This window comes from Opitutia bacterium ISCC 52, from assembly GCA_014529675.2.
Classification (GTDB): Bacteria; Verrucomicrobiota; Verrucomicrobiia; order Opitutales; family UBA2995; genus UBA2995.
The window spans coordinates 865074-922744 of record CP076040.1 but is presented as its reverse complement, the minus strand read 5'-3'; the positions used below and the strand labels follow the sequence as shown (position 1 = coordinate 922744).

Genomic DNA, 57671 nt, shown 5'->3' with positions numbered 1-57671 from the left:
TCGGGTACTCTTTCGTGTTCCCAGGATCTCTTGCGCCGGGGAGATACGGCCCGTGATCCGCCACTTGTGGGTCATGGAGTAATCAGCCCGAAAATCGTGAACGATGACATTACTTTTTAACAGCCAACCAAAACTGGTCGTGGCATAGGAGGACATAGCAGCCAGTCCTTCCACTCTCGCAAAAACATAACGAAATCGCCAGTCGCCCTGTTTCTTATTTTCCCCGAGATTAAAGGCGAATGCATAACCGGTGGTTTCATTCCTAAAAGTACGAGTAAACGCATTGGGATCATCCGCCGAATGGGTTTCAAAGTTCTCAAAAAGATCCAACCCAAAGTAGGCAGGACGATCGAGTAGCTGGCCGGAGAGTTTTGCCGAGAAGACGCCAAACAGTTGATCTCTGGCATCCTGCCCAAGCGGAAGATAGCGAGCACCTTCTTCCCCCTGCCGATCGTAAAGCGACAAAGCCCATTGCCAGTTCCAGTCATTGCCCTTCTGACTCCAAAGCACCTGTGCTGCATGCATCCAGACATGGAAGTGCTCCAACCCATCGGGCATATGAAAAGATCCTAGAGAGAGCCGGACAGGTTGGGAACCAAGATTCAGTCCTGAGCTCATCGAAGCGCCTAAAGGAGTAATATCTTCATCCCACAGTTTTTCGGTATTCATCCAAAAAGGCATATTGGCACGCCCCATTGTGATTTGAGTATCTTCTCCCGTATACCTCAGGAAATACTGGTCAGCAAATGCACCTCGTTGGCCATATGAAAAATCCTCCCAGGTATAGTAGGTCATATCAACTACACGGGAGTCCCGTTTGTCCCCCACTCTGCCACGAACTATAAAATCCCAATGTTCGTCAGGTGTGTATTTCAAACCGGCATAGTTGCCGATGCGAGCCCGGGTACGATGGCCCCGAAGTGGATTGCTATCATCATCCTGTTCAAAGCGCAGACGAACACGGCCGAAGAGATTCCATTTCAACTCGTCGTCCAAGGGAATATCGGCCACAAGGGTCACTCCCGGAATAAAGAGAACGGATAGGAGAATCAGGATAAGCAGGAAAAGGCGCATGCAAGTCAGCAATCTAAGCAGCATTCAAGAATCCGGTTTCTTTGCGGGCCAGAATAAAATGCCGCAGTTATGCACAGAGCAAATCGGGATACCTTTCCCTCAAGATAAACTTGTAGGAGCTGCTTTAGCTGCGAATCGTTGCTCCGTGAGGTTCGTAGCTAAAGCAGCTCCTACATCGAAAACACCGATACTAGAAAACTTAGCTGCTGAGCTTTTACCGACCCTCGTTAAATAGAATGTGTGTTCCAAATTTGCCTGCGAGAGCGATATCGAGGTCGCCATCACCATCCAGGTCATGAGTTCGAATCTGCAAACCGATGCCCACAGTACCCGAGTCATCAATCGTGTGACGTTCAAACTTCAAATCAGACTTATTCCATTCGTAGTAATACACGACAGAAGGCTCGGTGCCACCATCGTCCTTGCCATTGTGAGCAAATATTCGTTTTCCCGTAATGAGCTCGTCCTCTCCGTCTCCATCAATGTCAGCCCAATGAAGCGCATGCGGCTGAGAGAAAGATTCATCGATGATGTGTTCCTTCCATTGCGGCTCTCCCTGGTCATCTACTCCTTGTCCTTCCCACCAATAAAGTCCGTAAGAATGCCCCTTCCCCCAGATGACGTCGTTGATACCGTCTCCGTTCATGTCACGAACCAGGCAAGGCACGGATGCATGCCAGTTTTCTCCTCCATGAGGATGCCAGATCCATTTCTGAGCTAAAGGATCTCCTTCAGGACGTTCATACCAGCCCATACCAACCATGATGTCTTCACGGCCGTCCCCGTTGATATCTCCAAAAGCCATACCATGCCCATTGCCAGAATCACCGATCAGATGCTTCTTCAATGTCGGAACCCATTTCTTTTCGGTGACCGTTTTCTTACCTTTGATCACCTGCACCTCTCGCTCCTCAGTTGAAAAAGACCAGACGGCCATAGCGCTTTTCACATTCCAACTATTGGTGACCCATTCAGGGATACCGTCGCCATTAAAATCGTGCATCATGGAAGCTTCGTTTTGGCTCAGACCGGTATCCGTTAAAAAGTGTTTGATAAACTGATGCCCCAGTTGAAGTCGATCAGGCCCTGGATTCTCGTACCAGTGCACTTCTGTGGGAAGAAAAGATCCCGCCACGATATCCATAAGACCGTCCTGGTTTACATCGTAAGCGAAGTCTCCATTGGATTGCACGTAACCGTTCCAATCGTCGAATCCACGAACTGGCTGCGCTATGTAGTCGGGAGCTGGATACCAATTTCGACCTGCAGAAACATCCGGTAAACCATCGCCATTAAAATCGGCAATCGCAATGCCTTCATTCGCGTCGACGGTGAGCTTCTTAACACGCCACTTAATTTCACCGGATGAATCGCTGCCTCCTGAGCAAGCCGAAAATACTATGGGAAGAAGGAGCAGAAGAACTGAATGTTTCATAGGATAAAATTAGAGGTGTAAGGAAAAGGAGTGAAAATCTATTTTTTGTTGAGTGCAATGTTTGGTTTCGCCTCACCCTCTAAACCCACAGCACACAAGGTAGGAATAAGCAAAAGAAGGAGAGCAGAAAAATGAAAACGCATGAATTTTATAGGGCAGATATGAGAAGAGTAGGAATACATGGGGAAAAGCAATCGTTTAGCCAGTGTGGAGAGTGATTAAAAACTCGCCAGCCTACTAGCTCAATGAATGAGTTGAAATATATGATTGCTAGCAACGACGTAACTTTTGAACAGAAGCAATCGAGAGCAAGTTCCCTTCTTATCGCTCGGACAGCCAATATACAAACCCTCACATCGGTGCGATTCGCTTGGACCCGACATCGGTGGTCAACAGGACATGCTGCTCAAAGCTCTCAAATATGAGTTTATTTTTCAGAGCTTCGTGCTCGGGACTGTTCCAGAGATTTTTGTGCTCCCAAGGATCATCTTCCAAATCATAGAGTTCGCCGACATTGAGTCCGTGATAAACGTTGATTTTGTATTGACCATGCCGGTACATAGTGGCCCAACTCCCGTTCCCTCCGCAGAAGTGAGCAGAGATGGCATCGAAATACTCACAACGTACCGAATCGCGGATATGCTCCCCACTCTTCTCGCCTTCGAGGATGGAACGAAGTGAGTTCCCCTGGAAATACTCCGGTATGTCCAATCCTGCAAAATCAAGAATCGTTGCTGACAGGTCGAGCAACTCAACCAATCCATCGGCTTTAAGGTTCTCTTTAATCACTCCGGGCCAACTAAATATTAGAGGCACACGAACCAGTCCTTCATAAAACCGGCAGCCCTTGAGAATGAGTCCGTGATCCCCCAGCGCTTCTCCGTGATCACTGGAAAAAACGATAAGGGTGTTCTCCTTCTGTCCGCTGTCTTCGAGAGCCTTTAATAAGCGAGCAAATTGATCATCAACCTGCGCAATCATTGCATAGTAAAGCGCTTGTTCTTTTTTGGCATCAAACTCTTCCCGGCTTCGATAAACCTTCGATGCTTTCTGAAAATCGACTTCGTTTAAATAGGCATGCGTCTCCCGATCCGACTCCTCATGATGTGCACCTGGCATGTCGTCTGGATTGAACTGATCAGCATAGACCTTGGGCGGGACAAAAGGTGGATGAGGATCATAAACATTAACCGTGAGAAACCAGGGTTGATCTTCATTCTGATTAATAAATTCAATGGAACAATCCGTAGCCCAGGTGGTTTGATGGAATTCCGGCGGAACGTTCTCGGGGCTCTCTCGCAAGGCATCCAAATCGCCCCCTTTCTCCCTCACCCAATCGGCATAGTCGTGCCCTTCTTCCCAGTCGTCTCGTGGGGCGTGGCTGAATTTCCAGTAGCTATACCCATCGTCGAGACGAGGCTCCGTTCGCAGGCCTGAACTGGTCAGGTGAAATTTGCCTACGTTGCCGCAGGTATAACCGGAATCAGCCAGCATTTTTGAAATGAGTGGTGGTGCATCTTTGGGCCAGGTGTCGTTTCCATTACGGGTGTTGTGTACCCGGGTTGGATAAAGTCCCGTCATAAAGCTGGATCGACTGGGCGTGCAAATAGGGCTCTGGCAATAGGCGTGAGTAAAGGCCGTCCCCTCTCCCACAAGCTGATCCATACGGGAGGTTTTTACATAAGGATTTCCAAGCGCTCCGATCGTATCGAAACGTTGCTGATCCGTGCAGTAGAAAAGGATGTTAGGTCGCGTCATGATTATTAAAGAGCAAGGTTAATACGGCATCGCGAGGACGCGATTGCCCTACCCATTCAAGTTATTGAGGTAGGGCAACTGCGTCCCCGCAGTGCCGTATTTTTTGGATTTATCATTCGAATTGTTATAGCTCAGCTACTGAAGGCATATCATTCACGAACTTGGCATCGGTTCGCTTAAGTTCTTTGATCATAGCCTTCCGGTATTTCAACAAGACCTGCCGGTAACTTTTATCGAATGCCAAATTGTGCAACTCATCGGGATCACTAACCACATCGTATAGCTCCTCCATTTCCCCTTCGACCAAGGTTCGGATATATTTGTACCGTCCCTGGCTCAACATCACGTACCAGGGAACTCCTACGGTGGGTGGATGATAGAGAATCAAAGGCTCATCAAGTGTTGGAACTCGCTGGGTGTTTTCTCCAAATTGACGTGCGGTGTGTATCATCACTGCCGGATAGTTCCACTTCGCTTCAGGATCCAGCAGCAGAGGCGTTAAATCATGCCCGTGCATTTTCCAGGGCAGATCCAATCCCATGAGCGAGAACAACGTTACAGGAACATCCACTCCACTCACTTGGGTCTGAACGACGGTGCCACGACTCCGGTTCGCATTGGCGAGTTTAGGAGGCAGTCTAAAAATCAAAGGAGCTGAAATAGCGGCTCGGTACGGAGCCATCTTCCCCTTATAGCCATGCTGCCCCCAGGCAAATCCTTGATCAGAGGTAAATACCACGATGGTGTTTTCATCCTGCCCGGAATCCTTCAAAGATTGAAGCAATCGAGCGACCCCCTCATCAATCGCCAGAACACCTTGCTGGTATTGACGAATCCAATCTTTGAGCGGTCGGCCTGGTGTATCGACCATGCCCACGGGCGTCTCTCCTACTCTGGCCTTCTCAACCGGTATCCCACCAGGGCCTTTTTCCCACAATTCCCAGCGATTCACGTAAGCCGGCTTTCCAGGACGTGGAGGGTAGATGTCTTCAATGTCCGGTGTGTCAGCATCGGCATAGTCATCCAAATGACGGTCGGCCGGAGTAAAGGGCCCATGCACCGCTCCATAACATAACCACAGAAACCAGGGCTTAGATTCATCGCGATTCTTACCCTCGATAAACTCAACCGCCCAATCAGTATAATTATCGGTGGTATACCCCTCCACCATAACCGGAGGTTGCCCATCAATTTCAGTCAATTGATCGTAGTAGTAGTTGGGCGAGTTCTCTGGATAACGGGGACGGTTCCAAACAATTTGATGATCCCAATCCCTTCCATAGCCCGTATCTGTGCCCGTGTGCCATTTACCAATTTGAGCGGTGTAGTACCCTTCACTCCTCAATGCCTTCGGCCAATACTCACAAAGCTCTGGATCGTATTCACACCCCGGGTACTCTCCCTCCATGCGCATGGATTGAATGGCATGCTGATGCAGCCCGGTAAGGAAAGTCGCACGCGACGGCATACACCAGGAACCGATATAAGCATTGTTAAACTGAATCCCCTGACTGGCAAACTTATCTATATTTGGTGTATCGGTCCAATGATAAGCATCGGGGTAAGAACTGACCGTTCGCGTAGATTGATCATCAGTAAAAATGAACAATACATTCGGGCGCTCTTGAGCGAAGGAAGTACCGTAGACAATGAGCAACAGGACGATGATGTTTTTCATAAACTAGTTATGGGATTTGTTTTCAATTTTTGGTCGAAAACGTTTATACATGGGAACCAGTAAAAGTGAGACTGATATAATGACAAATACCAGCGAAACCGGTCTCGTGATCAATGGCAAATAACTACCATTGGATGCCATGAGCCCGGTCAGTAAATTTTCTTCGGCAACCGGAGCAAGGACGAAGCCAATAACGAAGGGTGCGAGCGGAACTTGAAGTCGCTCAAAGGCAAATCCAAGAAGTCCAAACAACAGCATCGTCCACACATCGAACATGCGGGTAGCCAGGGCAAAAGAACCAATGATGCAGAATACCAAAATAACGGGCATTAACAATCCACGTGGGATGGTTGCCAAGCGCGCCAGGTATTTGACGGCGAAGATCATGAAGAAAAACATGAAGACGTTGGCAACAAACAGAGTCCCCATAATCGTGTAGACCATGGTTGGGTTTTGCTGAAAGAGAAGTGGGCCCGGCTGAAGACCATGAACGAGCAGCGCTCCCAAGAGAATGGCATCAATGACACTCCCAGGGATACCCAACGAAATAAGGGGAATAAGCGCGCCCCCAATGCTTGCATTATTCGCAGATTCGGCGGCAACCACGGCCACCTCCGATCCTTTTCCAAACTTCTCCTTTTCTTCAGGATCGGCGAAGGACTTGGCAGCACTGTAAGCGGTCACTGAACCAATATTGGCACCAATGCCAGGAAGGATACCTATCCAGGTCCCGATCATCGAAGAGCGTATCATATTAACCGCCTGATTCTTCCAGTCCCGCAATTTGAAGAGCATGTCTCCTCGTTTCTTTACCGGGATGACTTCGATCTTTTCGTTGATTCTACTGATATCCGAAATGATCTGACTGATGGCGAACATACCAATTAAAACCGGCAGAAGCTTTAGCCCCCCATTCAATTCTTCAAATCCAAAGGTGAGCCTTAAGGCCCCGGTCGCCTTATCCACACCGGGAAGCGATGCAAAGACTCCACAGGCCGCCGAGAAAAAGGAACGGCTCATTGATTTGCCACCAACCGAAGCGATGAGCACCAGAGCCATCAGGACCAATGAAAAGAAATCGAAGGGACCCAGTTTGGTCGAGTAACGAGCGATAGGCGCGGACAAGGAAATGAGAAATACCCAAGAAACCAGTCCACCAACAAAGGAGGCGGTAATCCCCAAGCCGAGTGCCCGACCCGGCTTTCCACCCTTTGCCATGGGGTAACCATCCAACGTTGTCATGATGGAGGCCGGCGTACCTGGCATGCGGAGCAAAGTGGCTGTTATCAATCCACCACTCACAGCACCCACGTACATGGATATCAAAAGAATAAAGGCCGCCACGGGATCCATGCTGAAAGTGAGCGGTAAGGTAAGCGAAATCAGCATCGCCCCCGTCAACCCGGGTACGGCACCCACCGTAATCCCGAGGATAGTCCCACAAACGACTAAGAGTATTCCTTGAATGCTGAAGATGTATGCTATGGCTGATTCCATTCCACTCATAGAGTCAAGGTAGCGAAACCATAAAGATTTGAGTAAAGACCAGGTGCACTCCGAAGGACATGAGTAACGATAACTCCACTACAATAAGTAGTTTGTCTTTCTTAAAATCGACCAACACAAAACAGCCCATGAATACAAACAGCAGGGTTGCCCAGATAAACGACAACCATCCCATGGCCATCAAGAGCACATAACCAAACACCAAAAGCAGCGATTTCCAGACGAGGTCAAAACGCAAGTGCAGGTTTGTTTCCTGGGTGGCCAAGCTCTTTCGCGACCGCCTATGATTCATCAAAACACCAACACCGAACACGAGTATCGCTCCAAAGGTCCAAGCGACCACATTGGGAAGTATTACCCGCTCCACAATGGTCATATCGGCAAACGATTTCATACGGGTCTCGATCCGCTCCCGCAACTCATCCCCGACTATAATCTGTGGCAATATACTCAGCTCGGCTAATCGCTCGCGCACGTAGTCGGTCTTCATGGCTTGATCCAGGACGTTGGATAAATAATCCACAATCTCCGGATCTGTTCCTTTAGGGAACCACCAGTATTGAAGATTGCTGTTACTGACATTGAATCCTGACTCGATGGCGGTCGGGACTTCCGGAACTCCATTGTGCCTTGTGGGACCAAACACGGCAAGCGGTCTCAGCCCATTGGATTTAAAACGAATATATTCTGACACGGAAAAGAAGGAAGCATCGACGTGCCCCCCCATTAAGGATGCCAAGCGAGCAGCACCCCCTCCAGAAGAAACAAACCGGAACCGTGTATCGGGAGCAGAACTTTCGAGCATTAAGCCGGTAAAGTGCGTAGGCATACTCATGGTAACTCCGAGCTTGATCGTCTCTGGCTTCGCTTTCGCTTCTGCCATAAACTGCTCAATCGTTTGAAAAGGGGAATCCTCGGAAACTAAAATAACCTGGATTACTTCTCCCGTGGCTCCAACGGGCTCAAAGGCATCCGGTCCATGCGGGGATTGCCCGGTGACATACGCGGTGATTATAGCTTCGTGCAAACAAAGCATCGTGTAACCATCCGTTCGGGCGTCTTTCACATAACCGCTGCCGATGGTCGTGCCTCCACCCGGCTTGTTGACCACCACGAGTGGCTGAGGCATAAGATCGTTATCCTTGATGCCTTTCTGAATGATCCGAGCAAACGTGTCCGTGCCTCCGCCTGGGTCGTAGGGCACCACCACTTGAATGGGTTTATTGGGATAGCTTGATTGATCGTTCCCAGAACTGGAAAGACTCAGGTACATGAGGACTGCAATCAGTGTCAGAATGCAGGCATGAAGAATCAGTTTCAGAGAAGAAAGAGGCATAAAGGGCAAACCTTGAACCCATAATTAGAGTTAGCCCACTCAAGGGTGTCGAGAACATCCTAAAAAGTGCAGGGATTATCTAGCTGCATAAGATGAAAAAGTTAACCACTACCGAATGGAATTACACCCCAACAGTGGACACGAAGGCACACGAATAAATAACCCAGCAAGGAGCATTTTCAAGTCGACGGAAATTCGTGTCTATTCGTGTCCATTCATTCTAAATCCGTAAAAGAAAAGTTTCCATGTGCGGCTGCGTAAGGGGTTCAAGACCCAACAACCTATGAGCCGCTACCATACAATCGCGGCGTAAAGCCGCTCCTACAGAAAGTTCAACCTGCGTACGCTAGTCCACCAAGCTAGACAATCTGAGTGATATCTTGCTCTCGGTCGGTTGACCATTTTCCATAGCTGGAAAGAAACGCACTCCTTCCAACACCCCAACCAGCTTTTGAGTAATGGGATCATCTTCCGTGCTTAAATAATCTACGGTAGCTGAACCATCGGGGTGCACAATCAAGTCTGCCTTGATCCTGAGAATCTCCTTTTCGGAGATAAATGAGGTAATGCCAGTAGCGGGAAGCGAACGAAACAAGGACGGCTCACTTTGGCCACGCGTTTGTTTGTATTTACCCAATGAATACTGGAATGCCTCTTCACTAGATAACATGGTCAGGTCGGCAGACGAAGCATGAGGAATCTCCCCGTCTTGACTATACACATAAGCATCGATGCCTAACAAAGAGAAGCCTTGAGGCAGGTTTTTAAACACGACTTTCACTCGCCGTGTTTTCTCAGGCTTCAACTGACCCACCACTTGAATGACGGGGCGAGCATCAGGCTCCGCACCAGGAGAGTCAATACGAGCAATCAGCACTATATAGACACCTTTAAATCTCTCATCAACGTCTAATTCCAATACCACTCTTAGCGAATCAACGTAGGCTTGTGGATCGTGAAGCTTTCCTTCCAGATCATGACTCAACCCTTCATAGCCGTCCCCACGAGAAAGCGAATGGGTTCTGTTATCCAAATCCGATATTCTCGCGGTCCCTCCGCGCCCAAATGGATTATCCTCTCCAATCAGGTCACTTCGTTCTCCAAAAGAATGGCCTAAAGATCTGTCCTGCTCGCGATCAATTTCAGATAAAGCCGTGGAATAGGCGGAGAAATCAGAATTCATTTGGCTGTAGAAAAGCTCTGTTTCCACAATCTCCAGATTTACCCACTTATCCGTGAGTTTTCTGCGCAGTGCATAAGAGATACTACTTTTAGTGGGAAGGGAGTCATGACTTCCGTTCCGAGCAACCAGGATTTGCTTCTTAGTAAATCCTACGACCGGAAAAACTCCCTCTTCAGTGGAAACTTGAAGATCCATTCCTTCAAACAGAGCGTAAGGTGGACGTGTATCGGCGTCTTGGGTCTTAGCTGATAGTACCGAACCCGCGCAAAGCGAGGCTAGCAGAGCAACGACCCATTTGCGGATTGGATATTGATCCTGTGTAAGCATTCTCAACAAAGTTAGGCTTATCATTCGAGCGAATCAAGCTAGCGATCCTAAGATTCGACATGACTTTAGACTAGGGGAATACCCTATAGTTCCTGCTGTATTTTCTCTTCACCAGGAGGAAAAACGCACCAAATGATCAAAATCCTATCATTGTTCGAAGAGCGAACAATCGCCATTTTATATGACCTAACGAGCATAGAGGTCTCAAATATTTATCAAAAGATCCCGTATTTCATAAATAATTACCCCGGATTTTGCACCCATCCAAAAGAGGAAAAACTCCTTAATTAAAACCGTCTTTAATGTCCTTAAAACTAAACACAACAGTTGACAGAGTCGAATTAGAATCGGTAAAGATTGAGATTCTTACTATTAAACTAATCAACTACAAATCTAATACTAAAGCTACGAACTAACCGATTCAGACCTGAATGGATGAGTTTGTGACCCCGCTACCTTAGATAAGCCTGAAAGCTGATTTTTTATCTCGGCTGCATAATTACCCGGTTTATTTGAATTCTAAATTCTCAAGACAACTACACTTTCGCAGACAATATATGAACAGAATAACTACGTACCTAAAGTGGCCATTGGCCCATTTGCGGCTCGAATACTTGTTTTTGGTATTCGGCCTGACGATTCTCCCAGTCGCAGTACAAGCGCAAGAGGATGACGATGAAGACAATACCTACGAGCTCGATCCATTTTCAATCGAAGAAGGAAGTGACTCAGGTTATTATGCGTCTACAACCTTAGCGGGTGGACGCATTCAACAAAGCCTGAAAGACACCGGCGCTGCCGTGCAGGTTGTCACAGCTGAATTCATGGAAGACATCGGTGCATCTGACATCGAAGAGCTTCTTCAATACACCACCAGTTCGGAAGTCGCCGGTATTCTCGGAAACTTCACCGGATCTGACGAAGGTGATTCAGGAGCTGTCAGCACCGGTCAGGCTCGCCGCGATCCCGATGGCACTGCCCGTATTCGTGGTATTGCTGCTCCGGATAGAACCCGTAACTTCTTCGTTACCGACATTCCATTTAACACCTATAATACTGAGCGTGTAGATATTAACCGTGGAGCGAACTCCTTCCTATTTGGCCTAGGTTCTCCTGCCGGTCTATTGAATAACGCTCTAAGCAAGGCTCGTTTCGTGAACTCTGGTGAACTTCGCGTTCGTATTTCAAATGGTGAATCTCACAAATTGTTTAACGACAATCCAAGCACGCAGACATCGTTCAAACTGAACCGCGTTCTGATTGAAGATAAACTGGCAATCCACGTCGCTCTCTTGCAAGACCGCCAAATCTACCGTCAGAAACCCACTTATAAAGATGATGACCGTGTTTATGGTTCCATGACCTTCCAACCATTTGGAGATAGCCGCACCGTTTTGCGCGCTCACTTCGAAACCGGTGAAATTATCGGTAATGCGCCGGACGTTCTACTTCCACAGGAAAACTTATCCACCTACCTGGATACGCCTGCCATCTTCGATTCCGTCTTCACTGGACGACAAGGTCGGACCTGGAACCAAGAAGGACCGAATAACAATGCTCGAAGAGGTTACCGTTCATTAAGTGAAGAAGAACAAGCCCAGTATGCAGCTGAAGGCTTCTGGTGGCCACGTGGACAAGGTTCTCCACTTACCTACAGAAACATCCGCTGGGGTGCCGGTGCTTATGGATTCATCTTCGATGGAACCAATGGACGCGACGCGACCATATCCCATACCGACCAACTCCAAGGTGCGGTATTCCAAAGACGCCGCAGCAACAAAAACGAAGTGCCCAACTTTTTCAACGAAGTGGCCAATCGTGACGGAGGCCGCTTCCAGGGAGCTGCCCAAGGCGTCTACCCCGGTAACTTGGGGGAAATCAAAGGAGCTGGTTGGATTGACCAAGGTTTCATCAATCTGGACACATTTGATTTCAGCCGTGCGAATATCGGATGGGACAATGACTTCTATGCCCGCGAGTTCTTCAACTACAATGTCTCTCTCGAGCAGACCTTGTGGGAAGGGAAAGCCGGTTTCGAGCTGGTCTACAACTTTGAGGATATTTTCCGCAACAGTTACACGGCGCTTAATGGTGGTAACTCGGTTATCACTCTAGACACGAATCGTGCGCTCCCATTACCAGAAGATATCAATTACATCGAGTCAGGGAACTATAACCCAAAACCCAATCCGAACTTTGGTCGCCCGGTTATTATGACCAAATCAGGAAGACGCACCAACGATGACGTGCGCGAAGCGGTTCGCTTTACCGGATTCTTCAAACACGACTTCACAGATCATGTTGATGGCCAATTGGGGAAAATCCTGGGTAACCACACGTTGACCATCCTGGCTGACAATTACCTGCACAAGGAATCAGTGATTAACTACCAATATAATTCCTTCGGTAATCCAGATCCCGCATTGCACATTGGTCCGGCCAACGCCCGTCAAAGTGCCAACAATGCTCGTAACGTGCCCAACATGGTTTATATTGGCCCTCCACAGTTGAACGCAGCTTCAGATGGTTGGGACCTATCAGACTTCACCCTTTATCCCGCTGACTACGACCTACGTGGAACGCTGGGCCGGACCTTCGAGAAAGTGGCCTGGAACCTCGGTCCTGATGCCACACCTGAGGCGGTTGCGGAGGATGGCGGTGTTTACCGCAGAAACGGGAACGAACAATTCCTGATCCACGAGTGGGGACCTTTGGAAGTTCCAACTAAGAATTACCGAAAACAAGAAACCACCGTTGAGTCTACAGCTATCAACACCCAATCCAAATTCTTTGATAACATCTTGGTTACTAACCTGGGTTACCGCGAAGACCGGGTTGAAAACTGGTTGAACACAGAAGCGAATCTTCTTGGTCCGGATGAAATCTCCGACCTCTCTAGGGAGAATTGGCTACCAGAGGATGGTCAATTCACGCTGACCAAGGAATCTATCTTCGGTTACGGTGGAGTGCTTTACGTTCCACAAGACTGGCTGCCCTTCAAGAACGTAGTGGATGACATCACCTTCCACTACAACTTGAGTGATAACTTCATTCCCCAAACCGAGCGGGTTGATCAATACCGCCGACCAGTAGCTTCGCCAACTGGAACCAGTAAAGACTGGGGAATCAGTGCCTACCTGATGGACAACAAGATTGTTGCTCGTTTGAATTGGTTTGAGTCGAACATGAAGAATGCCACCAGTAACCAGTCTGGTACCTTCAATCGGAACATGGTTCGTATCTTCCAGTGGTGGGGACGTATCAACCGCGACCTCTTTGACACTGCGGATGAACAACCCGACGGCACTTGGACCATCAAACCTGACGTGGTTGCTGATGCAATTGAGATCGATCCAGAAACCGGGCTCGACACCGAATTCGGACTTCCATTGGAAGAAGCAATCGCGGCAACTTGGCCGAATCTAGAAGATGCATCTAAAGGAAGAGTCGCGTTCGACCCATATCTTAATGATCCACTGCTCAATGACGCGTTCAACGTTCGCTACCTCCCTGACGGTGACGTCAACGTCCAGTGGGCTGGAACCATTACCGATACCCAAGATGTATACGCCGAAGGTTTTGAGGCAGAAATCATTCTCAACCCAGTAGACGGCTGGCGAATCTCATTCAATGCGGCTCAACAACAAGTGGTTCAAACCAACATCGCTCCTCGTTTGACCGAATTGGTGAATGACCTCTGGTTGCCATACATAGCAGAGTTCGGACACCTCGATTGGTCAGCTCCGCTCGAAGCGGTTAATGGCGCAACCATTACCGACCAAGTTGGCGACCGTCTGGTAGAATACTTCTTCCAAAAAGGACTCGAAGGTATTCCCACTCCAGAAGTTCGTGAGTGGAGATTTAACATGGTAACCAACTACCAGTTCCGCGAAGGCTTCCTGAAGGGATTCTCAGTAGGTGGTGCCATTCGTTGGCAGGATGGCATCTCTGGTGGATATCCAATCGAGGTTGTTCCATTCAGCGATTTCGGAATCGATACAAACCGTGTCTCTGGACTCAACCCAACCGGTGGCGTAGTGAGACCTGATCCGTTTAACCCATACTTCACAGAAAGCGAAGTTTCTTATGACATGTCATTGGGCTACCGCAAGAAGTTCGGCAATATCGATTGGAGAACTCAGATCAACATTCGTAACCTCCAAAACTGGAGCAGTAACGAAGTATACATACTGAGATACCAGCCGGATGGATCTCCCGCTCGCGCGAGATTCCAACCTCCTAGAACGATCATGTGGACCAACACATTCCGTTTCTAAAGGAATTTTAAATTCAACAAAAAATAGCCAACTTTACGTTGGCTATTTTTTTTGTACTGATTGAACTACCTAACTCATAAATAGATACGTAACCCTGCCCCCCTCAAACTACCTATGGAAATTAAAGAATTACTCCCAATATGCCTTGGAGCCACTATGATGATTGGTTTTATGGGCACCTCCCAGGCTGCTTCCAATCGAGTAGCGATCAAAGCAGAAGCCGATTTAGATTTCCTAAAGGAGCGCGAAAAAGACGGCACGGAAAAACCGATGTCCTATCAGGTCGCCAAAGGTAAATTCTACCGCGGCGGCATGAACGACAAGCGCATGCAAACCTTCACCTTCGAGGATATAGTCACCGACATGGCTCAACACTTGCAAAAGCAAAAATTCTACCCCCACCAGGGAGAAGGCACTGGAGACATGCTCATCGTCGTCCATTACGGTGTAACAGAATATGAAGAATCAATCATGGAGCTCATGGGGTATACTTCAGAAGAGGAAATGGGATTAGGGGGCGACTTCGATTTCGAAGGAATTGCGCCCGATGGAGCAGGTATGAATGCCGTCGCTGATTTAGGGTTTAACCAAACCACTAGCCAGACACTGAGTAACTCTAATAGAAAATCCATGGGCCATAAAGCCCAACTCCTGGGCATGGAAGAAGCCTTTGGCTTTTACACTAACAACCAGGACAAGTACGAACTCCAGAGCATGCTGGATGAGGAACGTTATTTTGTCATCTTGATGGCTTATGATATTGCTTCGATGAAGCAAAAAGATCCCAAGCTACTCTGGACAACACGCTACAGTATCCGAGCCATTGGCCAAAACTTTGACGATGCCATGAAAGGCATGAATGCGATCGCTGGTGACTACTTTGGTAAAAGCTTCAAAGGCCTTAACCTAAAACGCCTGCAGGACGACAGTAGCGTAGAGATCGGTGACATCGAGGTTATCGGAGAGGCTGAAGAAAAAGAATAAGCTCAATCCCAAGGTGGCTTAGATTCGATCACCTCAGAAGCAATCCTTCTTAATCTTACCAGGACGATTCCTCCGCTCCTTCCAGCTCACTAATTTAAACAAACGGCCCAGTGGAAATCCACTGGGCCGTTTTTTCAGGAAATATAATTCAGTGAAATTTACAACTTCTCGACGACTACGTAGTAAGCTCCCACTTGTTCGCCATCCGTGGTATCGAACCAGGCTTCGATGAAGGTCTCACCGGCCGGGAGGCGCATATTAAAAGTAGTTCCCTCGCCCTTACCTGCACTGCTTTCACGCAATTCATCGCCCACTTTAATGGTGGCGGTTTTGAACTTCAGACTTTTTCCAGGGGTCTCGCGGAAAGCAGTCAATCCGGGAACGGGTTTCCCTGGAGCTAAGGAAGCATCCAAATTTAATCCTGTTTCCTTAGGCCAGCGACGCAGTGTCAATTTATAGTCCCCTGCTTCAACAAACTTAACCGCCCACTTTCCAGCGTGTCCAAATCCAAGCTTTCCACCTCGAATCGCACTCTGGTGCCAGGGAACAGGATTGGATGTCAACCAATCGTGAGCGGTCAACTGAGATGGATTTTCAGCCGGGTGACCCAGAGAAATCGTAGAGAATTTCTTGAAAGCTGGTTGAAGGCTTGTCCACCAAGCGTCGTAGTCTGCGCGGAGCTTTTTAACCACCTTGGGATGCTTTGCTGCAACATCGGTTTTTTGACTGGCATCGTTGTCCATGTCGTAAAGTTCAGTTCCGTTAATCAGGCGCCAACGCTGAGTCATGGTGCTGCTGGATTTCCATTTTATAGGATGCAGAACCCGCTGAGAATCCGTGATAATAGTGCGATCCGGCCACGGGGTCGGTGTATCGAACAACAAAGGAACGAGTGAGCGACCATCCAAAGCATAGTCCATAGGAAGTCGAAGTCCGCAAAGATCAGCCAAAGTCGGAAGCATATCGATATGGGCGCTCAGCTCGTTGATGTCACGGCCTTTACTAAAGCCGCCCGCCGGCCAATGAATAAACATCGGCACTCGGTGACCTCCTTCGTACTGACTACCCTTTTTTCCACGCATACCGGAATTGAAGATGTTTTCTCCGGAAGCGGTACCATTGTCGGTGGTGAAGATAAAGATGGTGTTCTCTGTCAGTCCCTTCTTTTCGAGAAACTCACGCATCTCAGACACATTCTCGTCAATGTTTTCGATCATGCCAAAGAAGATGGCTTCACGCTCGGAAATGCCCTCTTTCAAGTAATGCTTCCAATACTTCTCCTCGGCATGAAACGGACTATGTGGCGCATTCGTGCAGATATAAGCAAAGAACGGCTTCTCCTCCTTCACACTGTCGGCAATAAACTCTTTAGCTGTGTCAAAATAGACATCCGAGCAATAGCCTTCATATTTCTCGGGCACACCATTGTGAAAGTAGGTATCATCAAAGTAGGAGTTGTCCCAGAAATCGGGTGTCTGCCCTACTCCTCCGCCACCATGACGAACCACTTCCTGAAATCCACGGTCTTCAGGTCGGTAAGGATAATTATCTCCCAGGTGCCATTTACCAAACATGCCAGTGGCATACCCGGAATCCTCAAACACCTCACCCAAAGTCGCTTCTCCCTCAAAGAGCATGGAACGTCCCATGATCGTATGCCAAGGCCCCGCTCGGTTGGTATAGTGGCCACTTAGAAGCGCTCCCCGAGTAGGCGCGCAGGTCGGAGTCACATGATAGTTGGTCAGCCGAATACTCTCTCCATGAAGCACGTCCAAAGCTGGAGTCTTTAGAATAGGATTTCCATGAGCACTGATATCACCATAGCCCTGGTCATCGGTGATGATTAGCACCACGTTGGGTGGCTGGTCTGCTGCAGTAGCCGCTACAGCAAAGGCTGAGGCAATCAGAAGAAAGGCGAAAAGGGAACGAATCCAAGTCATAGATAGGGTGTTTTTGAGTTTGAGAATAGTTGCCTAGAATGGATACAGACAGCCACTAGGCATAGACAAATCAATTATGAGGAAATTCTTTGAGTCGCCTTTTTTGAGATTATGTAACCTGTAAATATCCATTCATTCCATTTATTTTGGCGTTTTTAATCGATTAAGAATCTCAATGATGGATATACATGACCATACGCACACTGCGCTCTTGATTTAATATAAAACCAGGCCACCTATGAACGACTCAATGCAGGACAAACAACGGCCATCGTTCATTTCTAATCAGGTCAAAGAAGGTGACTACTTTTTCCTAAATTTAAGTCCCTCTCCACAAAGTGAATTGGTGGTGGTGGCCGGAGGCTCAGAACGCTGCGAGTCCAACTATTCTGTCGAACGCAATCAATTTGGATACTATGGAATTGAGTTCATTGCCCAGGGTAGCTGCCAGGTTACGCTGGAAGGGAAAACACATGACCTTAAAGCAGGCGCCGTTTTCTGCTACGGGCCCAATACTTCTCACAGAATTCAGAATAAAGGAGAGGAACAGCTCGTGAAGTTCTTCATAGATCTCCAAGGAACCAAAGTCCCTGAACTACTTTGGGAAACATTCCTAAAAGAACTCACCCCTCACCAGATTGCGCAATACCGATGGATTCATGACATATTCCGTCAACTACAAGACGGCGGAAAAAAGGGAGGCGACAATGTGCAGAGGATTTGCCAGTTGCTTATCGAACTACTCATCGAGCGCATCCACCAACTCTCCTATGTACCCGAGGGAAACATGAGCCTGGCTTACGCCACCTACGAACGCTGTCGCTCCTACCTCAATAACAACTTCAGCAATCTCAAGAGTATCAACGACCTTGCCAGCCAATGTAATGTGAGTAGCGCTTACCTGGCTAGACTTTTTAAACGCTACACCAACACCCCACCCTCAAGCCTTCTCTTACACTATAAGATGAATTACGCAGCCGAACTTTTAATGGCTGGAAATCATCTGGTAAAGGAAGTGGCCGACAAGGTTGGTATCGATGACCATTACTACTTCTCCCGTTCCTTTAAACAATTCTTTGGCGTCTCCCCTAAAAACTTCACAGCTACCCTCAATCGCAGTTAACTATACCTGAAGAGCTAAACAGATCAGATATCTCCATGCATCAGCCGTACCGCACAATCCACTACTGCGGAAAAAAAGTTTAAACTAACCCTCCATGCAAAATTCATCCAAGCTTTCTCAACCTTCTGCATTGCAAGCTGTAGATCCTTCTGCAGTTCCATTTCGCAAACTGGCATCCGGTGACAACATGCCCGCCATCGGCCTGGGCACCTTTGGCTCCGATCATGTAACAAATGATGAGATTGCAGAGGCCGTCGATAAGGCCATCGAGATCGGCTACCGGCACATCGACTGCGCCTCTGTCTATGGTAATGAGCCAGAAATCGGAACCGTTTTTCAAAAACGTTTTGAAAGTGGATTTTCAAGAGAGGACCTATGGATTACCTCCAAGGTATGGAACGATATGCATGGAGAAGACAATGTCATAGAGTCCTGTAAACAAAGCCTGCGAAATCTGCACATCGACTACTTGGACCTTTACCTGGTTCATTGGCCTTTCCCCAACTTTCACCCGAAGGGCTGCGATGTCTCATCGAGATCCCCCGAAGCCAAACCTTTCATCCTGGAAAGTTTCATGAACACCTGGCGTGGCATGGAAACCCTGGTCGATGAAGGACTGGTAAGGAATATTGGAACTTCAAACGTCACTCAGGCAAAGCTGGAGAAGATTCTACCTGAAACACGTATCAGTCCCGCGGTGAATGAGATGGAGTTACATCCGCACTTTCAACAAACGGACCTGTTCGAGTATGTGAAGGGCCAAGGGATTCAACCAATTGGCTTCTGCCCCATAGGGTCACCGGCCCGTCCGGAGCGTGATCGCACTCCAGAGGACACTTCACCCACTGAGGATCCCGTTATTCAGGAAATAGCCTCAGCCCATGGAATCCATCCCGCCACACTCTGTGTCAAATGGGCAGAGCAACGAGGACAAGTGCCCATTCCCTTTTCCACAAATCCACGTAATATGTTTAGCAACATTCACAGTTTGACGACCGATCCCTTGAGTGATGAAGAAATGAAGCTCATCGAATCCAGGGATCGCAATTGTCGGCTCATCAAAGGCCAGGTGTTCCTATGGAAGGAAAACCAAACCTGGGAAGACCTGTGGGATGTGGATGGCAAGATCGCCCAGTAAGCACTCTTTGAAACATGGTTCAAAAGCCTCACAAATTAACTACACGCGGCGGTGCGGGAACGCACTCACCCTACCCTTAAAATCCTACCGTGAACGGTAGGGCCATTGCGTCCTCGCAATGCCGCTTCTACAAACCTATTACTTCACAGATGACTAGTTTAGCAGACGTTATGCAAGGAGCGGTGCTTCCAGGAGATAGCACCACGGAGTTGAAAGAATTTGAGGTGCCAGAACCTGGGCATGGAGAAGTGCTTATTCGAACGAAGGCATCGACCATATGTGGTTCCGACATTCGGTGCATTTACCACGAGCACCTGGGCAAGGGACCGGAAGGCTATCAAGGAGTTATCGCCGGCCACGAACCCTGCGGTCAGATAGCCAAGGTGGGTCCCGGTTGTCGCCAGTTTAAAAAAAATGATCGAGTCATTGTGTATCATATTTCTGGATGCGGCGTATGTAACGACTGTCGCCGCGGCTACATGATCTCTTGCACCAACGAGACTTACCGCCGCGCCTACGGTTGGCAGCGCGATGGAGGCATGGCTCCTTACATGATCGCCGAAGAGAAAGACTTGATCGCCCTACCTGATGAGCTCAGCTATGTGGATGGTGCCCAGGTCGCCTGTGGTTTCGGTACGGTTTATGAAGGCTTGGAAAAAATTGGAATCAGCGGAAACGATGCCGTTCTTATCACTGGACTCGGTCCCGTTGGCCTTGCCTCAGCCATGCTCAGTCGAGCGCTTGGCGCCAAGCAGATCATTGGCATCGATGTGATCGAAGAACGGATGGAACTCGCCAAGGAGTTGGGGCTCTGTGACCAGGTCCTCAAAGCAGGCCCGGAAAATGTAGCCGAAGTGAAGGCTCTCACTGGAGGCCATGGTGTCGAACGCGCAGTCGATTGTTCCGCCAATGACAAAGCACGAACGACCGCCGTTCAAGCCACACGCAAATGGGGTAAGATCGTCCTTATCGGCGAAGGTGGCAGCATGAATATTAATCCGTCACCGGACATGATTCATGACCAGAAAACACTCTATGGCTCTTGGGTCACCTCTACCTGGAAAATGGAAGAACTGGTCGAACGTCTGGTGCGTTGGAACATTCACCCTGCTGACTTGGTAACGCACAGGTTCTCCCTGGAAAATGTGGGAGGCGCTTACTCATTGATGGCCTCAGGCAAATGCGGCAAAGTAGCAGTTTGCTTTGACGAAGAACTTATCGATTAAATTTCACCCATCCCAATTATGCTCATCGGAATATCACCAGTCATCAGTCCAGAGTTGCTCAATGCCATTTACCGAATGGGACATGGCGACGAAATTGTTTTAGCTGACGCACACTTTCCAGGGGAAACGTTCAATGGAAACGTAATTCGTGCCGATGGTTTAAAAGTTGCCACCCTACTTGAAGGCATCATGCCCTTGTTCATTCTCGATCAATACGTCGACAACCCCTTTGCCATGATGGCAGCCGTCGAAGGCGATGAGCTGGATCCAAGTGTTGAAGAAGGATATCTTCAAGCCATACACAAAAGCTGGCCGAAAACCTCAGCCGCTGAACGCGTAGAGCGCTTCGCTTTCTATGAACGCGCAAAAAGCGCCTATGCCGTGGTGATGACCGGAGAAACAGCGAAGTATGGTAATATCATCCTAAAGAAGGGTGTGACGCCCTGCTAGGAGTTCCTCTTCCTCTTAAAAGGATATCGATAACGGCTCGAGGGTGAAGTCGGCTTCGCCTCGGTACGGCGATCGAGCCCTACCATTTCAGCAACCACGGTATAAAAATGTAGGAGAGGAGCTGTTATTCTTCGCTTCGCTTGTTGAAGTGTCTTCACTTCGTTCATCGGTAGCTCCCGAATTGAATAGCCCTAGACCCACCAGATCGGGAGCAAGCTCCTCTCCTACACTTTATCAGTTTCTCCAGTGTAGGAGCGGGTTGATTGGAGAAACTGAGGAGGATCTGTTACAGGAATAGCGCGATAGAAACTTCCAACTTCTTCCATCAAGAAACTTGTGTATAAAGCTCTAGCAAGATGCCTGTGATACTTTTTTGAAGGTAAACTACTCCTTAAATTTCTTCCGAAGTTCCAGGGTCGCATTCTTTAAAATACCGAGGTCGGCTCCAACAGATACAAAGCTGATGCCCATTTCTAAGTACTTTCGGGCATGCTCCTCGACGGGAGCAAGAATACCAACTGCCGTGTTCGTTGCTTTTCCGACATCAACAATATGCTGCATGGCTTCCTGAACTTCCGGGTGCATGGGATTTCCAAAATGACCTAAGGCGACGGAAAGATCTGAAGGTCCTATGAACAGGCCGTCCACGCCTTCTACCTTTGCGATGGCCTCCACGTTATCGAGTCCTTTCTGACTCTCAATTTGCACAAGAACGGTGATGTTATCGTTTATCGTGGCATGGTAGTCGGGCACATAACCGTATTTGTTTCCTCTCTGAGATAAGGATACTCCACGGATCCCTTGAGGCGGATATCGAGTAGCCGCCACTACCGCTTCTGCTTCTTCAGCAGATTCGATGAATGGAAAGAGGAAATTAAAAAACCCACTATCCAGTAAGCGTTTAATAATCACAGGCTCTGCCCACTGTGGACGAACAATCGGAGCACTCGGGCTATCTTTGAACGCCATCAGTTGAGCGACAAAACTTTGGATATCGTTAGGCGCGTGCTCACCATCGATAAGCAGCCAATCAAACCCAGCCTGCCCGAGTATCTCGGCGCTATAGGGATTGGCCAGGCCGCACCAACAGCCGATTAAAGTTTTACAAGCGATCATATCCTGACGGAATTGATTCGGAAGAGGATTGTAGGGTTCTGTCATAATTTAATGGGGTAAGAGGTAATAGGAGACGAACAACGGGCATTTTCAGTGTTCGCAAAGATTGAGCAAAACCGAACACCGTCCCAGTTAAAACGATTCTTAGGTGTATGCAAAAAACTAGTCATTCTATTCCCTTTGCTCAATCTGGTAACCGCTAAAAATCAGTGGATTTCGGGATCGGGGATAGGAGCCGTGCCAGCGAGGAAGTCGAAGTCACAGCCCAGATCAGCTTGTTGAATATGCTCGGAATAAAGACGTCCGTATCCCCGTGCGTATTTGGGTTCCGGTGCGACGTAGTTTGATCGCCGCTTTTCGAGTTCCTCGTCGCTCACCAACATGTCGAGGGATCGGGCTTCCACATCCAGCTTGATCTCATCACCGGTTTGAAGGAGTGCCAAGGGCCCACCAACAAAGGACTCGGGCGCCACGTGGAGTACACAGGCGCCATAGCTGGTACCACTCATTCGAGCATCAGAGATTCGTAGCATATCGCGGACCCCCTTTTCCAACAACTTTTGCGGAATCGGTAGCTGACCCCATTCGGGCATTCCTGCTCCGACCGGACCGGCATTGCGCAAAACGATTACGGAGTTCTCATCGACCTCCAGGTCCGGGTCATCGATCTGGCCCTGCATCTCATCATAGCTATCAAAGACAATCACCTTACCGGTGTGCTTGTGCAGATGCGCCTCAGCTGCCACGGGCTTCATAACCGCACCGTTGGGCGCAAGATTACCGCGAAGCACAACCAGGCTTCCTGAAGGAGCACAGGGAGCCTCCAATGAATGAATCACCTCCGAGTTGTGCACTTTGGCGCCGGCAATGTTTTCGCCGAGTGATTTCCCATTCACTGTTATGCAATCGGTATGCAGGAGAGGACGAATTTGCTCTAACATGGCTTCGAGCCCACCCGCATAATAAAAGTCTTCCATGAGGAAATCTCCAGCTGGTCGCATATTGGCAACCACTGGCACCTTGGCAGAGAGCTCATCAAATCGCTCCATACTCAGATTCACCCCCGCTCGCCTGGCCATGGCGATCAAGTGGATAACGGCATTAGTCGATCCACTCAGTGCAAGTACGGTGGTAATCGCGTTATCAAATGACTCGGCCGTAAGAATGTCACTGGGTGTTAGATCTTCCCACACCATATCCACAATGCGCCGACCTACATTGGTCGCCATTTGTGAGTGACGTGAATCCACCGCTGGAATCGAGGATGCTCCTGGAAGCGTAAATCCCAAAGCATCTACCGCACTCATCATGGTAGCTGCAGTCCCCATGGTCATGCAGGTGCCGGCCGAACGAGCGATGCCCGATTCGATACCACGCCATTCGCACTCGTTGATTTTACCCGCGCGCAAATCAGCCCAGTATTTCCAGATATCGGTACCACTCCCTAAGATCTTGCCGCAGTAGTCCCCACGAAGCATCGCTCCCGCCGGCATATAGATGGCCGGCAAATTCATACTCGCCGCACCCATGAGAAGCGCTGGCGTCGTTTTATCACACCCGCCCATCAGCACAACGCCGTCTGCAGGATGAGCTCGGACCTGCTCTTCCGCTTCCATGGCCAACAGATTCCGATACATCATGGTAGTCGGCTTCATGAAGTTTTCGGAAAGCGAAATAGCCGGTAGCTCTACCGGGAAACCACCTGCTTGCCAGATGCCTCGCTTAATCTCTTCCGCCCGATTCTTGAAATGGGTATGACACGGATTGATGTCGTTCCAGGTATTGAGAATGGCGATTACCGGTTTCCCAGCATAATCTTCCCGGCTATAACCCATCTGAGCTGAGCGCGACCGGTGCCCAAATGAGCGTAGATCATTGACCCCATACCAGTGATGGCTGCGTAGTTCTTCGGGGCTTTTTCGTGGTTTAGGAGAGTCGTCTGAATTTTTCACTTTATGGTAACGTTCATTCCAACCCCTTTTCCATCAGGCTGGAAGCCGGAAATTGATTAATTTTGTAACGCATTCAACCATCTACGCTGCAGTTTTGCTGGAAAAATCCTGGAGAACTCACAGAGTAAGGCTGTTTCTACCCAATTAGGTGACACAAGATGCACGTCTCCACCCCAACTAAGAACTATTTTCCTACCGCTACGACCTGGGCGGCCCTGCTAATTTTTGCTCTCATACCAAGCCTCTATTCACAGGTTGGTAAGGAAGTTAAGCACTGGGCCTATGATCCTCCTGCGAATGTTTCGGTGCCAAACGTTTCAGACAAGTCCTGGTCGGAAAACCCGATCGACGCGTTTATTCGCTCTAACTTGGATAAGCAAAAGCTCGATCCGAATCCCCCGGCAGACAAGTTGGTTCTACTCCGTCGAGCCTACTACGACTTGACTGGCCTTCCTCCTACTGAAGAACAAGCGAATGCCTTTTTGACGGATGATTCGCCCAGAGCTTGGGAGAACCTCATCAACCAACTGCTGGATTCTCCTCACTACGGTGAGAAATGGGGTCGCCACTGGCTGGATGCAGCCCGATGGGCTGAATCGAGTGGCTACGAGCGCGATACCGATAAACGCAACATGTGGAGATACCGCGATTACGTCATCAATGCGGTTAACAAAGACAAACCCTACAACGAATTCATCATCGATCAGCTTGCTGGAGACGTGAAGCCAGACGCCGATGCCGAAAGCACCATCGCAACCGGCTTCCTCCACCTGGGAGTCTACGACGATGAGCCAGCTGACGAAGGCCAGTTCTACTACGACTACTACGACGACATCATAAACACCGTCTCACGATCAATGCTGGCGACGAGTATATCCTGCGCCCGCTGCCACGACCACAAGATTGATCCCCTTTCACAAAAAGAATACTACCAATTCTTGTCTCATTTCAAAGCTCTCAAAATTCCCTTTAAAATCCGAAACCAGGATATTTCAACCGTCTCGATTTTTGATTCAGAAAAAGAAACTGAGCTGAGCGACCAATTGGAAACAGGGATTCGCGACATCATGTTGCCTCGGTTGAAAATCTGGCAGGCGGCCAACTACCTTCACACCCGAGTTCCAGGTCAGGATTCAAAGAAAGACCTTTACCCGACCAAGCTCCACTTCGGTTACGTGATGGATGATTGGAATACTGCCTATGGCGATTTGGATAGCATAAAATATTTCTACGAAGGAGCCCTCCCGGATGGGACCATTCACATTAATCCTGACCTGACACAAATCACACCTGCCAAAACAGTTCCGTCCTCTTACGTCATCGAAGGAACCTTTCATCAAAAGGAAGCAGGTCCGAAAACTTTCAATGTTACCATCAACGGGGGCGCTTGGATGTATTTGGGCGATCAACTCGTATTTTCAAAAGTGGGCCTCAATACCATCACCGAAGACTTCACCATTGATCTACATGCCGGCGATCACGATCTGAAACTGATCTTCGGTCGACATACGGGTCTTCAACTCAAACTTGATTTAGTCACTGAAGGTAAACCGGCAAACTGGGTTACCGTTAGTAAGTGGAGTCGCATGAAGGGCGTAGCGAACGCCGTCGTAAGAGAATCCGCAGACAAAGGCGGCGAATGGGGTGCTATTTTAAAAGAAAATCTTAAGTTGGAAAAAGACGCTACAGATGCATTCCAACCCCTACAGAAAACCATGGAGAGCTCCCTGGTAACGGCTGCGTTCAACGAAGGTAGCCCCAAGCCCACGCATGTGCTCTATCGAGGCAACCCACATGCCCCAGGCGAAGAAGTACTACCGGGACTCCCCAATGTATTGGGAAATCAACTACAAGACACAGTAAGCGCCGATACTGACCGCCGTTTGCAACTGGCCCATTGGATTGCCAGTGATACCAATCCACTTACCACGCGCGTAGCGGTAAACCGTATCTGGCAACACCACTTCGGCAGAGGCCTGGTGAGAAGCTCAGATGAATTTGGAGGACTGGGAAGTAAACCTACCCATCCTGAGTTGCTCGATTGGCTGGCAAATGAATTCGTTCGCATTGATTGGACCATGAAACCCCTGCACCGTCTGATCATGACTTCCAAGGCTTATCAGATGTCCTCAGCTCCCAATGAAGAGGCACTGACCAAAGATCCACTCAATGATCACCTGTGGAGATTCGATATGCGAAGACTAACGGCAGAGGAAATTCGCGATTCAGTGCTCATGGTGGCCGATCACTTTAACCCACAGGTAGGTGGCCCCAGCGTTTTTCCCACCTTACCCAAAGAAGTACTGGCAACCGCCTCGAAAGCGGAACAGCGGTGGAAGCTTGAAGCCGGCCCGGAGCATCAAAACCGGAGAAGCATCTATACTTTTACCCGACGCTCACTATTGGACCCGATGATGTCTACCTTTGATTCAGCAGACACAGACACCTCCTGTCCCGTCCGTTTCAATACCACCGTTCCGTCTCAGGCTCTCACCATGATGAATAGCCAGTTTATGGCGGATCATGCGGATCAACTGGCACAAACGTTGGAACCACTCGCCAAAGATGGCTTGGAGCCATTGATCAATGAAGGGTTTACTCGCGTGCTGGGCCGATTACCCGATGCAGAAGAACGCACGACTTCCATCGAGCTGATCCAATCCATGCAATCCGACCACGGCCACGATCTGCCAACCGCGATCAATCGCTTCGCCCTCATGATGCTGAATCTCAACGAATTTGTATTCCTCGACTGATGAAAAACCAACCGAAAAACTTCTGTCGGCGCATGGCTCGCCGTGAATTCCTTTCAACCGTAGGCGGAGGATTCAGCTCCCTCGCACTGACCGGGATGCTGGGTCAGGAAGGATTTTTCAATAGCTTGAATGGGGCCACTGTCACTAATCCACATCAAGGCCCTCTTGCAACTAAGCCCCCCCACTACGCTCCCAAAGCCAAGCGAGTCATCTTTCTCTTCATGTATGGCGGCCCCAGCCATATCGATACCTTCGACTACAAGCCCGAACTTTTCAAATACGATGGAAAGACCATTGAGGTAAAAACCTTTGGTCGCGGCGGAAAGAAAAACGAAGGACGCGTGGTTGGCCCCAAGTGGAATTTCAAACAACACGGCCAATCCGGAGCCTGGGTATCTGACCTCTTTCCTCACGTAGCGACCTGTGTTGACGATATCGCCTTTATCAAATCCATGCAGGCCGACTCACCCATCCATGGGTCAGCCATGTTGATGATGAACTCTGGATCCATCCTGAGTGGCAGTCCCTCCCTCGGATCCTGGATCAATTATGGGCTCGGCACCGTGAATCAGGATCTACCTGGCTACGTGGTCATGCTCGACCATACCGGCGGCCCCATCAGTGGCGCCAAGAACTGGTCCAGTGGATATATGCCCGCCAGTTATCAGGGAACGACCTTCAAGTCCGAAGGCAGCCCCATGCTGGACCTCAAGAGCGTTCAAGGCATGTCGATGACCGAGCAGCAACGTATCATCCAAAGCCTGAACCACCTCAATGAAGGGCACATGGAAAGTCGCTACGACAACACAAACCTGGCAGCCCGCATTGCGAGTTACGAGCTGGCTTACAAAATGCAAAGCACCGCTCCCGAGGCGGTTGAACTGGCACAGGAATCAGAGGAAACCAAACGGCTCTACGGCATCGACGAAGAGCGTACCCAGGAGTTCGGTACTAAATGCCTGCTTGCTAGAAGACTCGTAGAACGGGACGTTCGCTTCATTCAAATTTACTCCGGCGGAGCTCACACCGATTCCAACTGGGATGCCCATGGCGATCTCGAGTTTAACCATAACAAACACGCAGGAAGAACCGACAAACCCATTGCGGGACTCCTTAAAGATTTGAAACGCCGAGGCCTGCTAGAAGAAACACTGGTTGTCTGGGGTGGAGAATTCGGCCGGCAACCCACGGCCGAATACGCCAAGGGCACCGGGCGCGATCACAATTCATTTGGATTCACTATGTGGATGGCCGGCGGAGGCATCAAAGGAGGCATGTCCTTTGGATCAACCGATGAGCTCGGAAACAACGCCGTTGAAAACCCCATGCATGTGCGTCGCCTACACGCCACCATCCTTCATTTGATGGGACTGGATCCGAATCACCTTAGTTTCCTCCATGGAGGACTAGATAAACGCCTGGTCGGCGTTGAAGGTGCGGATTATGTACCGGAGTTGATCGCGTAGGATTGGGTAAAATGAGACGGCGCCCTCGGCGAGGTCGCCCTACCATTTCACCTAAAAAGGTGACACCTTTGGGTGCCGAGCGCTCACTCAATCAACGGCCCGGTACTCGCATTATTCTCAATAGAATAGAGGAAGTTTGCGCCACGGATGATGAGGGAATTCGGGGTAATAGCCGGGGTGGCCCAGATTTGATCTTCTAGATCATTCAGCCTAACTTCTTTGAGCATGGGGCCTGATTCCAAAACGTGGGTAATGCCTTTACCATCGATGCAATAAATGTGGCCATTGTAAGCCCATGGCGAAGACCAAAACTCACGCGCTTTACGCAGATGCTTGCGATAGTAATGCACATCACCGGTAGCTGCATCGTAGCAGTTCACCATACCCGTGCGCCGTTCAAAGGCATAGACATTGCCTTCGTAAAGTAAGGGCGAGGACATAGCGATGTTACCATTGGGATTTTTCCATTCGACGCCATCGTTGGACGTTTGGCCTTCAGCGAGTGAGATGTCGCCCGACGCTCCCGCTCGAATTGAAAACATGAATCCACCGGCGGCTCTCTTCTCATTGGCAATAATCAACCGATCTTCATCTCCCACGGGTGTCGAACTACTGCGTCCACCTTCCATGGAAATCTGCCAATAAAGATCACCCGTCTTGGGATTGTAAGAACGCGTAATGGCCCCTTGCGTAACCAACTCATCACGTAGTTTGTTGCGCCAGATAATGGGAGTACTCCGGTTAGGGCCTTCGTTTCTATTTAGCTTCCAAATTTCCTTTCCTGATATCGCTTCAAATGCAATGAGGTTAGAAAAATCTGCACTGTCGACCTGCATGTAAAGTATACCTTCGTGAACAAGAGGTGAAGTCGCGGTTCCCCACTCGCCATCCATTTCGTAAATGCCGAGATCCTTTTCCCAGGCTAACTCCCCATCAAAGGTGTAAGCGAATAACCCCATGGTGCCAAAGAACACATAAACTAATTCTCCATCGGTTGCCGGAGTCTCAGCTGAATAAGGACTCCCACCGTGAGTGGCTACGTTGGATGGGCCTTGATAGGAGGTCTTTCTCCACAAAACGTTTCCTGTCTCTTTGTCCAGGCAGACGATCTCTAATTTCACAGAAATTCCATGCGGAGTTCGGTATTGTCCGCCTCCTCGAGCGCGCTTTTCCATCTCTTCTTTTTCGAGCGAAGAAACGGTGAGGAAAATTTTATCATCCCAGACGATGGGCGAGGACCAACCCAACCCAGGAGTCGGAATTTTCCATTTCACATTATTCTCAAGATCCCACTCGGTCGGGATCTCGAATCCGGAGATAATTCCAGTCTGATCTCCCCCTCGAAACTGAGGCCAATTCTCAGCATGGGTAACGATTAAGGAACCAAGAAAGACGAGTAAGATAGATATGCGAAGCGACGGGGACATATGGGGCATTGATTGAAAGGGAATTAGTTATAATTCGAAGAATTGAGGTCGACCGCAACCAGTTTCTTATCGTTGCGGGCGAAGATGGCTTTGCGAGCGAATGCGGGATGACTCCATACCACGGGTCGTCCTCCAGTTGAATTGGTAGGCTCAAGAATCTTTTCACGTCCCAATTCCTTGTATCCGTCCGTTGTAATTTCAGCCAAAATCAAATCTCCGGACTCGCTCAATACAAAGTATAAATCCGAGTCACGATGACGCACGAGAAATGCAGTTCCATGGCGCTCGCGTTTATTCACTTCGGCAAGGGCGGGTACTTGCGACTGCCAAAGCCAGCTACCATCTTCTCGATCAATTGCAGTCAATGAACTGGAGTTGCTATCGACTCCGTAAATCGCCTCCGTGTCAAAAATAACAGGGCTGTTCACTGGATAAAACGCATTGCGTGGGTTACCCCGCCAAACCATCTCAACGGCTGGATTCCCTCCACTCTGTTTCAAGTCATAAAGGGCCGCTGCTCCTGGACCCGCCACGAAGAGTTGATTGCCAAGCTTGCGAGGTACTTGGATGGATCCACCCCAACTGGGTTTCAATTCTTCGGTCCAGAACACCTCTCCTGTTTGAGGATCGAGCCCATTCACCGCTTCTGGATGCCACACAATAAGCTGTTCGAGTCCGGCATGCTTGATGATGGTGGGCGGACAGTAACCTTGGCTCGTAGAAGATAGTGCTTTCCATTTATCTTCACCCGAATCCTTATCGAAAGCAACCACAACGCTTCCCTCGCCTCCAACAATGCAGTAGACGGTATCACCATTAACATAAGGGTGAGCAGAAAATCCCCAGACCGGTGTTTCCGCTCCGTACTCCTTAATAAAATCCTTCTTCCAGATAAGGTCTCCATTATCTGCATCGAGAACGGTTAGATTTCCTTCAGCACCTAAGGCGTATACTTTGCCATCGACGACGGTGGGCGTAGAGCGTGGCCCCGAAGGATAGGACATATTATACTGACGATCATACGCATACTTCCAAATCAGTTCGCCCGAGGCGGCATCAATACAGAGAATGCGCTCCTGTCCTTTCAATTCATCGATACTCCCGGGATTATTGTTAATGTCTCCACTCGCGTAGAGATAATCCATGAGATAGACCTTACCCTTGGCGACCGAGGGTCCCCCATAGCCGAGACCGACTTCAAACTCCCAAAGCGTCTTGAGCCCCTCATCAGGAATCGATGAAACAACGCCTTTCTCATTCCAAACATTTTTGCCATTTGGACCCAACCACTTGGGCCAATCTGCCGCCTGTGAAAGAGTCGCAAACCCAAGGCAAAGGACAATGATAATTGTTAGTTTCATAATTGAAGATAGAAATTAATAACTGCTTGAGGAAATGTCGACGGCAATGAGCTTCTTATCGTTCCTTGCGTACATCGTTTTATTTGCAAATGCAGGAGGTCTCCAGACTACACTACGACCCCCAGTAGGATTGGTAGGTTCAAGCACATTTTGCCTCCCGATTTCTCGGTACCCATCCAAAGATAGTTCAGCTATGACCAGGTCCCCGTTTTTACTCATAATATAAAAGGTGTCAGAGCTGCCCAATCGATAGAGAAACGCGGTTCCGTGACGAAGCCGACGTTTAGCATTGGCCCTTAATTCTGGATCAAGTACCGGCTCCTGAGTCATCCAGATTCGACTTCCATCTTCGGGATCCACCGCAATGAGAGAGCTGCTCTCAAGATCGACCCCATAAATGGCATCATCGGCAAAGACAGGCGTGTTATTGAGGGTATACATTGCGGTCTTTGGATTTCCCAGCCAAACCAGTTCAGCATCTGGTTTGTCTTCCGATAGTTTTAACAACGCAGCAGGGCCACCCTGACCAGATGCAAACATCCGACCCTGATTCACTCGTGGCGCCCCTACGGTTAATCCGAGCTTAGGTCGTAAATCCTGCGACCAGTAGGACTGACCGGTAATGGGATTCAGACTATAAAGTCCTTCCGGATGCCATATTATCAACTGATCGACTCCTGCATAGTTCACGATTGAAGGAGGACAATACCCTTGGGAATCAGCGGATAATTTTCTCCAGATCTGCTCACCGGAATCTTTATTAAAGGCAACCGCCGTACTACCAATACCTCCGACAATACAAATGACTCGGTCTTGGTAGATAAGCGGATGAGCAGCATGCCCCCATCGGGGTGTCTCCGCTCCGTAGTCCTTAAAAAAGTCCTTAATCCAAATGAGTGCTCCGGTATCAGCATCCAAGACATTGAGGTTTCCTTCCGCACCCAATGCATAGACTTTTCCATCTGCATATATCGGAGTCGCCCGAGGACCTCCGGGATAGGACATGTGGTAAGGCCGATCATAAGCAAAGGACCAAAGTTCTTTACCTGTTTTAGCATCCAATGCCACAACCCGTTCTTCGCACTGAAGCTCATCATTCCAGCTCGCGCGATTGGTTAATTCACCTTCCGTACGGATGTAATCCATGAAGAACACTTTTCCATCGGCCACAGAGGGACCCGAATACCCCATGTGCACGGGTGCCTCCCAAATGGCTTTTAGTCCACCAGCAGGAATCTCGGTTACTGTTCCAGTTTCATGAAAAACTGAATCCGCGGTAGGACCTAACCAGGACGACCAGTCATCGGCCAAGGTAGATGTCAGGGTAACAACAAAAGATGCAAAATGAATAATACGATTCATTTCTTAGGGAAGTATTTCAGTTATACAAACGAGTAAACAGTGGGGCAAATTCCGAACACACTCTACCGCTCAACGCGGTTTAGACCAACTGCTTGATTCGGAAAGGTACGCTTGAATGCGAGAATCCCACACACCAAATTCAAGACCACGATTCCAGCCAATAATCCCAAGACCAGAATAGCCGTAGGCAGGGCCGGCAGATTCTGCAGGTTCGGCCAGATGGAAATGATGGATGCAACCAAACCAACCAAAAGTCCCCAGTAAACGAGGCGGCTGTATTCTGAGAATACCATACGCCCCAGAATATGCCTGGATATACCAATGGCAGACATGACTGAAAATTCTCCCAATCTCTCCTGAATACTACGAGCGACTACAATGGTCAGCCCCAGGCTTCCAACGAGAACGCCCAGGCTTCCGAGCACATTAAAAATAGCGATGTAGGTATTTTCGATTTCGTGGAAGGACTGTAGTATATCTTTTGTGAGGCCCACTTTAGCTCCTTCATCAGTACCCGCATTTTCGATACTGTTTCTCAAACTCATAATATCCGCTCCAGCTTGAGCATCTACTAAAAATATAGAATACCCGGCATTGGATGGGAACTCCCGCAAAAGGTGTGCTTCATCTACGAGAAGTTGTCCCTGGAAAATCGAATCTTTAATCGTGCCTACTATCTGCACTTCGAAGTCCTGGCCCTTTTCATTCTGATAGGTAAAGGAATCGCCCACCTTCTTTTTCAAGGCCCACATCATGGTTGTTTCATCTACGATAGCCGGAACGGCAGAAGAGGCTGTTAAACTCTTTAGCCCAGCCCAGCCATTTCCGGAAAGGGACTCATCCAACTTCCTTGGACTAAAGGCACTCAGGTTTTCGAATTGCTCTACGTCCACTCCAACCAACTGCGGTTGGGAGGAGGTGTTCAGATTAAAACAGTTAACATTATCACCCGCCCCGATGCGCATAGGAACTACGGACCCAATATCCTGTTTCATCCGATCAAATATTTCAAACCCAGCATCCGATCCATCGCGCGGCAGGTTCTGCGGTGTTGTCGTTTGCAGGAGTAGCGCAAATCCTCCAGTTCCGCTGGTCCGTTCCAACCAATCATCTCCTACATGTTTGCGAAACGAAGCAACCGACAGCACCATGAAGACCGCAGACGCAATCAAACCGACCACGGTCAGACTGCGAGACAACTTGGAGGCGATGTTCAATTTACCCAAATGACCAGCGGTCATCTCACTGGTTTTTTCCGACCTGAGCAATTTTAACAACGAAAGTCGGCTAAGCCCCAATCCAGCTAGCAATAAAGCAAATCCAGCCAAATAAAATGCACCCTGTGCTGGCATTAGAGACCCGGAAGTAAAGACGGCTAACAATCCAACGATGATGCCTCCAACCACTAAAAGCTGTGTTTTCCAGGGCCTTAAAGACGTATCGACTGAGTCCTCTCCACTCGATTTTAATCGGATAGAAAGCGAGCGTTTGGCTTGTCGGCGTAGAGAATACCACAAGGCAGCCAATGAGATGATCAGATAACTAACGATACCCACGGAGACGGTGGTGGAATCGGCGTGAAACACAAAGGTTGAAGCCGATGTCTGTCCGGCCCAAATCGTTTCCAGAAAAGCTAATATGCGTTGCGTATACCAAGCCGCTAGCGGCAATCCCACAATGCTCGCGACCAGCAATAATACAAAGGCTTCGGCCAGGCGCCAACGCATGATCTGCTTGGACCGAATACCGAGAGACCCCAGCAGCGCAGATTCTCGATTTCGCTGGAGAAGACAAAACTGGAAAAGCATAGCGACGAGTCCGAGAGCCGCCAGAATAAGAAAGAAACTCATCCCAATAAAGAGGCCCCCAAAATCAACGGCCGAAGACGCAGAAGCCTGAGCTTGTGAACGAAAGTCTTGAACAATCAATTGATTCATTTCAGGTCGAAGCGCAGCCAGAATCTGCGGAACCAGATTGGCTTCTTCATTCGTTGGAATCCTCAATGCCGTGTAATTTCCCCACTGAGTGGACCAGATATTGAGACCGGCCTCACTGGACATAAACACCTTGGGTGTTCCCCGATGAGCCTCCCAATAATCCTCATCTTTATCACGGATCCGATCCATATCCATGGGTAGACCTGCATCCCAATCACTGGGAACTTCCGCTTCACTGATTCCTGGAAAATCTGGCATCCATGCTTTGTCAGCAGCCAGTCCTTCCATCGGGATGATGGCTCGGAGTGAGTAGGTCGAGGATTGTTCGACCAACAATCCTGATAGGTCAGATTGGAAATAGGTCAGTTCAACGGTATCTCCTGATTCAGCTCCCAGGTCATCAGCCGTCCACTGGTTGATGACCAGTTCATCATCAGCCAGATCATTCGGGAGAAAGGGAACAGAGCTTGTATCCACTGCAGCGCCTATTGAGTAAGGCGTAGAGCGTTCACCAATACGAATACCATTCACCAGGTAAGAGGTAACGGGCTCAGAGTTTTCCAGTTCTTTCAATAAGGACTCACCGATATCACTATCGATAAACACGCGGTCAGATTTTACCTCCCACGCTTGAGCTTCGGACAACCATTCCAGATTTAGTTGGTAATCCAATAAGTCTACTTTCCGTGAGAGAGCCGTCTGAATCGTCTCAACAGAATCTTCCGTTCGAAGAAGCAGTAAGTTAGCTCGATCCTCAAATTCAAATGCCTGTTGCAATACTTCGATGGGCAAAAACACCGACGGCTGAGGAACCTGGGTAGTTTCCAAACTAAAGCGTCCAAACGAACCATCATCTAACACCGTTTCAACCGTGCAGCGAACGCTTTCCAGTGATTGATCCGCTCCAGCAACCGGAGCATTTCCAGCAACAACGCCCGGTTTTTGAAAGCGAACAATGAGCGTATCCCCTTTTCCTATACCCAGTCGTTCAGCGAGTAACACATTGATAGCGACATTCGAGCCCTCGAGATTCAGCTCCGTTGGTGCCGGCGCAAACTTCCAGAAGTCAGAGGTCACCCCGACCAATTGAACTTGATTTGCCGATTCTTGACCTTTGCTCGCCACACCTTTGGCAAACAATACCGGAGTTGCCATCAAGCTTGATTCAGAGTCACTGATCAGATCAGCTGCCAGGGCTTCTCGGAAAAACCGATCTCCACCGGTAATGAGGTGCGTCGTTTGGCCGATGCGATTTTCACCGATTTGCCGCAAGGATTCTTTAACGGAACTCCCAGAGAACAGAGCGCCCAGGAGAACCATGGCACCCAAAACAGCTCCAAGAAATACGCCCAAGTAGGTATAACGAAAATGCCAAAGGCTTTGAAAGATGTATCCGCGTGTGCTCATCTTCAGAAGACCAATCTCCCTCCATCCAGATGGTAGGTCTTTTGCATCTTAGCAGCCAAACCTGGGTTGTGAGTCACCACCACCAATGCGACTCCTTTGCCTTGATTCGATTCGATCAACAAATCTGCAACCCTCTCACCCGTTGCCGGATCCAGAGACCCGGTGGGTTCGTCCGCCAAAATGATCTTGGGCTCATTGATCAGTGACCGTGCAATGGCTACCCGGAGTTGCTCTCCGCCCGATAACTCAGATGGCTTGTGTGTGAGGCGGTCCTTCAGCCCAACCTCTTCCAATAAATTCTCAGCCCGTGCCCGAGTATCTAGCACGGACTCTTCCCAACCGCCAGCCAACCGCGGAACCAACACATTATCCAGAACCGAACACTGCGGCAGCAGGTAGTGAAGCTGAAAAATGAATCCGATCGATCGGTTCCTGAATTGTGCCGTCGAAGCCTCATCCATCTTGGAAATGTCCTGGCCTCCAATTTCAACCTTCCCTGCGCTTGGCGAATCCAAGGCACCCAGTATGTTGAGTAAGGTCGTCTTTCCACTTCCGGATGGACCCACAATCGACACCGCCTCACCTGCAGCTACCTGCAAATCCAGATTATTTAAAACTGATACCTGACCTGCAGGACTATCATAGACTTTGGAAACTCCACTAACGTTGATCATGCTTTTCTTCCCAATTTATGGATGAATAAAGGTAGGGCAACTGCGTCCTCGCAGTGCCGCTTAATTTTTTAAAGAAACACGGCTAATTACCTTAAATTTGAGAATAATTATGTTTGGATATTCCACCGCTTGGCCTTCATCTCAAAAGTCGGCAACGACCCCGTTGGAACAACCGTAAGATCAAATCGCATGTGAAAGGCCGTGCGAATCTGCTTGTTGAGCTCCTTCAAGACCGCTTCCTGATTGCCTTCGATTTCCAAACGGACACCAATTTGTGCCAAGGGGGTTCTCTTATCGATGTCGACCTGGTATTCTCTGATTCCCGAAACGGATCGGAGCACAGAGTCGACCGCGCTGGGATATAAATTAACTCCCCGAACGACTAGCATGTCGTCTGATCGGCCGAGAATGCCTCCTTCCATGGCAAATTGCTCCTTGGGTCGATCTGGAACGGCAATCGGTTTGACCAAGTCCCTGGTTCGGTAACGAATCAATGGGCAGGCATAACGACCAAGTGTCGTCAAAATCAACTCTCCTGTTTCCCCTTCTTTCACAGGTTCGTCCGTTTCTGGATCCAGCACTTCACAATAAAAATGATCGTGGACCAGATGAACAATACCTGGTTCACCCAATTCGCCATGCGAAACAGGGCCCACTTCGGTCATACCATGGTGATCGAGTAATTGGGCTGTCTTCCAGCCACTTTCAATACGTGCACGAATCTCAGGAATACTTCCACCCGGTTCTCCACCAACGATAATGCATTTCACACCCGCTTCGGCTAAATCATAGCCCTGTTCTTCTGCTACGTCTACCAGCCGGAGCGCATAGGTCGGCGTGCAACACAGGTAGGTCGGTTTCTGTGTTAAAATAAACCGAAGGCGATCGACACTGCTCATGCCACCAGCCGGAATTGAACGAATACCCAGTTGGGTCGCTGAATCAAAAGCCGCCCAGAATCCAATAAAGGGTCCGAAAGAAAACGCAAACAGAGCGGAATCCCCTGCCTTGGCTTCTGCCGCGCGCCAGGTATATTTCCAACTTTCCAAAACCCACTGCCAGCTTTCGGGATCGTCCAACCAGATCAAGGGCTTCCCACTGGTGCCGCTTGTCTGGTGATAGCGCGTGTATTGAGCAGAAGGGTACGTGAGGAATGATCCGAAAGGCGGGTTAGCAGCCTGATCTTCAGAAAGCTCCGACTTCAACGTAAAGGGCATCTTCGAGCTAAAGTGCTCGAGCGAGCGAAAGCCGTCCAAGGCGTCGGCTTCTTCTAGCTTCTTTCGATAAAACTGATTGGAAGCGGCTATCGCCTCCACCAACTGGTTAATCTGATCCAGGCGATGTTGTTCAGGAGACTCGCTCACTTTACTCTAATCAGAATCAGCAGATGCGACTTGTGTGACGGGCGCGGCGGCAACCTTGGGAGCTGGGTTTGGCTTAAACTTAACAACCATATACGCCCCACAGGCAGCCATTAAAATTCCGGCAACAAACTGCCAGGGAACCGCAGTGACCCCACCCTTTGGAGGATGCATAGCGATGGCAACCGTGGCATTCACAATAGGGGCACCAGCGAAGATAATGGACATGACCGCGGCAGGTGATCCTTTGGCACCAAAGGCCAACAAAACGGCAAAGGCGCCCACAGCACCGAGAATACCGGCTATCAAAGAAATCCAAAAGCCTTTGGAGGTAAAAGTCAGGTCGCCACCGTTTAGCTTCAACACGAGAAACGGAGCAATGACCGCCACAATAAAGTAGGCGATACCAACGACTAAAAATGCTTTGTAACGACCCATTTCCGGATCGCCCATAGCAATTTGACCACTGTGCAGGAAGATTCCGTAGAGTCCCCAGGAGAACACGGTGATAAGTGCAAAATAGAACCAATTCATAAAACGAAGGTTGAAGGCTATTCCCATAAGATCAAAGGGAAAATCTACCAGAAACCAGTCCTTCAGTTCAGAGGCCTAACAAGTTCTTCGCCTTACACTGATACCATCGACAGTTTGAACCGAGCTTGGCAAATTGACGCCTTCTCAACCCAACCAACCGTTGCTGAAACGTTCGTAGTTTCAGAATCAGAGCAGTCATGACGGCATCTCCTCGGATGGATCCCGTAAGGTATTAAGCAACTCTGGATTCTGCGGCAGCACGTAGTTCACAAATTCGTCCGCGGTAAATCGCTGAGTGATATATTTGGGACAATTCCAATCGTAGGCCTGTATTTTCAAAAGGAAGATACTGACCACCTGATTTTCCATACCTTCAGGCACTAACTGATCCAGGTAGTCCCCTGCCTCTTCATTTGGAAGATAAGTCGCTTCCACCCAGATCTTGACGCGTTGTTTGGTCGGGTAATCAATCAGGAAGAGCATGGCCTTTCCGTTGTCGGATATATTTCCCGTGCTGATGTATTGCCGATTTCCTTTAAAATCTGCAAAGCCCAGAGTGTCATAAGAAAGCACTTTAAGAAACCCTTTGGGACCACCCCGGTGTTGCATATAGGGCCAACCATTCTCTCCGACCGTCGACATAAAATAATCGACCCGGGATTCGATGAACGGCTTCTCTTGCGCGTTCAGGATGTAACGATCGCCGGATTGCTCCATTTGCTCGTAGTTCTTACGTGATCCCAAATTCTCTTGGATCTTCTTAACTGTCGGCGTGAAAGCAAGTTGAGTGAAGTTCTTGTTCATTGCGGGATTCTTTTCCCGCTTAGTCGAACCCCCTAAGAAATACTTACAACTGGCTACAGCTCCTTAACCGACAAAGCTCGAAACTGGAAATAGTGCTCACTCCCATGACCGGCAAAGCCGAGGTGCCCTTTCTTGAGCAATTTACCGGGGTGTGCTTTGTCTGCCATATACTCAGTCACATCGGCCAGGTCGCCATCGAGAATCACGGTGCCGTTCAGCTCCACTTTGATGTGAGAACCTTTGACGGTGACTTCTTGGTAATTCCATTCGCCGTAGGGACGAAAGTAGCCGCGATGAGCTGCGATCATTCCGTAGGCACTACCGTGAGCCTGGCGCGGATCTATCTTTGCATAGCGTTTGTCGTCGTGATCAAGGATTTGAAGTTCAGTCATGCCATCATAGGCAGGATTTCCCTCACCCGGATAACGAATCGAAAGTCCATTGTTGCCTTCTGGTTCCATCGTAAATTCGAAACGAAAGGTAAAGTCCCCATACTCCTTGGTCGTGTAGAAATGGCCACCATCTCGCCAGTGAATCGTATCACCCTTGACCTCCTTGCCACTGGTATCTCCAGACCATCCATCGAGTGTCCCATTTTTAACCAAGGAGTAAAAGCCAGCCTTCTTCTCTCCTGCCCTCAATAGTTTGTTCGATTCCATATCGCCGATCTCACGCACAAAGAGGTTCCGCCATCGAATTTCTCCACCGTGAGTCTGTAAGTGAATCGGACCCCTGGCAGGCAACGGTTTTTCTTTGTCGTAGTAGCCGTGCATGATGGCGTTATCGACCACCAGCTTACCATTCAGCCACACCCAGGTCCGGCTTCCCAATTGACGGATCTTTACTTGGTTCCACTCCCCAAAAGGTTTGTCGGCATGGACCAAGGGGTTCTGGCCTGGAGCTCCTTTCGGATTGTTAAAGAGGCCACCTGAACCTTTATCCGCATCGCGATCCCATTTACCACCCTCTTTAGTGGTGTCCCAAATCTGAACCTGAGGTGAGCCTCGCAGGTAGATGCCACTATCCGCCTTGGCGACCGTCTTATATTCCAGCAAGAGTTCTATGTCACCATAGGCTTTATCGGTCGTCGCATAAGGACCATGCCCATCATTGACCAACTCTCCATTTTCCACCGTCCAGTGTTTGTGAAAGTCCACCTGAGACGCCTCGGTGGCAACCATACGGTTCTCAGCCTTTCGGGTTTGATGAGGATTGTCACCATGCCATCCACCCAGGTTACGTCCATTAAACAGGGCTTCGAACCCTTCAGGAAGATCAACCGCGCAAAGAGTTGAAGTGGCAAACAGGGATCCAGCTAAAAGAAGTATTCTATTAATCATCTAATTAAAACACACGGTATTCACGATCTACATACTGATTCGCTTTCGCGAGATTTGTGATCTTCATCGCCTTGGCGTTCCATTTTAAAGTTTTCTCAGGATACTTGCTGGCGACCACACCGAGTTGGAGCGTTTCAGTGAGCGGACCTCCATAAGTAAATGGGGAACGAGTTTTGCCATTTCCTAAGCAGGCATCCACCCATTCGCCGTGGTGATCAATGGGATCGAGCTGTGGTTTCGGAACACTGCGAATCAATTCCTGTGGATAAGTGCGCGGCCCACTCATGTGAGGCATCATCAAATTTCCCTTCTCACCCATGTAAACACATCCCTGGCTGGGCATGGTGTAATTTTCCGGAAGTTCAAATTCTGGAATTACCGGCGGTGCATAATCGCCATCATACCAGGTCCATTTCAATTGCTTGGTGGTGTATTGGGTGGATCCAAATACATACTCGACTCGATTACTGGCGGGGTGAGCGAAACTATTGGGGGCTCTGCAGGTTGCTTTTGCAGATACTGGATCCGTTAACTTGATTGCCCGATACGGGGTATCAAAAATATGTACGCCCATGTCACCGAGTGTACCCGTTCCGAAATCAAGGAGCTTTCTCCACTGGCCAGGATGATAGTAGGAACTGAGAAAGCGTCTTTCATCAGCAACTCCCAACCATAGGTTCCAATCCAAGCCCTCAGGAATCGGATTTTCTCCAAGAGGAATAGCTGCTTCGTCGCGGCCCCATTTCTTATTCGACCACACATGCACCTCGCTCACTTTTCCGATCAGCCCGGAGCGAATGTACTCTACGGTCATGCGTTGCCCAATGCTGGAGCTCACCTGAATACCCAACTGGGTTACCAGTCCCTTTTCTTCGGAAACTTCCCGGAGTCGGCGATTTTCAACCACATTGTGGGCCAAAGGCTTTTCACAGTAAACATGCTTCCCTCTCTCCATCGCAGCCATAGAGACGGGCGAATGCATGTGATCGGGTGTGGCAACCAAAACCGCATCGATATCTGAATCCAGCTTATCGAACATCTCCCGGTAGTCGGTAAACTTCTTCGCATCCGGTGCCAGCTCTGATGCGCTGTCTAAATAGTTAGAATCCACATCACAGAGGCCCACCATCTCGATGTTAGGCAGGCGGAGTAACGATTCGAGATTGCCTCGTCCACGATTCCAGACGCCTACCTGGGCAATCTGGAGCTTGGAGTTTGGCGAAGCCGCCCAGACACCGCTCGGAAGTATGGAAATGCCAGCAAAGGCAGAGGATGCTTTAATAAAGTTTCTACGGGATAACTTAGTATTCATAGGATCTTAAGCTAAGATATATTAAAAATCCACCGTAGAAGCAAAGCCACAGGCTGTCCAACTTTTCATTTAAAGAACTGTAGGAGCGGCTTTACGCCGCGATACTCGTAAGAAGTGGTATTTAACAGGAGGCAACGAAGGAAACAAAGAGAGAAAAATCGAATCTTCGTTCTCTTTGTTAGCTTCTGTTCAAAAGATCGTCCATGGAAAAAGTTCCTCAGAGGTTGAGTTTTGAGTAGCGCAATTCCATGTAGGAGAGGAGCTTGCTCCCGAATCGATTAGCCCTCGTTATATTAAATCGGGAGCAAGCTCCTCTCCTACAGTTAAGCTAGGAATACCCTAGATTATAATGAAAATCGCAAAAGCTACCACGCTTCGCATATTTATGTACAAGGCTATGGCGTACAGCCTACAGACCGGCTAGTAACGCTCGCAATTCGTCCGAAATCGAGGCTTTCTGCATACGTCCTGAATTGGAGTCGAGTGCCACATGGATAATCGTCACTTGGCCGGAAGCGACCAGCGCCTCAGACTCCGAATTAAAAATATGAAAGGCGTAGCGGATCGTCGTATTTCTGACTTCAGCAATATTAAGCCGAATATCCAGAAGATCCTCGAAGCGAGCGGGCTTAAAGAAATCGCAGGAAATATTCAATCGAGGCCAACCATGTTGTCCTTCGTCTGACGAGATGTGGACACTGCGACCCAGATGCCGCCAAAAGGCATGTTCAGCGGACTCAACATAGCGCAGAAAGTTAGCAAAATGAACAATACCAGCCAAGTCTGTATCCGAAAACTCAACACGGCGTTGATGTGAGAATTGAAAGGAGTCCGGGATATCCATCAGTGAATCAGTCGGTGGGTTGGTAAGCTCGGGTGAGCTGGAGAAATTGTTTACTCATTTTGGGCGACGAAAAATGTTCTTCCACTTTCTGACGCCCTTGTTTTCGCATCGTTTCCAAGCGCTCAGGATCCTTCAACAAGGAATCCCAGGCTTCCGCAAAATCCTTCGGATTATTTTGAGGAATACAGGTGCCTCCACCGGTTGATTCCATGATCTCAGGAAAGGATGCCATTTCGGGTTGCACAACTGGGACCCCGCAAGCAATGGCTTCGAGCACATACAATCCAAAGGCTTCTGGATAAGTGACGGGAACTGAAAACAATGAAAGTGACTGCAAGAAAGATATCTTTTCCTCCCGAGAAAGATTCGGAAGCCAATCAACATCCTCATCCAATCCTTCCTTATGGATTCGAGCCTTCAGTTCCTTGACTAAGGGCAAGTCGCCCGCCGTCATTGCACCGGCGATTCTTAAGCGCACACCCTCTCGCCCGATCGTTTTTCGCAGACGAATAAACCCATCCACCAGAACCTCTAATCCTTTTTCGCGACACATGCGCGCGAGGTATCCAATCGTCGGATACTCTGGGGACTGCGCAGCGAGCTCATAGCCTTCCATCTTAATGCCGTTATGCATCACCTCAATCGTACTTTCTGAAAGCCCAAGACGTTCTTCCATATAACGAGAGTAGAACCGACTCGGAGACACCAACATATCGGCTGATGCCAGTCGCTCCCCCATTCGTTTCCAGCAATCACTACGGTAAGGTTCAGGAAGTCCGTCGAGAAAGGAGTCTTCTCCTTGGAAAAAGAGAATGATCGGTACGTTCAGTCGTTTCTTGATCTCATCGGCCAAGCCAGCCTGGAGGGCAGTTGATAAGCAAACCACCTCCGGTTTTCCGATTTCTTCCAGCCATACCAGGAGTTTCTCGAATTCCTTGCGGAATCCACTTTCTTCAATCTCCAGCATCTCAAGGCACATCTTTCCATGCTCCCGCGCCGAGGTCATATGGCTATGGCGGGCAGCCCAACGCAAAAGCCCTGTTCGATTCAACAAACGATCGATAAAGGCGGGGGTTTTCCGAAACAAAGCCAGCTTCTGCTGCAGATACATATTGATCCCCCCAAAGAAGATCGGGGTCTCTTTCAGGCTTTCCAGCGGCTCTTCATCAAGCATGAGAGGCAAATACATGGGAAGGATCGCCACATCTTCACCTGCCTTATGCAGCTCAATAGCTAAGGCATTGTCTCGCATGCAGGCACCGCAGTAGTAGCTTCCGGTACCGGGTGTCAGAAAAGTAAGTTTCACGGGTAGAATAAGATGAGATTACCCGCGAAAGAACTCACGGGGCGGTAGGCTTTAAATTTGCCCGACCATGAGATAAAGGTTCGGGCAATTTTGCAAAATCTTTCATCGCCTCCAGTAAATCTCCGTAATCGCGGTCAACCAGATCACCAATTAAGCAATCGGTTAGTGCGCCTCGCAGATGCATATTGGCTTTGATCAGGTCGGCAAAACTAAATCTCTCATCGTAGAAAGCATATACCACCTGACGCATAACCTCAATGGATGAGCAAAGCGTGTCTCCATAAGCTTCGTAGTCGGTAGCCATGATGGGGCCGTCTTTCTTCAAGGCGATGTCGGTAGCGTCGGCAGCCAGCTCAGCCGATTTGAGTGCGAGAAATACCCCGGATGAAAAGACAGGATCCAAAAACGCAAAGGCATCACCAATCAGCACACAGCCATCGGTCGCACAATGCTCCCCACGGTAGGAGTATTCACCCGTCACCCAATACTCACCAAATTGCTCTCCTGAGGCCAGGTGATCTTCGATCCATGGGTTGTTTTTGATCTCGCGCTCGTAAATTTCTTTTGGGTCACGTGTATCTCGATATAGGTAATCCCGCTCAGCAACAATGCCGGAGCTCACAATATCGTCGGCCATAGGAATATTCCAGAACCAGCCCTTACCATCCAGGTAAGCAACGGTGGTGGAACCCTCGTCCAGGCCTGGATCCCGTTTGGCACCTTTGAATAATGTCCAGATGGCAATCTTGTTCAGCTCTGGATCACGCTTTCGCGAACTGGTCTTTCTCAAATACAAGGCGTCTCGCCCCGAACCATCCAGTACCACTCGAGCATTAAACTCTAACGCCTCTCCTCCTTTAGACTCAGCTTTCACGCCTACAATCGCGCCAGAGTCGTCCTTGATGAACTCGGTCACTGCTGTTTCTTCAAGTACGGTGGCTCTCTTTTCGCGAGCATTGTCCAGGAGCATCAGGTCGAAATCGGCTCGTTTGACCTGCCAGGTAGTCGACGAAGGGTGGTCGTAATGCTGAAAGAAATAAAAGGGTGTAGAAACCTTACCGTTTCGGCCCACAAACTGGACGCTATGCTTTTCCGTCCAGGCCATCTCCTTGATTTTATCCACTACCCCCAGTCGTTCGAAGGTAAAATAGCAGAAGGGCATCAGCGACTCTCCCACATGGTAGCGTGGAAATTTATCCTTCTCCAGAATGAGTACATCCCAGCCCTTCTCGGCTAATAAGGCTCCGGCAGTCGACCCAGCTGGACCGCCTCCGACGATGACGGCGTCATATTTCTTTTGGTAAGTCATTTTGAGAAATGGTTATTGGGGAAAATTAAATGTCGTTCTCCTCTGGCAGGATTTTCATGATCCAAGCAAGAGTCTGTCCATTGGATTTGGAAGGCTGGTTAAACCTTCCATAAAAGGTATGTCCTTCCAAATCTTTGAAAGGAGTAAATGCCAAATATTCAGCAGAGATGGCAAAAAAGCAAACCGGAGCGCTCTGAAATTCGACATTGAACTTATGCAAAAGTCCTCCAAAGGGTTCTTGGTCGGCCTCAATCTCTTCACGATGCTCCTGATCGAAGCTGTCCAAAACTATCGCAATAACGCCGTACTCGACGACCGTATCCGCTTTTTTAGTCCGAAGAAATACTTCGCGAAGGTATACATCGCCACGCTCGATACTCTGAATCTTATCGATATAAATATCACTCTCGTAAAAGCGGGCCAGTGTTGAAGTCATGTCCTCATCATGAAACATCAGCTGCTTGGCAGGCTCGGGTAATTCCTCCCCTGGCAAAATTCTGAAGGAAGCAGCCGGAATGGAGCAGTCTTCAACGATATACCGGCGCAAAGATTCCGGCATGCCATTCACAATCACTTCTTCCATAGGGGTGGGGTGATTTAAGCTAGGGAAATAGAGAATACTTAAACGATTTTGCTCGTCCGATGCTGTTGCAGAAAGAAGTCGTGCAGGAGATTGTCTACACAGAGAAGGCCATCACGATTGAGTAGTACTTCTCCATTTTGAACTTCAAGGAGTCCTTCTTCGGTCAGGCCGGCCAGTTGCTCTGCAAATCGCTCTTCCATATTAATTCCAAATTTTTCAGTGAAGTAACCCAACTTTACATGACCCAATTTCATTTGAAGGATGAACTCACGGATCATGCGCTCTTCTTTTGATGTGCGGAAAGCTCGCTTAATCGGTAGCTCGCCTGCTTCTACTTTTTCAAGATAAGGATCAATCTCGGTGGTGTTCTGGTAGTGGACACCAGCCGCGTGAGAGAACGATGCAACACCCAGGCCAAGTAGGTCTGCCCCACTCCACAATTCATCACGATAAATAAACTTGGTGCGGTCTGGATCTTTCACAGCCGTGTAACCACTGGAAATGGTATAACCGGCACTTTCCAACGCAGCAAAGGCTTCCTTCACCCAGCGACGTTTGGTTTCCCAGTCAGCAACCGGAGCCACCAGCTGACCGGTGTTTTTCATCTCCTTATAGATGGCCGTGTTGTAAGGTATCTCCATCTGGTAGATGGTCACACTATCCGGCATCAGCTTGATCGTTTCTTCGATGTTGAATTGCCAGTTCTCTTCCGTCTCTTCGAGCATACCCGCAATCAAATCGATATTGAGCTGATCAAAATTCAATTCCCGTGCACGCTCGTAGGCTTTGTATACCTCCGGTGCGCGGTGGGCACGTCCGTTGATCTCCAAAAGGTGATCATTAAAGTTCTCAATCCCCAGACTCAGGCGAGTGACACCGACATCTTTGATCGCAGCCAGCTTCCTCTCGTTCAAGGTGCCTGGTTCACCTTCGAAAGCGACTTCCTCGGCTTCGTCCCATGGGAGTATGGCCTTCATTTGGTCAGTCAGACTATGTAGCTGTTTGGAAGAAAGATAGGAAGGAGTACCACCTCCGAAATAAATGAAATGCGGTTTGCGTCCCTGGAAAAGCGGGCGTTCAGCCATGGCTTTCATTTCAACCATGGTGCCGTCCAAATAATTCTGGATCTGGTTAGCATTCTTGTCGGTGTAAACACGGAAGTAACAAAAGTGACAACGCTTCCGACAAAATGGGATGTGGTGATAGACACCTAGCTTGGCATTCGGATCCGGCTCGGAGTTCAGGGCAATCTCCACCTCTACGGCCTGGTCTTCGGACCAGAAAGAAAAAGGAGGATAATTAGAAATAAAGTAATTACCGGCGCGCGTTGAATTTTTGGCGCTCTGTGGTTTGTCGAAAGGGTTGGTATCCATAATTAAAATTGCTTAGGGTTGGGTAATGAAACCGCTGAAAGTCAGGACTCTTTTAAGGCAAAGACGGTTCCATCTTCACCTCCGATGATGAGCGCGCCGTATCCGTAGGCCGGACTGGCAATGAACCCTTCACCGAGGTCGAGCCTCCAGATTTCCTCTCCACTGTCGAGATTTAAGGCATAGAGGCGACCGTCCCCTGACCCAAAAATGAGTCCATCATCAAAGATGATAGGAGCACTCTCTATCCGGGCTCCCGTTCTAAATTTCCAGGCAGCTTCGCCGCTTTCCTGGTTGACAGCGTGCAGATGCTTATCATTGGAGCCGATAAACAGCATGTCATCGCTCACACCGGGAGCATTGTTGAAAGGCAAGTTTCGGTCCTCATAGACCCAGGCAATCATCCCGAGGTCCACATCGAATGCCACCACTTGATTTGCGTAGTTTCCCGAGTAAGCCATGTGCTTATAAGTCGCGATGGAACTCACAATCTGCGAATCATTCGGGATCTTATGAACCAGACTACCGTCTGCTAAACCGATGACATGCAATTGCGCATCACAGCCACCAAATACCACCCACTGGTTGTCTACGACCGCAGGCGAACCATTTATGTAGTCTTCCGTTTCGTAAGACCAGATCAGCGAACCATCTTCCGTGCTCAAACAACGGGTGGTGCCATCATAGCCATTCATCAATACCCACTGTCCTTCCCCTTCAGGGTTATCTACCACCACAGGTGCTGCACTGATCTTGTCGTCTGCTCCGAACTTCCATACTTCTTCACCTGTCTCCAGACTCAAGGCATAGAGTTGCCCATCGTTTGAAGGTAGAAAAACCAGATCTCCACTAATTGCCGGAGCCGCTGTGACAGCGTCCTCGGTTTCGAACTTCCAAAGCTCTTCTCCCGTTTCCAAATCGAGTTTAAAAAACAATCCATCCTCGGTACCGACAAAAACATGTCCGCCCAGAATCGCCGCTTCGGCTGAGATCATTTGTCCTGCAGAAAACGTCCATGCGATTTCCATCTTTCCAGGCAGAGCGGCTGGAATTTGTCCCGAAAGATGAGGTCCCCCACGAGTCATCGACCAGGAAGTTTGAGGAACAGGAGGCGCGGCTTCCTCAACCACGGTTTCCTCTATAGTCGTCTCAGATGACTTGGAACAAGCAGCTGTCCAAAGAATCGCTGCGACAAGCGAAAGACTGATAACATATTTGGAAAGATGAACCTTCATCAGCTCGTCCTCTACATTTATGCCGGTTCTGGCAAAGCCAAAGCCGCCCGGTACAATTCAACAAAATCACTCACCTCGAGTGATCGAGGGTTAAAGTTTCCTGTCCACTGCTGTTTGGCTTCGGTGGCCAATTGCTGGATCTCTTTCTCATCAGCGCTGAATGCTATGTGCGCCATACGACCCGTTAGATCTGCGACCCAGTCGATGAGAGATTTATCGCTCACATCCAGCTCACTCAAAATAGAACTATAACGGCTGTAGATACGTGAGGCTTCCGAATCCTGATTGTTAAACCGCATCACATGCGGCAACATCATCGCTACGGCACGACCATGAATAATATCGTGACGAGCGGTTAGTGGATTAGCCGAAGCGTGGGCTGCGCCCAACATGCTGTTTTCAATTGCGAGGCCACTTAAAGCAGCTCCCAAGAGCATATGTCCCCGGTCGTCACCATGCACACTATAATCTACAATGTCATCGATCGCCCGAACAATATGCCGAAACGCTGCTTCGGAATACATGGAAGATAACTCTGTCCTCTTAGTCGACACCGCCGCTTCCAAGGCATGAGCCAAAGCGTCAATACCGGTCTGCACTGCAACCGATCGCGGTTGGCTATCCGTAATGTCTGGATCAAGAATGGCTACACGAGCTAGCGCCTTTGGATCTCCACAGGCCATCTTTTCATGACTCTCTTCGCGACTTACCAAAGCGTAAGACTGACACTCACTCCCGGTGCCCGCGGTGGTAGGAATAGCGATAAAAGGCAGCATCTTTTTCGATGCCTTTCCGTAACCGTGGTAATCGCTCATGCGCCCGCCATTGGTCAGCAGAAAGTTACAAGCCTTGGCAGTATCCATACTGCTGCCACCTCCCAATGCGACGAAACCATCAAACTCGAGTTCCTTGGCATAGGCACAACAGGCAGCCGCATCATTCTCGGTCGGATTCTCGCTCACGTCATCGTAGACATGAACCGGAATGCCTTCCCCTTCAAGCAACGCACAGGTGGCCTCAACATGACCGGCCTTAACAATACCTTTGTCCGTCACGAGTAAGACAGAAGTGATGCCCAACTCTTTGATTGAGTTCGGCAATTCCTTTATGACTCCATTCCCAAAAACAAGTTTGGGCGAGGGCCTGGACTCGAAAGGATCGACCATGTTATTTTTCCAGCGTCACCAAGTCTCCTTGTAACGCTCGTCTTCGATAGAGAAATTCAAAAATATTACCTTCGTGAGGTTGCTCCCATTGAACACGGTTTGTCGGATAAGGACCGATATTCAAACGCTCAATGTTCGTGCTGGTCATCAAGTCGATCGCCCACTCCTGGTTGGAGGTGAACGCTGAAACGACCAAAGTCTCACCAATCGTGTCGAGCATCTGGTCCTGAGGAACTTCTACAATGCTGGCAAACGGGAACATAAACTCAGTGTTCGCGAGAGGATGATCCTTATCTTCACAAAGAATCAAAGTCGGGCTCAGGAAAGTCTGTCCCCACTTCTCGACCAAACGAGGTCCGTCGCGATACTGCGCGGTAAGATCAATCGCACCCGGCGTCTTCAAATGATCTTCGATCATCTCATCGATCGCCTTGGCATAATCAGGGTTCGAAAACCCACAAACAGTTGCGTCAGGATCGGTGCGTTCGAGGGGCACGATGGCAGCCAGCTTTTTGGCAATCGCATGAGCGATCTCATCACGGTTCTTTGACACAAGAACACCCGAAGCATTGATACAACTACGTCCGCCATTGGCAGAAATCGATTGCACGATGGTGTCTACATCCTCTTCCCAATTGTCGACAAAGTCGTCACCGATAAGGACTTTACTGCGCCCGGAGCCATGCACCTGAATACTGCGGTAAGGCGCATATTGTTTCACGGTTTTGTCAGAACCAAAAGCAACACCCCGTCCTGTTTCGAAAAGTAAGGTATTTCCACCCTCGTGAGTCGTTGGATAAAAACCAAAGGCCTCAGCTGGGAAACCCGCGGTGATCATGGCCTGAACAATCCTGAAAGGCGTAAATGGGTCTTCACGACCGGGTTTCAGTATCACCGGAATTTTCAATACCGGTGCCGGCAACCAAAGGGAATTCACTCCTGGAGAGTTACTCGGCAGTAAAACGCCGAGACTCTTAGTTTGAGGGAAGAAATTTACATCCAGTCCATTCTGGTTAACGAAACCATCATCGAACAGTGAAAGCGGCATGCTCCGGGTAAGTCCGGAAAGGATAGCCCGAATGTTAGCCATCGCCTCATAGACTTTGCCCATGTTCAGACGGCAAAGGCTGTGCGGTAATCCCGTTGAAAGAGACAGCGCGGCTGCGTAGTCCTCCGGACTTTGCATTTCGTCACCAGCGCCCCATGGCAGATCACCGTTTAGGAATAGCTCGGCCGCTTTCTCACAATAGTCAGCCAAAGTCTCGCAAGGAATCGCTTGTAAGGCAGCAACGGATTTATCGATATCGAGCAAGTCCCGTCGAATGATGCCCGGATTCGCAACGCTCACTTCGATTGGCTTACCGTCGCTGTCGAGTTCGGTCATATCTAAACTTTTATAAGTCTGCCCAAGGCGGAGAACTGGAATGTGAATTTGGTCACTCATGACGATATGCCTCTTAAATTAATATACTCCTTCAATTACTGTTTTTGTTCCGGACTGGAATGGGCGAACGTCCCCTACTCCATCCCAAGAGAATTCGTCACATGGACGGCGACGAATCGCTTCATCTCTTTCGAGAAACCGTGGCACAAAAAATTCCTTAGTAAGAGTCGTAAGTTCAACTCTTCCGTATTCATCGTAATCCACAAGTTCGTCAGCGTTGTCCGGGTTGACTACGCGAAGCACCGCGCGCGGCTCTGGAGCGTAATAAGTTAGACTATAATTGTCTTCAGGAACCAGCTTCTTACTGATGGCCAATCCCATGAGCGTGTTGCCGTAGGTAGGCGCAAAGTTGATCTGACCTTCCAATACCTCTTCATTGATAAATCGTACGTATTGTGGAGTCATAGTCGTTCCACCGGCAAATACCCCTTTCAATCCAGCCTTCACCAGAGACATGCGCTCCGCCAAGCTCTCGAGTAGCTTCGGCGTTGTAAACATACAGGTGATATTACGATGCCGTAGAATGGCTGAAGCCTGGTCGATCACGTGTTCCTGGTAAGCCTTCGCCATTGGGATCTCACCCATTTTAATCAGGCGTTTTACCCAACGAGGATCCAGATCGATAAAGTAACATGAACCACCGCGGTGAGCAGCCAGGTGCTCGATCGCCAAACGAAGACGGCGTGGACCCGTTGGGCCAACCATCAACCAGTTCGTTCCTTTAGGAAAAAAGTCGTCGCCGTAGTGATTACTAAATTCTTCGTAATCGTGTTTGTAGTCATCCCAACCGATCCGTTGCTTGGGCATACCCGTTGTTCCACCGGTCTCAAACACATTGTAGGGACGTCCTTCATACGCTTTGGGGATAAAACGCTCGGGCATTTCTTTGCGCAGCGTTTCATCGTCGAAGTGATCAAACTTCAGGATGTCAGCAAAACAGGTTACTTCCTCCAAAGGATTCCAGTCAGCCTTGCTGGCCCAATCGAGCCAGTAGTCACAACCGGTTTCAGGCGAGAAGTGCCATTTTATAATTTCGCGAACGCGAGCATCCCGTGCTTCATTCGCCTCTTCAATGGTTAGCGTTGAACTCATGAATTATTTAGTAGGAAAGAATTTTTGTAGAGTTTCTTCAGAAGGAGCCTTGGTAAACAGTGATACAATCACCAAGGTGATCGAACAGGTGGCAAACATAGCGACCACCGGCATCATTCCTCCAAAGAGGTAAGATCCGTTTGCTCCATAACCGGAGGCTTTAAAAAGCATAAACCAGCAGACTGCTGTCGCAAGGATCGCGGCATAAGCACCGGCCTTGGTTACGCGTTTCCAATAAATGGTCGCAAACACAATGGGAAACAAACTGGCGTATCCACTAAAGCACCACACACCGAGTGTGAAGACCGACCGTGGTTCGGCCAGGGTGAACAAGAAAGTGATAATAACGATCGAAGTGATGAACCCGCGAGCCAACCAGACCATCTGCCCATCAGAGAAACGATCTTTGCCAAAACCATGTGCGACGATGTCACGGGTAAACATGGTTCCCACCGATACAAATTGAGAATCGAGAGATGACATGATGGCGGCCAAAACTCCGGCGCCCACCAGACCGCCGATGATCGGTGTCGATAATTTACCAACCATGATTCCCAGAACCGCGTTCGGGGAAGCTGCCCCGGGTACGATCGGAGTATCGGTTCCAGGCATAAGAGCTCCCGTTGCCCAGTAACCGATCAGGATACATGGGATCCAGGTCACCATGATACTGACCGGGTGAGCGATCAGCATAAACTTGAAGTTCTTGGAATTCTTGGAGGTAAGGAAATTTTGAAACAGGTGCGGAAACATGCCCACCGAAAGTGGAATGAACATATAGCTTAGAAACTGCAGCTCCGTAATGTTACCGGAACGAACTGCTTTTGCTTCATTGGCCATCTCAGATGCGGCAGCAAATCCACCCAGTTTACTCGAGATCAATGTGAAGGCTAAAACCCCCATGATCATGAAAACGATGGTCTGGAAAGTATTAGCCCAGGCAGCGGAACGAACACCCCCCATAAAAATGTAGGAAAGAACAACGCCACAAATGACCAAGGATGTTAACCAGGGCGGAATCGCACCACCGGTCGAAGCAAAGACATCAGGAAATGCTCCCCGGGTGACTCCGCCGATAAAAGATCCGGCGCCGAGTAGTCCGACCAAAAGGTAAGGAATAATGAGCCCTACCAGGATGGGGAATAACAGATAACCGATCCCCTTACTTTCAAAACGATCACGGAAAAGCTCGATCTGGGTCATGTAGCCATTCCGTTTTCCCAACGACCACAGTCGTAGACCAATCAGAAAAAACACAGCCGAATGCACTAAGGCAGATGAAGAAGCGATTTTGCCGAAGGTGGCTACACCGACGCGGTAAGATTCCCCCGTACTTCCGACCATGGCAAATGCCGTCATGGTAGTTCCGAAAACGGACATGAAGAGGACGAACGGTCCAATCGAACGACTTGCGACAAAGAAGTCAGCCGAGCCTCCTCTAAAAAATTTCCTGGAAACAACACCGAGCCCAATGAGCATGGCGAGGTAGATACAAATGATTACAACTTGAGTCATTACTCTGCCCCTCCTTCACTCGCGCTGTCCGAATCAGGTTTGCCTTCCAGGCCTTTGGGCCAGGCAAACTTGATCACCATGAGCCAACCAAGGGCCGCAGCACAAACGAAGCCCATATGGTAGGCTAAGGTTGCAGGCAAAAAGCCGAATACGAGGGAGGCGTTATCTTTCAGCCAGAAGTCTTGATGCAATATGGCAAGCAAGACCAAGTAGCCGAATACGAGCGTTTTCTTGGACATGGAGTTACTGGGGTGACGGTTAGAGACGGAGAGAAATCACCCTACTGGCCGATCGCGTACATGTGAGTTTGAGTCGTCACAAAGAGCGTATCGTTAGCCACAATCGGGCTACAGTAAATAGGTGTGTAAAAGTCGGCTAAGGAAATTTCTTCTTTTTCGCGAGAGGCTTTGAGCATAACCAACTCACCATCCTCGTTACCAATGATGACTTTCCCATCGGCTACCAAAGTAGAGGACCAGATACGGCTATTCGTTTCGTGAACCCAGAGGTGCTCACCGGTTTCGGCATCGAGGCAGTGGATATCGCCATCGTATTCCGCTTGGAAGATAAGTCCATCGGCTACACTGGCGGTTGAGATAGAACGACCAATGCCTTCATAAGTCCAAATCGCTTTTCCGGAGATATCACCTTCCATGCTGGGGTCGATACAACTTAGACGACCCACACCATCACCATGCTCAGGGTCCTGTCCTATAATCGCATAAGCCTTGTTGTTGGCAATGATGGTAGTCGCGATGATCTCACTGGCGCCTTCGTAGGTAGCGTATTTGATCGGCTCGCCATCTTTCTCGCGATATTCAGGAAGATTGGCGTCATAGCGAAAGCGCTCTTTGAGAATAGGAAATCCGTCTTCGTGCATCACAGGCTCCAGATCGTAACCATAAGCCCATCCGTCTCCCCCACCCCAAACTACGGTAGGTTCGCCATTGATTTCACCAATAGCAGGAGTACTCCAGCTTGCGTGTAAGACTCTTTCGGATACGCCAGAAACTTCTTCACCAAGAAGCTCACCGGTATTCTTGTCCATAACCACCAAGGCTGGTGAAAACGGAGAAGGGATATTCTTATGTGACCAGTCTACTCCATTGGAAGTAGCCGCATAAATTTTGTCGCCATAGATGAGTGGAGAACAACTGGAAACGTTGTGAGGAAATACACCGAGTTCTTCACGAGCATCGACCACCCAAAGGATGTCTCCATCCGTTTCTGTTACCTCAACCTTTTCGCCCGGTGTGGATGAGAAGTAGGTGGCTTCATCCTGAAACTCACCGTCGTTGCCATTAGCCATGCCTTCTACGTCAAAGCAAAGTGCTTCTCCGCGGTTGGTAATGATCCAGCCACGATCACCTTCGATCGCGGGGGAAGAACAAAGTCCTACAAATTCCCAGTCACTGACCTTACCTGCACCGAGTTTGGGAATCAAAAGCTGCCACAGGAATTCGCCGGTCTTTTCGTCAAAGCACATCAGCACTCCGCGGTCACCCTTCTGGTCCTCGTTGCGAGGAGACTCATTATTCGTTCCAACATAGATTCTGCCTCCGGCAGCCACAGGGGTGCCATAAGTTTGTGAACCCAACTTGGCGACCCACTTGACGCCCTTGGTTGTTTCCATGTTGATTTCCTCACTCTTGGGCAGGTAGTCCCCACTCTCGATTTCAGTTGGTATACCGCTGGCTTCGCCAACCATGTTGCGATCCGCAGATCCGCCCCAAGTCGGCCAGTCGGCAGCTTGAACCGACCATGCGGCACAGAGAGAAGTAATAAGTAAAATTGTTTTCTTAAGATTCATGACTGGGTTTCTTAGTTATTAGAAGAAATGGAAATGTTATCGATGAAGACGCGCTTCTGACTTTGCGGTGCAAATGCAAAGACACCCGGCGCACCTTGTTTATGAACTTTGTCTTGTTTGGACTCGATCGTCCAGGCATCCGGTTCTGGCTGCCCTTTTTCCCAGGCTTTAGCGCGTACAACTCCACTGCCATCTGCATTCGTGTCTACCCGAGTTTTCAGGCGATACCAGGCATTGGCCTTGATAGGAAATTTGACGGAGTCTTTCACACGTTCGTGGTTACTGGAAATTTCGAGCAAACGTTGGTTACCGGAAAGCGCGATGAGGTAACGCTGATTAACCAGTCCAACTGTGGACATGATACGGCGATTACCGTCAGTCATCACATCAGCCTCAATGGTGTAGCTCTTCATGTCGGTCTTGCCGATGAAGTTCATACTGCGTTGCCATAGGAGGTTCTCCAAACGGTAGGCCGCAACTTTGTTTCCATCACGCTCCATGATGTGCCACTTGGGACCAGCACCGAGCCAGGTTCCCGGAGGAGGAGATACAGCGACACCGTCCTTGTCTTTTAGAAACAACTTGGTCTCTTCAAAATCCGAGGTGTAACCATTGCCGGCAACGACTCGTCCACGACTCACACTGGTCATGCCATCGACGGTGGCTTGAATGTATCCTCCGGTCAACTTGCCCTGACCAGGACGGGTGAGGCGATTGCCTGAAAGAGCTGCGTCGACCTCGGAAGGTCTTGGAGCGCTGGGTGGATTCCATTTGACGAAGCTCGCTTGGTCAGTGATGTCTTTCACTCGACGTCCACCGGCATCCAGTCCGTAAACCTTAAACTCTACTTGATCGTCAGATCCCAGAGCGAACTCAGCAGGGACCAATTGAATCTGGGCAATTTTTCCAGCTTTCCTGGTAGACGCATTTTTGTATTTTACCTTCTTGAGCTTCTTGTCGCCGAAGCAGTGGAGTCCTTCTTTGGTGAATACGTAAACGCGGTTATGATAAACAGCAGGCGCTCCCATGCAGTTCGCTCCCATCTCATCTGAGTGAAGCATTTCTGCAGCCTCACCACCATCCTTGAGGATGTGAGTGATTCCATCGAGCATAGGCACGTAGAATTTGCCGTCGGCATAAGTAGGCGATGCATGCAATTGGTCAGGGGCCAATTTTTGCGACCAAATCGTTTCACCAGTTTTGATGTCTACAGCGAGAAGGCTTCCGGTAGCAATGGTTGTATAAACACGATCACCAACCAAAGTGGGCGAACTGGTGAACGCGACGTGTTCGTCGTTACGCCAGACTTCTGACTCAGCGCCTAAAATCAGTGGTAAATTTTCAGGGTACTCAGAAGGAATCTTCAAGCGAACCAAACGACCCTTGGCCGTGGTATCAATATTCTCCTTACCATGAACGGCGATGAGCCCATCCTTTCCAACCAGGATTACTCCGGAGTTAACTCCACCGGTAGCGAGTTGGAAACGCCAGACAGATTCACCCGTCCGAGCATTCACACAGACTACATTTCCACAACCCGTGCCGGCGTAGAACACGCGTTGGTCACCTAGGTCAGCAAAGACCGGGGTGGAAAAAGAACTGTCAATCGGCCCAACACCGGGAGTGCTGTGCCAGAGTAGCTCACCGGTAATCTTGTCGAAGCCGTAGAAACGATTTCGGGCCGGACCGTTGGTGGACCAGTTGGCGGTGATGCAGTGAATGACTACGACATCACCATCGATTCCGGGAGCCC

General features: G+C 49.2%; 41 protein-coding genes (2 of these 41 cut by a window edge). 8 read left to right on the top strand and 33 right to left on the bottom strand.

Annotation, left to right across the window (positions count from 1 at the left end; translation table 11 throughout):
• From GA003_03985 to GA003_03955, 7 genes are all read right to left on the bottom strand, one after another.
• Positions 1-1098, bottom strand: the 5' portion of a protein-coding gene (locus GA003_03985; protein QXD29145.1) for a hypothetical protein. It extends 30 nt beyond the left edge of the window; 1098 of the gene's 1128 nt are visible here — the first part of the coding sequence; the start codon lies at positions 1096-1098; its stop codon lies off the left edge, out of view.
• A gap of 190 nt (positions 1099-1288) precedes the next feature.
• Positions 1289-2509 carry a VCBS repeat-containing protein gene (locus GA003_03980; GenBank protein ID QXD29144.1) on the bottom strand — a complete coding sequence of 407 codons (1221 nt, stop codon included), beginning with the start codon at positions 2507-2509 and terminating at the stop codon, positions 1289-1291.
• 351 nt (positions 2510-2860) lie between these two features.
• Positions 2861-4267 (bottom strand): sulfatase-like hydrolase/transferase, encoded by a 1407-nt coding sequence (locus GA003_03975; GenBank protein ID QXD29143.1) that lies wholly within the window; start codon positions 4265-4267, stop codon positions 2861-2863.
• Between the two features lie 124 nt (positions 4268-4391).
• On the bottom strand, positions 4392-5945 hold the full coding sequence (locus GA003_03970; GenBank protein ID QXD29142.1) for a sulfatase-like hydrolase/transferase: 1554 nt from the start codon (positions 5943-5945) through the stop codon (positions 4392-4394).
• Between the two features lie 3 nt (positions 5946-5948).
• Complete coding sequence (locus tag GA003_03965) at positions 5949-7442, bottom strand: tripartite tricarboxylate transporter permease (protein QXD29141.1); 1494 nt, start codon at positions 7440-7442, stop codon at positions 5949-5951.
• Positions 7443-7455: 13 nt separating this feature from the next.
• Positions 7456-8787 (bottom strand): tripartite tricarboxylate transporter substrate binding protein, encoded by a 1332-nt coding sequence (locus GA003_03960; GenBank protein QXD29140.1) that lies wholly within the window; start codon positions 8785-8787, stop codon positions 7456-7458.
• Positions 8788-9133: 346 nt separating this feature from the next.
• A complete protein-coding gene (locus GA003_03955) occupies positions 9134-10297 on the bottom strand; it encodes a hypothetical protein (protein QXD29139.1) in 1164 nt (387 codons plus the stop codon).
• A gap of 557 nt (positions 10298-10854) precedes the next feature.
• Between GA003_03955 and GA003_03950 the strand changes: the two genes are divergently transcribed.
• Both GA003_03950 and GA003_03945 read left to right on the top strand, forming a co-directional pair.
• Positions 10855-14574, top strand: a complete 3720-nt coding sequence (locus tag GA003_03950; GenBank protein ID QXD29138.1) for a TonB-dependent receptor plug domain-containing protein — start codon at positions 10855-10857, stop codon at positions 14572-14574.
• A 114-nt stretch (positions 14575-14688) separates the two neighbouring features.
• Positions 14689-15558, top strand: coding sequence for a hypothetical protein (locus tag GA003_03945; protein ID QXD29137.1), 870 nt, complete (start codon positions 14689-14691; stop codon positions 15556-15558).
• A 158-nt stretch (positions 15559-15716) separates the two neighbouring features.
• On the opposite strand, the gene GA003_03940 is transcribed toward GA003_03945, so the two are convergent.
• Positions 15717-17498, bottom strand: coding sequence for an arylsulfatase (locus tag GA003_03940; protein ID QXD29136.1), 1782 nt, complete (start codon positions 17496-17498; stop codon positions 15717-15719).
• A 238-nt stretch (positions 17499-17736) separates the two neighbouring features.
• Here GA003_03940 and GA003_03935 point away from each other — a divergent pair, with 238 nt between their 5' ends.
• The 4 genes from GA003_03935 to fucU all read left to right on the top strand — a co-directional run bounded on the left by GA003_03935 (position 17737) and on the right by fucU (position 21435).
• The gene (locus tag GA003_03935; protein QXD29135.1) at positions 17737-18621 is read left to right on the top strand and encodes an AraC family transcriptional regulator; all 885 of its coding nucleotides are present in this window, start codon (positions 17737-17739) and stop codon (positions 18619-18621) included.
• Between the two features lie 94 nt (positions 18622-18715).
• Positions 18716-19759: an aldo/keto reductase gene (locus GA003_03930; protein ID QXD29134.1), complete on the top strand. Its 1044-nt coding sequence runs from the start codon at positions 18716-18718 to the stop codon at positions 19757-19759.
• A 149-nt stretch (positions 19760-19908) separates the two neighbouring features.
• The gene (locus GA003_03925) at positions 19909-20985 is read left to right on the top strand and encodes a zinc-binding dehydrogenase (GenBank protein ID QXD29133.1); all 1077 of its coding nucleotides are present in this window, start codon (positions 19909-19911) and stop codon (positions 20983-20985) included.
• 18 nt (positions 20986-21003) lie between these two features.
• The gene (gene fucU / locus GA003_03920) at positions 21004-21435 is read left to right on the top strand and encodes an L-fucose mutarotase (GenBank protein QXD29132.1); all 432 of its coding nucleotides are present in this window, start codon (positions 21004-21006) and stop codon (positions 21433-21435) included.
• Positions 21436-21819: 384 nt separating this feature from the next.
• On the opposite strand, the gene garL is transcribed toward fucU, so the two are convergent.
• Together garL and GA003_03910 are read right to left on the bottom strand one after the other, a co-directional pair.
• The gene (gene garL, locus GA003_03915; protein ID QXD29131.1) at positions 21820-22596 is read right to left on the bottom strand and encodes a 2-dehydro-3-deoxyglucarate aldolase; all 777 of its coding nucleotides are present in this window, start codon (positions 22594-22596) and stop codon (positions 21820-21822) included.
• A gap of 161 nt (positions 22597-22757) precedes the next feature.
• Positions 22758-24503 (bottom strand): dihydroxy-acid dehydratase, encoded by a 1746-nt coding sequence (locus GA003_03910; GenBank protein ID QXD29130.1) that lies wholly within the window; start codon positions 24501-24503, stop codon positions 22758-22760.
• A gap of 158 nt (positions 24504-24661) precedes the next feature.
• Here GA003_03910 and GA003_03905 point away from each other — a divergent pair, with 158 nt between their 5' ends.
• Both GA003_03905 and GA003_03900 read left to right on the top strand, forming a co-directional pair.
• On the top strand, positions 24662-27259 hold the full coding sequence (locus GA003_03905) for a DUF1553 domain-containing protein (GenBank protein QXD29129.1): 2598 nt from the start codon (positions 24662-24664) through the stop codon (positions 27257-27259).
• 32 nt (positions 27260-27291) lie between these two features.
• The gene (locus GA003_03900) at positions 27292-28725 is read left to right on the top strand and encodes a DUF1501 domain-containing protein (protein QXD30334.1); all 1434 of its coding nucleotides are present in this window, start codon (positions 27292-27294) and stop codon (positions 28723-28725) included.
• A gap of 83 nt (positions 28726-28808) precedes the next feature.
• Here GA003_03900 and GA003_03895 read toward each other — a convergent pair whose 3' ends face one another.
• The 23 genes from GA003_03895 to GA003_03785 all read right to left on the bottom strand — a co-directional run.
• Complete coding sequence (locus GA003_03895; GenBank protein QXD29128.1) at positions 28809-30152, bottom strand: PQQ-like beta-propeller repeat protein; 1344 nt, start codon at positions 30150-30152, stop codon at positions 28809-28811.
• Between the two features lie 23 nt (positions 30153-30175).
• On the bottom strand, positions 30176-31513 hold the full coding sequence (locus GA003_03890; GenBank protein ID QXD29127.1) for a PQQ-like beta-propeller repeat protein: 1338 nt from the start codon (positions 31511-31513) through the stop codon (positions 30176-30178).
• 15 nt (positions 31514-31528) lie between these two features.
• Entirely contained in the window at positions 31529-32875 is a 1347-nt protein-coding gene (locus GA003_03885; GenBank protein QXD29126.1) for a PQQ-like beta-propeller repeat protein, read from the bottom strand.
• 62 nt (positions 32876-32937) lie between these two features.
• On the bottom strand, positions 32938-36219 hold the full coding sequence (locus tag GA003_03880; GenBank protein QXD29125.1) for an ABC transporter permease: 3282 nt from the start codon (positions 36217-36219) through the stop codon (positions 32938-32940).
• Between the two features lie 2 nt (positions 36220-36221).
• Positions 36222-36893, bottom strand: coding sequence for an ABC transporter ATP-binding protein (locus GA003_03875; protein ID QXD29124.1), 672 nt, complete (start codon positions 36891-36893; stop codon positions 36222-36224).
• Positions 36894-37000: 107 nt separating this feature from the next.
• The gene (locus GA003_03870) at positions 37001-38257 is read right to left on the bottom strand and encodes an AMP-binding protein (GenBank protein ID QXD29123.1); all 1257 of its coding nucleotides are present in this window, start codon (positions 38255-38257) and stop codon (positions 37001-37003) included.
• Positions 38258-38263: 6 nt separating this feature from the next.
• Entirely contained in the window at positions 38264-38815 is a 552-nt protein-coding gene (locus GA003_03865) for a hypothetical protein (GenBank protein QXD29122.1), read from the bottom strand.
• A 168-nt stretch (positions 38816-38983) separates the two neighbouring features.
• Positions 38984-39592: a pyridoxamine 5'-phosphate oxidase family protein gene (locus GA003_03860; GenBank protein QXD29121.1), complete on the bottom strand. Its 609-nt coding sequence runs from the start codon at positions 39590-39592 to the stop codon at positions 38984-38986.
• 53 nt (positions 39593-39645) lie between these two features.
• Complete coding sequence (locus GA003_03855; GenBank protein QXD29120.1) at positions 39646-40932, bottom strand: DUF1080 domain-containing protein; 1287 nt, start codon at positions 40930-40932, stop codon at positions 39646-39648.
• Between the two features lie 4 nt (positions 40933-40936).
• The gene (locus GA003_03850; protein QXD29119.1) at positions 40937-42244 is read right to left on the bottom strand and encodes a Gfo/Idh/MocA family oxidoreductase; all 1308 of its coding nucleotides are present in this window, start codon (positions 42242-42244) and stop codon (positions 40937-40939) included.
• Between the two features lie 409 nt (positions 42245-42653).
• Entirely contained in the window at positions 42654-43088 is a 435-nt protein-coding gene (locus GA003_03845; protein QXD29118.1) for an acyl-CoA thioesterase, read from the bottom strand.
• Between the two features lie 7 nt (positions 43089-43095).
• Complete coding sequence (locus tag GA003_03840) at positions 43096-44394, bottom strand: glycosyltransferase family 4 protein (protein ID QXD29117.1); 1299 nt, start codon at positions 44392-44394, stop codon at positions 43096-43098.
• A gap of 34 nt (positions 44395-44428) precedes the next feature.
• Positions 44429-45703 carry a tryptophan 7-halogenase gene (locus GA003_03835; GenBank protein ID QXD29116.1) on the bottom strand — a complete coding sequence of 425 codons (1275 nt, stop codon included), beginning with the start codon at positions 45701-45703 and terminating at the stop codon, positions 44429-44431.
• 25 nt (positions 45704-45728) lie between these two features.
• The gene (locus tag GA003_03830) at positions 45729-46286 is read right to left on the bottom strand and encodes a hypothetical protein (protein QXD29115.1); all 558 of its coding nucleotides are present in this window, start codon (positions 46284-46286) and stop codon (positions 45729-45731) included.
• A gap of 38 nt (positions 46287-46324) precedes the next feature.
• Positions 46325-47659, bottom strand: a complete 1335-nt coding sequence (locus GA003_03825) for a coproporphyrinogen III oxidase family protein (GenBank protein ID QXD29114.1) — start codon at positions 47657-47659, stop codon at positions 46325-46327.
• A gap of 41 nt (positions 47660-47700) precedes the next feature.
• The gene (locus tag GA003_03820; GenBank protein QXD29113.1) at positions 47701-48891 is read right to left on the bottom strand and encodes a PQQ-binding-like beta-propeller repeat protein; all 1191 of its coding nucleotides are present in this window, start codon (positions 48889-48891) and stop codon (positions 47701-47703) included.
• Positions 48892-48908: 17 nt separating this feature from the next.
• Complete coding sequence (locus GA003_03815; protein ID QXD29112.1) at positions 48909-50057, bottom strand: iron-containing alcohol dehydrogenase; 1149 nt, start codon at positions 50055-50057, stop codon at positions 48909-48911.
• Between the two features lies 1 nt (position 50058).
• On the bottom strand, positions 50059-51501 hold the full coding sequence (locus GA003_03810; GenBank protein ID QXD29111.1) for an aldehyde dehydrogenase family protein: 1443 nt from the start codon (positions 51499-51501) through the stop codon (positions 50059-50061).
• An 18-nt stretch (positions 51502-51519) separates the two neighbouring features.
• A complete protein-coding gene (locus GA003_03805) occupies positions 51520-52593 on the bottom strand; it encodes a hypothetical protein (GenBank protein ID QXD29110.1) in 1074 nt (357 codons plus the stop codon).
• Between the two features lie 3 nt (positions 52594-52596).
• The gene (locus GA003_03800) at positions 52597-54108 is read right to left on the bottom strand and encodes a sodium:solute symporter family protein (GenBank protein QXD29109.1); all 1512 of its coding nucleotides are present in this window, start codon (positions 54106-54108) and stop codon (positions 52597-52599) included.
• Positions 54108-54347 carry a hypothetical protein gene (locus GA003_03795; GenBank protein QXD29108.1) on the bottom strand — a complete coding sequence of 80 codons (240 nt, stop codon included), beginning with the start codon at positions 54345-54347 and terminating at the stop codon, positions 54108-54110. The genes GA003_03800 and GA003_03795 overlap by 1 nt, the downstream gene beginning before the upstream one ends.
• 41 nt (positions 54348-54388) lie before the next feature.
• A complete protein-coding gene (locus GA003_03790; GenBank protein QXD29107.1) occupies positions 54389-55918 on the bottom strand; it encodes a PQQ-binding-like beta-propeller repeat protein in 1530 nt (509 codons plus the stop codon).
• Positions 55919-55929: 11 nt separating this feature from the next.
• Positions 55930-57671: the 3' portion of a PQQ-binding-like beta-propeller repeat protein gene (locus tag GA003_03785; GenBank protein ID QXD29106.1), read on the bottom strand. Its footprint extends 511 nt past the window's final position; the window shows 1742 of its 2253 coding nt (coding positions 512-2253); its start codon lies beyond the right edge, outside the window — the gene reads right to left on this strand; its stop codon occupies positions 55930-55932.

Bases quoted from the DNA above. Each gene is read 5' to 3' on its own strand.
- GA003_03980 (QXD29144.1), bottom strand. From the start codon at position 2,509: ATGAAACATTCAGTTCTTCTGCTCCTTCTTCCCATAGTATTTTCGGCT.
- GA003_03975 (QXD29143.1), bottom strand. From the start codon at position 4,267: ATGACGCGACCTAACATCCTTTTCTACTGCACGGATCAGCAACGTTTC.
- GA003_03970 (QXD29142.1), bottom strand. From the start codon at position 5,945: ATGAAAAACATCATCGTCCTGTTGCTCATTGTCTACGGTACTTCCTTC.
- GA003_03965 (QXD29141.1), bottom strand. From the start codon at position 7,442: ATGGAATCAGCCATAGCATACATCTTCAGCATTCAAGGAATACTCTTA.
- GA003_03960 (QXD29140.1), bottom strand. From the start codon at position 8,787: ATGCCTCTTTCTTCTCTGAAACTGATTCTTCATGCCTGCATTCTGACA.
- GA003_03955 (QXD29139.1), bottom strand. From the start codon at position 10,297: ATGCTTACACAGGATCAATATCCAATCCGCAAATGGGTCGTTGCTCTG.
- GA003_03950 (QXD29138.1), top strand. From the start codon at position 10,855: ATGAACAGAATAACTACGTACCTAAAGTGGCCATTGGCCCATTTGCGG.
- GA003_03945 (QXD29137.1), top strand. From the start codon at position 14,689: ATGGAAATTAAAGAATTACTCCCAATATGCCTTGGAGCCACTATGATG.
- GA003_03940 (QXD29136.1), bottom strand. From the start codon at position 17,498: ATGACTTGGATTCGTTCCCTTTTCGCCTTTCTTCTGATTGCCTCAGCC.
- GA003_03935 (QXD29135.1), top strand. From the start codon at position 17,737: ATGAACGACTCAATGCAGGACAAACAACGGCCATCGTTCATTTCTAAT.
- GA003_03930 (QXD29134.1), top strand. From the start codon at position 18,716: ATGCAAAATTCATCCAAGCTTTCTCAACCTTCTGCATTGCAAGCTGTA.
- GA003_03925 (QXD29133.1), top strand. From the start codon at position 19,909: ATGACTAGTTTAGCAGACGTTATGCAAGGAGCGGTGCTTCCAGGAGAT.
- fucU (QXD29132.1), top strand. From the start codon at position 21,004: ATGCTCATCGGAATATCACCAGTCATCAGTCCAGAGTTGCTCAATGCC.
- garL (QXD29131.1), bottom strand. From the start codon at position 22,596: ATGACAGAACCCTACAATCCTCTTCCGAATCAATTCCGTCAGGATATG.
- GA003_03905 (QXD29129.1), top strand. From the start codon at position 24,662: ATGCACGTCTCCACCCCAACTAAGAACTATTTTCCTACCGCTACGACC.
- GA003_03900 (QXD30334.1), top strand. From the start codon at position 27,292: ATGGCTCGCCGTGAATTCCTTTCAACCGTAGGCGGAGGATTCAGCTCC.
- GA003_03895 (QXD29128.1), bottom strand. From the start codon at position 30,152: ATGTCCCCGTCGCTTCGCATATCTATCTTACTCGTCTTTCTTGGTTCC.
- GA003_03890 (QXD29127.1), bottom strand. From the start codon at position 31,513: ATGAAACTAACAATTATCATTGTCCTTTGCCTTGGGTTTGCGACTCTT.
- GA003_03885 (QXD29126.1), bottom strand. From the start codon at position 32,875: ATGAATCGTATTATTCATTTTGCATCTTTTGTTGTTACCCTGACATCT.
- GA003_03880 (QXD29125.1), bottom strand. From the start codon at position 36,219: ATGAGCACACGCGGATACATCTTTCAAAGCCTTTGGCATTTTCGTTAT.
- GA003_03875 (QXD29124.1), bottom strand. From the start codon at position 36,893: ATGATCAACGTTAGTGGAGTTTCCAAAGTCTATGATAGTCCTGCAGGT.
- GA003_03865 (QXD29122.1), bottom strand. From the start codon at position 38,815: ATGGGAATAGCCTTCAACCTTCGTTTTATGAATTGGTTCTATTTTGCA.
- GA003_03860 (QXD29121.1), bottom strand. From the start codon at position 39,592: ATGAACAAGAACTTCACTCAACTTGCTTTCACGCCGACAGTTAAGAAG.
- GA003_03855 (QXD29120.1), bottom strand. From the start codon at position 40,932: ATGATTAATAGAATACTTCTTTTAGCTGGATCCCTGTTTGCCACTTCA.
- GA003_03850 (QXD29119.1), bottom strand. From the start codon at position 42,244: ATGAATACTAAGTTATCCCGTAGAAACTTTATTAAAGCATCCTCTGCC.
- GA003_03845 (QXD29118.1), bottom strand. From the start codon at position 43,088: ATGGATATCCCGGACTCCTTTCAATTCTCACATCAACGCCGTGTTGAG.
- GA003_03835 (QXD29116.1), bottom strand. From the start codon at position 45,703: ATGACTTACCAAAAGAAATATGACGCCGTCATCGTCGGAGGCGGTCCA.
- GA003_03830 (QXD29115.1), bottom strand. From the start codon at position 46,286: ATGGAAGAAGTGATTGTGAATGGCATGCCGGAATCTTTGCGCCGGTAT.
- GA003_03825 (QXD29114.1), bottom strand. From the start codon at position 47,659: ATGGATACCAACCCTTTCGACAAACCACAGAGCGCCAAAAATTCAACG.
- GA003_03820 (QXD29113.1), bottom strand. From the start codon at position 48,891: ATGAAGGTTCATCTTTCCAAATATGTTATCAGTCTTTCGCTTGTCGCA.
- GA003_03815 (QXD29112.1), bottom strand. From the start codon at position 50,057: ATGGTCGATCCTTTCGAGTCCAGGCCCTCGCCCAAACTTGTTTTTGGG.
- GA003_03810 (QXD29111.1), bottom strand. From the start codon at position 51,501: ATGAGTGACCAAATTCACATTCCAGTTCTCCGCCTTGGGCAGACTTAT.
- GA003_03805 (QXD29110.1), bottom strand. From the start codon at position 52,593: ATGAGTTCAACGCTAACCATTGAAGAGGCGAATGAAGCACGGGATGCT.
- GA003_03800 (QXD29109.1), bottom strand. From the start codon at position 54,108: ATGACTCAAGTTGTAATCATTTGTATCTACCTCGCCATGCTCATTGGG.
- GA003_03795 (QXD29108.1), bottom strand. From the start codon at position 54,347: ATGTCCAAGAAAACGCTCGTATTCGGCTACTTGGTCTTGCTTGCCATA.
- GA003_03790 (QXD29107.1), bottom strand. From the start codon at position 55,918: ATGAATCTTAAGAAAACAATTTTACTTATTACTTCTCTCTGTGCCGCA.